The 56,258-nt window shown below is 68.5% G+C and carries 53 protein-coding genes and 2 pseudogenes (1 of these 55 running past the window's edge); 26 read left to right on the top strand and 29 right to left on the bottom strand.

Annotated elements, in window-relative coordinates; genetic code table 11:
• Positions 1 to 548, bottom strand: the 5' portion of a protein-coding gene (locus ABZ345_RS31385) for an ABC transporter substrate-binding protein (RefSeq protein WP_359856593.1). The gene continues 439 nt to the left of window position 1, outside the view; only the first 548 of its 987 coding nucleotides appear in the window; its start codon is at positions 546 to 548; its stop codon lies beyond the left edge, outside the window.
• A 69-nt stretch (positions 549 to 617) separates the two neighbouring features.
• On the opposite strand from ABZ345_RS31385, the gene ABZ345_RS31380 reads away from it, so the two are divergent.
• Entirely contained in the window at positions 618 to 1,148 is a 531-nt protein-coding gene (locus ABZ345_RS31380; protein WP_359856591.1) for a hypothetical protein, read from the top strand.
• Here the strand turns inward: ABZ345_RS31380 and ABZ345_RS31375 are convergent.
• Positions 1,133 to 1,507, bottom strand: a complete 375-nt coding sequence (locus ABZ345_RS31375) for a YciI family protein (RefSeq protein WP_359856588.1) — start codon at positions 1,505 to 1,507, stop codon at positions 1,133 to 1,135. The two genes, ABZ345_RS31380 and ABZ345_RS31375, sit on opposite strands and share 16 nt — an antisense overlap.
• A gap of 110 nt (positions 1,508 to 1,617) precedes the next feature.
• Between ABZ345_RS31375 and ABZ345_RS31370 the strand changes: the two genes are divergently transcribed.
• Complete coding sequence (locus ABZ345_RS31370) at positions 1,618 to 2,052, top strand: hypothetical protein (protein WP_359856585.1); 435 nt, start codon at positions 1,618 to 1,620, stop codon at positions 2,050 to 2,052.
• Here the strand turns inward: ABZ345_RS31370 and ABZ345_RS31365 are convergent.
• The 3 genes from ABZ345_RS31365 to ABZ345_RS31355 are packed head-to-tail and all read right to left on the bottom strand — an operon-like array spanning position 1,955 to position 4,300.
• Complete coding sequence (locus ABZ345_RS31365) at positions 1,955 to 3,640, bottom strand: GMC family oxidoreductase (RefSeq protein WP_359856582.1); 1,686 nt, start codon at positions 3,638 to 3,640, stop codon at positions 1,955 to 1,957. The two genes, ABZ345_RS31370 and ABZ345_RS31365, sit on opposite strands and share 98 nt — an antisense overlap.
• A complete protein-coding gene (locus ABZ345_RS31360) occupies positions 3,640 to 3,915 on the bottom strand; it encodes a hypothetical protein (protein WP_359856579.1) in 276 nt (91 codons plus the stop codon). Before ABZ345_RS31360 ends, ABZ345_RS31365 begins: the two co-directional genes overlap by 1 nt.
• A gap of 52 nt (positions 3,916 to 3,967) precedes the next feature.
• Positions 3,968 to 4,300 (bottom strand): putative quinol monooxygenase, encoded by a 333-nt coding sequence (locus ABZ345_RS31355; RefSeq protein ID WP_359856576.1) that lies wholly within the window; start codon positions 4,298 to 4,300, stop codon positions 3,968 to 3,970.
• Between the two features lie 196 nt (positions 4,301 to 4,496).
• On the opposite strand from ABZ345_RS31355, the gene ABZ345_RS31350 reads away from it, so the two are divergent.
• Positions 4,497 to 6,461, top strand: coding sequence for an MDR family MFS transporter (locus ABZ345_RS31350; protein ID WP_359856734.1), 1,965 nt, complete (start codon positions 4,497 to 4,499; stop codon positions 6,459 to 6,461).
• Here ABZ345_RS31350 and ABZ345_RS31345 read toward each other — a convergent pair.
• Positions 6,458 to 9,082, bottom strand: a complete 2,625-nt coding sequence (locus ABZ345_RS31345) for a BTAD domain-containing putative transcriptional regulator (RefSeq protein ID WP_359856573.1) — start codon at positions 9,080 to 9,082, stop codon at positions 6,458 to 6,460. The genes ABZ345_RS31350 and ABZ345_RS31345 overlap by 4 nt on opposite strands.
• A gap of 297 nt (positions 9,083 to 9,379) precedes the next feature.
• Here ABZ345_RS31345 and ABZ345_RS31340 point away from each other — a divergent pair, with 297 nt between their 5' ends.
• A complete protein-coding gene (locus tag ABZ345_RS31340) occupies positions 9,380 to 10,513 on the top strand; it encodes an endonuclease/exonuclease/phosphatase family protein (protein WP_359856570.1) in 1,134 nt (377 codons plus the stop codon).
• Positions 10,514 to 10,521: 8 nt separating this feature from the next.
• Here the strand turns inward: ABZ345_RS31340 and ABZ345_RS31335 are convergent, their stop codons facing one another.
• Positions 10,522 to 10,812 carry a DUF1905 domain-containing protein gene (locus ABZ345_RS31335; protein ID WP_359856568.1) on the bottom strand — a complete coding sequence of 97 codons (291 nt, stop codon included), beginning with the start codon at positions 10,810 to 10,812 and terminating at the stop codon, positions 10,522 to 10,524.
• 250 nt (positions 10,813 to 11,062) lie between these two features.
• Between ABZ345_RS31335 and ABZ345_RS31330 the strand changes: the two genes are divergently transcribed.
• From ABZ345_RS31330 to ABZ345_RS31320, 3 genes are all read left to right on the top strand, one after another.
• Positions 11,063 to 11,485: a hypothetical protein gene (locus ABZ345_RS31330; RefSeq protein ID WP_359856565.1), complete on the top strand. Its 423-nt coding sequence runs from the start codon at positions 11,063 to 11,065 to the stop codon at positions 11,483 to 11,485.
• 298 nt (positions 11,486 to 11,783) lie between these two features.
• Positions 11,784 to 12,335, top strand: coding sequence for a helix-turn-helix domain-containing protein (locus ABZ345_RS31325; protein ID WP_359856562.1), 552 nt, complete (start codon positions 11,784 to 11,786; stop codon positions 12,333 to 12,335).
• 5 nt (positions 12,336 to 12,340) lie between these two features.
• Entirely contained in the window at positions 12,341 to 14,497 is a 2,157-nt protein-coding gene (locus ABZ345_RS31320; protein ID WP_359856559.1) for an MMPL family transporter, read from the top strand.
• Here ABZ345_RS31320 and ABZ345_RS31315 read toward each other — a convergent pair.
• From ABZ345_RS31315 to ABZ345_RS31300, 4 genes are all read right to left on the bottom strand, one after another.
• Positions 14,494 to 14,838 carry a DUF6292 family protein gene (locus ABZ345_RS31315; RefSeq protein ID WP_359856556.1) on the bottom strand — a complete coding sequence of 115 codons (345 nt, stop codon included), beginning with the start codon at positions 14,836 to 14,838 and terminating at the stop codon, positions 14,494 to 14,496. The genes ABZ345_RS31320 and ABZ345_RS31315 overlap by 4 nt on opposite strands.
• 85 nt (positions 14,839 to 14,923) lie before the next feature.
• On the bottom strand, positions 14,924 to 15,883 hold the full coding sequence (locus tag ABZ345_RS31310) for a sporulation protein (protein WP_359856553.1): 960 nt from the start codon (positions 15,881 to 15,883) through the stop codon (positions 14,924 to 14,926).
• Positions 15,884 to 15,910: 27 nt separating this feature from the next.
• Complete coding sequence (locus tag ABZ345_RS31305) at positions 15,911 to 16,942, bottom strand: hemolysin family protein (RefSeq protein ID WP_359856550.1); 1,032 nt, start codon at positions 16,940 to 16,942, stop codon at positions 15,911 to 15,913.
• Positions 16,939 to 18,195, bottom strand: coding sequence for a hemolysin family protein (locus ABZ345_RS31300; RefSeq protein WP_359856548.1), 1,257 nt, complete (start codon positions 18,193 to 18,195; stop codon positions 16,939 to 16,941). Before ABZ345_RS31300 ends, ABZ345_RS31305 begins: the two co-directional genes overlap by 4 nt.
• Before the next feature lie 107 nt (positions 18,196 to 18,302).
• Between ABZ345_RS31300 and ABZ345_RS31295 the strand changes: the two genes are divergently transcribed.
• The 3 genes from ABZ345_RS31295 (at position 18,303) to ABZ345_RS31285 (ending at position 20,967) form a co-directional block, all read left to right on the top strand.
• Positions 18,303 to 18,698, top strand: coding sequence for a MerR family transcriptional regulator (locus ABZ345_RS31295; RefSeq protein ID WP_359856545.1), 396 nt, complete (start codon positions 18,303 to 18,305; stop codon positions 18,696 to 18,698).
• Positions 18,699 to 18,808: 110 nt separating this feature from the next.
• The gene (locus ABZ345_RS31290) at positions 18,809 to 19,240 is read left to right on the top strand and encodes a Rieske (2Fe-2S) protein (protein ID WP_359856542.1); all 432 of its coding nucleotides are present in this window, start codon (positions 18,809 to 18,811) and stop codon (positions 19,238 to 19,240) included.
• Between the two features lie 23 nt (positions 19,241 to 19,263).
• Positions 19,264 to 20,967: a dihydroxy-acid dehydratase gene (locus tag ABZ345_RS31285; protein WP_359856539.1), complete on the top strand. Its 1,704-nt coding sequence runs from the start codon at positions 19,264 to 19,266 to the stop codon at positions 20,965 to 20,967.
• Here ABZ345_RS31285 and ABZ345_RS31280 read toward each other — a convergent pair.
• The 6 genes from ABZ345_RS31280 to ABZ345_RS31255 form a co-directional block, all read right to left on the bottom strand.
• Entirely contained in the window at positions 20,948 to 22,522 is a 1,575-nt protein-coding gene (locus ABZ345_RS31280) for a hypothetical protein (RefSeq protein ID WP_359856536.1), read from the bottom strand. The two genes, ABZ345_RS31285 and ABZ345_RS31280, sit on opposite strands and share 20 nt — an antisense overlap.
• A gap of 108 nt (positions 22,523 to 22,630) precedes the next feature.
• Complete coding sequence (locus ABZ345_RS31275) at positions 22,631 to 22,816, bottom strand: zinc transporter Slc39a7 (protein WP_359856533.1); 186 nt, start codon at positions 22,814 to 22,816, stop codon at positions 22,631 to 22,633.
• A 57-nt stretch (positions 22,817 to 22,873) separates the two neighbouring features.
• A complete protein-coding gene (locus ABZ345_RS31270; protein ID WP_359856530.1) occupies positions 22,874 to 23,395 on the bottom strand; it encodes a class F sortase in 522 nt (173 codons plus the stop codon).
• Positions 23,395 to 24,129, bottom strand: coding sequence for a DUF4397 domain-containing protein (locus tag ABZ345_RS31265; protein WP_359856527.1), 735 nt, complete (start codon positions 24,127 to 24,129; stop codon positions 23,395 to 23,397). Before ABZ345_RS31265 ends, ABZ345_RS31270 begins: the two co-directional genes overlap by 1 nt.
• A gap of 100 nt (positions 24,130 to 24,229) precedes the next feature.
• Positions 24,230 to 24,358 carry an RlpA-like double-psi beta-barrel domain-containing protein gene (locus ABZ345_RS31260; RefSeq protein ID WP_359856524.1) on the bottom strand — a complete coding sequence of 43 codons (129 nt, stop codon included), beginning with the start codon at positions 24,356 to 24,358 and terminating at the stop codon, positions 24,230 to 24,232.
• Complete coding sequence (locus tag ABZ345_RS31255; protein ID WP_359856521.1) at positions 24,355 to 24,585, bottom strand: hypothetical protein; 231 nt, start codon at positions 24,583 to 24,585, stop codon at positions 24,355 to 24,357. Before ABZ345_RS31255 ends, ABZ345_RS31260 begins: the two co-directional genes overlap by 4 nt.
• A 294-nt stretch (positions 24,586 to 24,879) precedes the next feature.
• Between ABZ345_RS31255 and ABZ345_RS31250 the strand changes: the two genes are divergently transcribed.
• Positions 24,880 to 27,639, top strand: coding sequence for a BTAD domain-containing putative transcriptional regulator (locus ABZ345_RS31250; protein ID WP_359856519.1), 2,760 nt, complete (start codon positions 24,880 to 24,882; stop codon positions 27,637 to 27,639).
• Here the strand turns inward: ABZ345_RS31250 and ABZ345_RS31245 are convergent.
• Positions 27,621 to 28,724 (bottom strand): nucleotide disphospho-sugar-binding domain-containing protein, encoded by a 1,104-nt coding sequence (locus tag ABZ345_RS31245; RefSeq protein WP_359856516.1) that lies wholly within the window; start codon positions 28,722 to 28,724, stop codon positions 27,621 to 27,623. The genes ABZ345_RS31250 and ABZ345_RS31245 overlap by 19 nt on opposite strands.
• 98 nt (positions 28,725 to 28,822) lie before the next feature.
• Between ABZ345_RS31245 and ABZ345_RS31240 the strand changes: the two genes are divergently transcribed.
• Genes ABZ345_RS31240 through ABZ345_RS31230 form a run of 3 tightly spaced genes read left to right on the top strand, consistent with a single transcriptional unit; the run spans position 28,823 to position 33,245 of the window.
• Positions 28,823 to 30,733, top strand: coding sequence for a PEP/pyruvate-binding domain-containing protein (locus tag ABZ345_RS31240; protein WP_359856513.1), 1,911 nt, complete (start codon positions 28,823 to 28,825; stop codon positions 30,731 to 30,733).
• The gene (locus ABZ345_RS31235) at positions 30,730 to 31,899 is read left to right on the top strand and encodes an MFS transporter (protein WP_359856510.1); all 1,170 of its coding nucleotides are present in this window, start codon (positions 30,730 to 30,732) and stop codon (positions 31,897 to 31,899) included. Before ABZ345_RS31240 ends, ABZ345_RS31235 begins: the two co-directional genes overlap by 4 nt.
• A complete protein-coding gene (locus tag ABZ345_RS31230; RefSeq protein ID WP_359856507.1) occupies positions 31,896 to 33,245 on the top strand; it encodes an ATP-grasp domain-containing protein in 1,350 nt (449 codons plus the stop codon). The genes ABZ345_RS31235 and ABZ345_RS31230 overlap by 4 nt, the downstream gene beginning before the upstream one ends.
• Here the strand turns inward: ABZ345_RS31230 and ABZ345_RS31225 are convergent.
• Positions 33,220 to 33,969, bottom strand: coding sequence for a hypothetical protein (locus tag ABZ345_RS31225; protein WP_359856504.1), 750 nt, complete (start codon positions 33,967 to 33,969; stop codon positions 33,220 to 33,222). The genes ABZ345_RS31230 and ABZ345_RS31225 overlap by 26 nt on opposite strands.
• Positions 33,970 to 33,993: 24 nt before the next feature.
• The gene (locus tag ABZ345_RS31220) at positions 33,994 to 35,118 is read right to left on the bottom strand and encodes a GAF domain-containing protein (protein ID WP_359856501.1); all 1,125 of its coding nucleotides are present in this window, start codon (positions 35,116 to 35,118) and stop codon (positions 33,994 to 33,996) included.
• Positions 35,119 to 35,238: 120 nt separating this feature from the next.
• Here ABZ345_RS31220 and ABZ345_RS31215 point away from each other — a divergent pair, with 120 nt between their 5' ends.
• From ABZ345_RS31215 to ABZ345_RS31170, 10 genes and pseudogenes are all read left to right on the top strand, one after another.
• Complete coding sequence (locus ABZ345_RS31215; RefSeq protein ID WP_359856498.1) at positions 35,239 to 36,762, top strand: aldehyde dehydrogenase family protein; 1,524 nt, start codon at positions 35,239 to 35,241, stop codon at positions 36,760 to 36,762.
• On the top strand, positions 36,762 to 37,121 hold the full coding sequence (locus ABZ345_RS31210; protein ID WP_359856495.1) for a DUF779 domain-containing protein: 360 nt from the start codon (positions 36,762 to 36,764) through the stop codon (positions 37,119 to 37,121). The genes ABZ345_RS31215 and ABZ345_RS31210 overlap by 1 nt, the downstream gene beginning before the upstream one ends.
• 161 nt (positions 37,122 to 37,282) lie before the next feature.
• On the top strand, positions 37,283 to 38,782 hold the full coding sequence (locus tag ABZ345_RS31205) for an ATP-binding protein (RefSeq protein WP_359856493.1): 1,500 nt from the start codon (positions 37,283 to 37,285) through the stop codon (positions 38,780 to 38,782).
• Positions 38,783 to 38,898: 116 nt separating this feature from the next.
• Entirely contained in the window at positions 38,899 to 39,780 is an 882-nt protein-coding gene (locus ABZ345_RS31200; protein ID WP_359856491.1) for a PD-(D/E)XK motif protein, read from the top strand.
• Entirely contained in the window at positions 39,777 to 42,626 is a 2,850-nt protein-coding gene (locus ABZ345_RS31195) for a Z1 domain-containing protein (protein WP_359856488.1), read from the top strand. The genes ABZ345_RS31200 and ABZ345_RS31195 overlap by 4 nt, the downstream gene beginning before the upstream one ends.
• Positions 42,627 to 42,719: 93 nt before the next feature.
• Positions 42,720 to 44,033, top strand: a complete 1,314-nt coding sequence (locus ABZ345_RS31190) for a DNA cytosine methyltransferase (protein WP_359856485.1) — start codon at positions 42,720 to 42,722, stop codon at positions 44,031 to 44,033.
• Positions 44,030 to 44,761 (top strand): very short patch repair endonuclease, encoded by a 732-nt coding sequence (locus ABZ345_RS31185; RefSeq protein ID WP_359856482.1) that lies wholly within the window; start codon positions 44,030 to 44,032, stop codon positions 44,759 to 44,761. Before ABZ345_RS31190 ends, ABZ345_RS31185 begins: the two co-directional genes overlap by 4 nt.
• Positions 44,762 to 44,797: 36 nt before the next feature.
• On the top strand, positions 44,798 to 45,391 hold the full coding sequence (locus ABZ345_RS31180) for a hypothetical protein (protein ID WP_359856479.1): 594 nt from the start codon (positions 44,798 to 44,800) through the stop codon (positions 45,389 to 45,391).
• 34 nt (positions 45,392 to 45,425) lie between these two features.
• Positions 45,426 to 45,533: pseudogene (locus ABZ345_RS31175) on the top strand (DUF779 domain-containing protein); the annotation flags it as partial.
• Positions 45,534 to 45,544: 11 nt separating this feature from the next.
• The gene (locus tag ABZ345_RS31170; protein WP_359856476.1) at positions 45,545 to 46,396 is read left to right on the top strand and encodes a hypothetical protein; all 852 of its coding nucleotides are present in this window, start codon (positions 45,545 to 45,547) and stop codon (positions 46,394 to 46,396) included.
• A 9-nt stretch (positions 46,397 to 46,405) separates the two neighbouring features.
• Here the strand turns inward: ABZ345_RS31170 and ABZ345_RS31165 are convergent, their stop codons facing one another.
• Positions 46,406 to 46,987, bottom strand: a complete 582-nt coding sequence (locus tag ABZ345_RS31165) for an acetoacetate decarboxylase family protein (RefSeq protein WP_359856473.1) — start codon at positions 46,985 to 46,987, stop codon at positions 46,406 to 46,408.
• A 139-nt stretch (positions 46,988 to 47,126) separates the two neighbouring features.
• Here ABZ345_RS31165 and ABZ345_RS31160 point away from each other — a divergent pair, with 139 nt between their 5' ends.
• Positions 47,127 to 48,398, top strand: coding sequence for a hypothetical protein (locus tag ABZ345_RS31160; RefSeq protein WP_359856465.1), 1,272 nt, complete (start codon positions 47,127 to 47,129; stop codon positions 48,396 to 48,398).
• A gap of 60 nt (positions 48,399 to 48,458) precedes the next feature.
• On the opposite strand, the gene ABZ345_RS31155 is transcribed toward ABZ345_RS31160, so the two are convergent.
• Positions 48,459 to 49,502, bottom strand: coding sequence for a chitinase (locus ABZ345_RS31155; RefSeq protein WP_359856462.1), 1,044 nt, complete (start codon positions 49,500 to 49,502; stop codon positions 48,459 to 48,461).
• Between the two features lie 80 nt (positions 49,503 to 49,582).
• Positions 49,583 to 50,173, bottom strand: coding sequence for a helix-turn-helix domain-containing protein (locus tag ABZ345_RS31150; RefSeq protein WP_359856459.1), 591 nt, complete (start codon positions 50,171 to 50,173; stop codon positions 49,583 to 49,585).
• A 61-nt stretch (positions 50,174 to 50,234) separates the two neighbouring features.
• Between ABZ345_RS31150 and ABZ345_RS31145 the strand changes: the two genes are divergently transcribed.
• Positions 50,235 to 50,471: a hypothetical protein gene (locus ABZ345_RS31145; protein ID WP_359856456.1), complete on the top strand. Its 237-nt coding sequence runs from the start codon at positions 50,235 to 50,237 to the stop codon at positions 50,469 to 50,471.
• A gap of 22 nt (positions 50,472 to 50,493) precedes the next feature.
• Here ABZ345_RS31145 and ABZ345_RS31140 read toward each other — a convergent pair whose 3' ends face one another.
• The 6 genes and pseudogenes from ABZ345_RS31140 to ABZ345_RS31115 all read right to left on the bottom strand — a co-directional run.
• Positions 50,494 to 51,393, bottom strand: coding sequence for a decaprenyl-phosphate phosphoribosyltransferase (locus tag ABZ345_RS31140; RefSeq protein ID WP_359856454.1), 900 nt, complete (start codon positions 51,391 to 51,393; stop codon positions 50,494 to 50,496).
• On the bottom strand, positions 51,390 to 51,896 hold the full coding sequence (locus ABZ345_RS31135; protein ID WP_359856451.1) for a phosphatase PAP2 family protein: 507 nt from the start codon (positions 51,894 to 51,896) through the stop codon (positions 51,390 to 51,392). The genes ABZ345_RS31140 and ABZ345_RS31135 overlap by 4 nt, the downstream gene beginning before the upstream one ends.
• A gap of 22 nt (positions 51,897 to 51,918) precedes the next feature.
• Positions 51,919 to 53,625 carry a hypothetical protein gene (locus ABZ345_RS31130; protein ID WP_359856448.1) on the bottom strand — a complete coding sequence of 569 codons (1,707 nt, stop codon included), beginning with the start codon at positions 53,623 to 53,625 and terminating at the stop codon, positions 51,919 to 51,921.
• On the bottom strand, positions 53,622 to 54,377 hold the full coding sequence (locus ABZ345_RS31125; RefSeq protein ID WP_359856445.1) for a decaprenylphospho-beta-D-erythro-pentofuranosid-2-ulose 2-reductase: 756 nt from the start codon (positions 54,375 to 54,377) through the stop codon (positions 53,622 to 53,624). The genes ABZ345_RS31130 and ABZ345_RS31125 overlap by 4 nt, the downstream gene beginning before the upstream one ends.
• Positions 54,374 to 55,717, bottom strand: a complete 1,344-nt coding sequence (locus tag ABZ345_RS31120; protein ID WP_359856442.1) for an FAD-binding oxidoreductase — start codon at positions 55,715 to 55,717, stop codon at positions 54,374 to 54,376. The genes ABZ345_RS31125 and ABZ345_RS31120 overlap by 4 nt, the downstream gene beginning before the upstream one ends.
• 404 nt (positions 55,718 to 56,121) lie before the next feature.
• Positions 56,122 to 56,258, bottom strand: a pseudogene (locus ABZ345_RS31115) (IS982 family transposase); the annotation flags it as partial.

Here is a 56,258-nt window from a genome sequence, read left to right as displayed (position 1 = left end):
CCGATCCCGTCGACCTGCCCTGCTGCGAGCAGCTGCGGCAGTGCGGGTGGAGCGGACGGTACGAACTCGACCTTTGCCGGATCGATGCCCGCCGCCTTGGCGTAGACCGGGAACATGACCTGGTTCGTCGAGCCGGGCTGGTCACCGATCTTCTTGCCGACCAGGTCCGCGGGCTTCGAGATCCCGTTGCCCTCCAGCGCGACGATGGCGGCGAGTGACTTCTGGTGGATGGCCGCGATCGCGGTGACCGGCAGCTTCTCCTTCGCCACGGTGATCGCGGTGGCGGTGAAATCGGCGATGCCGAAGTCGGCACGACCGGCCGCGACCAGCTTCAGCACGTCGACGCTGCCGGTGCCCGGCGTGATGGTGACGTCGAGCCCGGCCTGTTCGAAGTAGCCCTTCTCCTTCGCCACGTACACGTACGCGTCCCGGCCGAAGGTGTTGAACGACGTCAGATAGTTGACCTTCTGCAGGTTGACGTGCTCTGCCTGCCCCGCGCAGCCCGCGACGGCCAACCCGATGAGCAGTGCTGAAACCGCTTTCCGCATGATCCCTCCCCCGAAGGCGCCCTCCTGGTCGAACATAGAGGTCCGGGGAAGAGCAGCGGGAGGTGCGCCTTGAGGGGTGACGTCGTGTTCTCACCGTCCGGTGAGGAGATCGTGCTGGTCGACGTGGGTCAGCGCGTGCTGTACGACGACCCGGTGGTCCGGGTGTGGGAGGTCCAGCTCGAACCGGGCGAGACCCACCCGTGGCACCTGCACCACAACCCGTACGTGGTGCTGAGCATCGACGGCTCGGAAGGCCGGATGGACTGGCTCGACGGCAGCGAACCGCGGTTCATCTCCGAACACCGCGGCGGCTCGGTCTACCGCCCCGTGTCGCCCGTGCACCGGCTGACGAACATCGGGAAGTCCTTCTACCGCAACCGTCTCGTCGAGCTGAAAGACCTCGGCGAGAACGTCCCGGAGCCGCTGGACATCCACCCGGACGACGTGAGCGTGCGGGCGGTCGCGGACTGCACCCTGGACCTGGAGGGGCCGCACGTCCTCGCCGCGCTGGACGTCGAGGACGTGCGGCTCCATCCCGGCGGACCGTGCTCGCTCGACGGCGAGTGGTTCGTCGTGGAGCTGGCCTACTTGTCCAGGTAGGGCTCGAGCTCTTCCATCTCGACCACCGGACGCACCTCGACCGACATCTCCTCGACGCCGGCGAAGCAGGTGATGTACTCCTCGGCGAGGGCCGTTGCCTCGGCGAGGTCCTTCGCGTTGACCATCACGAACCCGCCGATGACCTCCTTGGCCTCGGCGAACGGCCCGTCGGTCGACTTGACCGCCTCGCCGCGCCTGCGCACCACCGAGCCCTTGTTGTGCACGCCGTCGGCGGTCAGCAGGGCGCCGTCCGCGACCAGCTTCCCGATGAAGCCGTCCATCCGCTTCATGAGCTCGGGGTTCGGCTCCCACGAGCCCGGGTCGTCCGCCAGGACTCGGTGCATGAGCATGAACCGCATGTGTCTCTCCTCGGTGTCGACTGGCAGCTTCGTGCCGCTGCCACCCCTGCGTCGATCGACGTCATGACGCTTTCGACATTTCGACATCATGACCCGGTGAACTTTCCAGGTTGGTCGTCCCGCTGCTGAGCATGTGGTTCTTCGGCAACCTCTACGAGCAGATCGTGTGGAACCCGCAGCTGCTGGCCGACCCGAGGCCGGGGTCGCTGGTCGGCGTGTTCGCGGCAGGCAGCCCGGTCTACTACTACCTGCCGTGGGGTCCACTCGCCGTGGTGCTGGCGGTCGTCACACGAGCGCCACGCCCGGCGCTGGCGTGTCTCGCGGTGTCGGTCGCGATGAAGATCCTGCTGGTCACGCAGGTCAACCCGGTGTTCCGCGATCCGGCCGTCACCCGTGACGTCGTGCACGCCCACGCGGTGCTGTGGGCGTTCGGCAACGGCGTCGTGCTCATCGCGGTGGCGGCCGCGATCCTGCTGGTGCAGCGAGCGCGACGTGGCGTGACACGAGATGGTCGGCCGTCCGCAACGCCAGAGCGGCCATCGTGAGCGACGGGTTGGACGTGCCGAGCGACGGCATGCTGCCGCAGCCCACCGCGTACAGGTTGGGGTGGTCCCAGCAGCGTTGCCACTGGTCGACCACGGAGTCCCGCGGCCCGGTGCCCATGACGTGCGTGCCGCCGCCGTGCCCGGCTCCCCAGTAGCGCAACGGTTCGCCGTTGTGCTCGAAGTACCGTTCCTCGTCCGGCTTGTACGACGTGTAGTCATCGGCTTTGAGCATCTCGAACAGCTGGTCTGAGACGCGTTTCGCGGCCAGCAGACCGTCCTTCACGTAGTCGGACAGTCCGTAGTGGATGCTCGGGCGCGGGTTGCCCAGCGCGTCCGCTTCCGCGGCCAGCGTGACGCGGTTCGCGGGGTCGGCCTCCTGTTCGATCTCGAACTGCAGCGTGAACTGCCGGCCGACCCGTTCGGCCAGCGCCTGCCTGAGTGCGGTGCCGCGCAGGCCCGCCGCGACGAACTCGGCCGTGTCCGTGTCGGGGCTGCCCGCCGACCAGCCCCAGCCCCAGTTGCCGATCTCGACGCGGAACGGCGCTCGCCGGCCGCGTTCTCCTCCTGCCCGGAACGCCTCGATGCTCGTCGTCGAGCCCGGTCCGCGGAACGGCCCGATCGGGTGGGGCATCAACGCCCACGTCAGCAGTGCCGGGTGGTCCATGAGGTTGCGGCCCACCTGGTCGCTGCTGTTCGCCAGGCCGGACAGCAGCAGCAGCTTGGCGTTCTCGATGGCGTGCGCGGCCAGCACGACCACGTCCGCCTCGACCTCGTGCCGCGTGTGCCGGCCGGTCGTGTCGTCCGCGTAGCGCTGGTAGCTGACCTTGGTGACGCGCCCGAACTCGTCGGCGTGCACTCGGTTCGCCACGCACCTGGTGCGGAGTTCGACGGTGGGCGACCAGCGTTTCTGGGTGCGGCGCGGGGTGTACTTGGCGTTCTCCGGGCACACCGGCACGCAGCTCGCGAATCCCGCGCACAGGTTCCCGTCGGGCCGGTAACCCCGCGTCGGCGCGCTGTTGCGCGCCTGAGGAGTGCCGGAGATCAGCAGCTCGTGCCCGTCGATGCGCTGTCCGTCCACAACGGACGCGACCGCGTGGTCGAGGTACGTGCGGGGCAAGGCGTGCATGGGATACGCGTAGCCGTCCGCGACCGGGACGTGCTGTCGTTGCTCGTCGGCGTCGGCCGAGACCCCGATCTCCCACTCCGCCGCGCGGTAGTAGGGCTCCAGGTCGTCGTACTCGATCGGCCAGTTGCGGCCACGTCCGAGGTCGGCGGTGTGGAAGTCCTCGGGGTGCATGCGGGGCGTGATCCCGGTCCAGAGCGTGCCGGTGCCGCCGTTCATCCGCAGGTAGGGGCTGCTGTAGGCGAAGGGCCCGGTGTTGATCACGTAGTCGCTCGACGGCGCCGCGACGGTTTGTCTGTAGGGCGCGAGCGGTGACTTGACGAGTGCTGTTCGGAACCGTTGTACTGCGTCTTCGTGGTCGGTCTCGGCGCCCGCCTCCAGCACGAGCACCTGAAACCCGTTGTCCCCCAGCACTTTCGCGATCAGCGAGCCGGCGAACCCGGCCCCGACCACCACGGCCCTCATCAGGCGCTGCTTCTGGGTCTGCGCTCCCAGCTCCCGAACCCGGGACCCGCCGTGCCCGGCGCCGGCACCCCGACCGCCTTCCAGGCCAGCCCTTCGGCGTAGGCGCGCGAGCTCGGGATCACCCCGCGCCACACGCCGGTGTACCAGAGCTGGATCAGCTCGGCGTCCGTTGCGTCCTGTGCAAGCCCGCGGTACTGCTCGACCAGTCCGGTCGACCTCAGCTCCTCCGCCGAGAACCCGGTCAGCTCGGCGGACAACTCCACGAAGGCGTCCATCCGGCCATCCTCAACGGAGGATCTGTCCTGCGCCAAACGATCTGAGCAATGCTCACCCGCGTGGCCCAACCTCCATCTCGCCGAGCAACGACCAGTCGTCCTGCTCCAGCACCGCGCTGACGATCCGCGGCGTCTCCTGCAGATACGGCGGCAACTCGGCCTGCGCGACCTTGAAGTGCGCGGACTGCACGTGCGCCGCACCGGCGTCACCGTCGCGGAACGCCTCGACGAGCACGTACTCGGTCTCGTCGTCGATGCTTCGCGACCAGTCGAACCACAGGCAGCCCGGTTCGGCCCTGGTGGCCTCGGTGAAGCCGCGGGAGATCTCCGGCCAGGTGTCCGCGTACTCCGGCAGGATCCTGAACTTGGCGGTGATGAAGATCAAGACAGCCTCCTTCGGGTGATCGCGCCCCAACCCTATGGGGTGGCGCCGGGCCTTTGCGCGCTGAATCCGGCTCGCTACTCCTCGATCGGACCAACGAGCCTTCCGCCGGTCACCACCGGCGACGCCTTCGCGCCCGTGGGCCTGACCTCAGCCAGCGGGTCCGACCGTCCTGCGCGATCATCGCCGGGTGCCCGAGATGATCGACACCCGCCGCCGGAACCTGGTCGTCGCGGCCGTTCTGCTCGCCATGCTGCTGGCCGCGCTCGACCAGACGATCGTGTCCACCGCGCTGCCCACGATGGTCGCCGAGCTGGGTGGTGGCGCGCACCTGTCGTGGGTGGTGACGTCGTACCTGCTCGCCGAGACGATCATGACGGTGCTGATCGGCAAGTTCGGCGACCTCTACGGGCGCAAGAAGACGTTCGTGGTCAGCGTCGTGCTGTTCCTGGTCGGGTCGTTCTTCGCGGGCTGGTCGGAGTCGATGGGCATGCTCATCGCGTTCCGCGCGGTGCAGGGCCTGGGCGCGGGCGGGCTCATGGTCACCTCGACCGCGATCATCGCGGACGTCGTGCCGTTGCGGGAGCGCGGCAAGTTCCAGGGGTTCGCGGGCGCGGTGTTCGGCATCGCGACGGTGGCCGGGCCGTTGCTCGGCGGGCTGTTCGTCGACCACCTGAGCTGGCGGTGGGCGTTCTACGTCAACATCCCGCTCGGCATCGCGGTCGTGCTGGTGGCGGTCGCCGCGCTGCCCACGATCAGGGCCGACGGGCACCCGAAGATCGACTACGCCGGCATCGCGCTGATCGCGCTCGCGGCCACCGGGCTGACGTTGGTCACGAGCTGGGGCGGCACCGAGTACCCGTGGACGTCGCCGACGATCCTGTGGATGGCGGCGGGGTCCATCGCGCTGCTCGTCGCGTTCGTGTTCGTCGAGCAGCGCGCGGCCGAGCCGATGCTGCCGATGAGGTTGTTCCGCAGCAGGGTGTTCACGGTGTCGGGCATCCTGAGCTTCGTCGTCGGGTTCGCGATGCTCGGCGGCATCACGTACCTGCCGATCTACCTGCAGTACGTGCGCGGCGAGTCGGCCACCGCGTCCGGCCTGTGGATGCTGCCGCTGATCGCTGGACTGATGTCCACGGCACTGCTCACCGGCAACGTGATCAGCCGCACCGGCAGGTACCGGATCTTCCCGATCGTCGGGTCCGTCGGGCTCACCATCGGCATCTTCCTGCTGTCCTATTTGGACGCGGATACGAGCTACTGGGTCATGGGCGCGTTCATGGTCGTGCTGGGCGCGGGCATCGGCCTGGTGATGCAGGTGCCGGTGATCGTCGTGCAGAGCACCACCAACTACTCCGACCTCGGCGTCGCCACGTCCGGCATCAGCTTCCTGCGCACGATGGGCAGCTCGTTCGGCGTCGCGATCTTCGGCACGATCTACGCGAACCAGCTGCCGAAGCACCTCGTGGTCCCGCCCGGCGTGGATCCGCGCGCCATCGCCGCTCCGGCGGCGGTCCACGCGTTGCCCGAGGCGATCAAGGCGCCGATCGTCGCCGGGTACGCCGAGACGGTGTCGACGATGTTCCTGATCGCCGCGCCGATCGGCCTCGTCGCCCTGGCGGTCGCGTTCTTCCTGCCGCAGGTGCAGCTGCGGGACACGTCACGCGCGGCCGCGACCGGCAACAGCGGGGTGGGCGAGAGCTTTGCCGCGCCGCCGTCCAACTCCTACGACGAGCTGCGCAAGCTCGTCTCCACGGTCGTGTCGAAGTCCGCGGAGGACCCCGGTCTGGCGGTGCTGCGCCGATCCGGTGTCGCCCTGCCGCTGGAGCAGGCGTGGCTGCTCGGCCGCGTGTACCGCGCGTCGACGGACGACGGCGTCGCGACGCTCGACGAGATCGCCGAGATGACCAAGGTGCCCGGCGGCATCTTCGAACCGACCGCCCGGGAGCTGGTCGGGTCCGGCCACCTGGCGTCGCACGACGACGGCTACCGGTTCACCGACCTCGGCGCGGACGTGTTCACGCAACTCGTGCACGCGTGGCGGTGCTGGCTGCTCGACCAGCTCGAGGACTGGCACGAGCCGGACCAGCGCGACTTCGCGCGGGCGCTCGACTCGTTCACCGACGAGCTGGTCGAGAGCGGCCGCCAGATGAGCCGGGTCTAGATCCTCGCGCGCAGGGCCGCGGCTTCCGAGGTGCGGCCCTGTTCGTCGTACAGCTCCAAGGCGCGTGCCCACTGCACACGTGCTTCCGCGGCGTTCCCCGCTGCCGCCAGCGCGGTGCCGAGGTGCTCCAGCACGGTGGCCTCCTCGGCGGAGTTGTCGAGCTCCCGGTACAACGCCACCGCCTCGCGGTAGTGCTCGACGGCGTCGGCGTGCCGGCCGTCGTGGTGGGCGATGTGCGCGAGACTGTCCAAAGTGGCCGCAGAGCCTTCTGGGTGGCCGAGTTTGTTGTTGAGCAGCATGGCTTCCTCGCAGTACGTGCGTGCCTCGGCGTAGCGGCCCAGGCACGCGTACCGCCAGCCGACCTCGTTCAACGACTCGGCCTCGCGGATCTCCGACCCGGCCGCGCGGAACTTCTCCAGGCCGGCCAGCGAGTGTTCCAGAGCCTTGTCCAGGTCGTCCTCGAACTCGGCCGCCCAGGCCATCGCCCGGTGCGCGGCGCCGTGGGCCGCGTGGTCGTCGGACTGCGCGAACAGCTCCAGGCTGCGCTCGAAGTGCTGGTGCCCCAACGCCGACTGGCCCAGCTCGACGTAGTTCGCGCCGAGACACATGTGCGCGGTCGCCTGGTCGGTCTCGTCTCCCAGCGCCTGCGCCGCCCGCAACGCTCCCAGCCACGCCTCGACGTCGTCCAGCGTCCGCCCACGCCGCAGGTGGTAGTTGTTCAGTGTGCGGCCGAGCATCCACGCCACGCCGAAAGCGCCGCGCTCCAGTGCCGACCGCTGCTCGGTCATCAGGCAGGCGTGCTCGGCGTCGAACCAGGCCATCGCGGCGGGCTTGTCCGCGAACTGCAACGCATAGCCGCTTTCGTGCTCCCGCAACACCTTGTGCGGTTCCAGCGTCATCGCGGCGGCTCTGGCCGTGGCCGTGTAGAAGTCGGCCAGCCGCGATCCCGCGTCGGCCTCGAGATCCGCCGCGTACAACCCGACCAGGTCGTGCATCCGGTACCGGCCGGGCACGTGCTGCTGCAGGAGGTGCGCGTTCTCCAGTTCCCGCAACACCATCCGCGTTCGCGACGCGGGCCGGTCGAGCAGGGCGGCCGCCGCCGCGAGACCGATGTCCTCCGAGGAGGTGGAGCCGAGCAGCGCGAACGCCCGCGCGGCCTCGTCCGACAGCGCCGCCACGGACCACGAGAACACCGCCCGCAGGTTCGTGCTGATCTCCCCCGCGTCCAGGGCGTCGAGCGGCTGTTCCCGCAGTTCCTCGGCGAACACGGCGAGCGGGAAGTCCGGGTCCATCGCGGCCCGCGCGGCGACGATCGACAACGCCAGCGGCAACCCTCCGCACCAGCTCACGAGGTCTGCGACGACCTCGGGTTCCGCCGCCACCCGCCCGGCCCCGAGACGCGCCTGCAGGAACTCGCGCGCGTCCGCCGGGTGCAGCACGTCCAGCGACACCGACCTGGCGCCGTGCGCGGCCACCAGGCCGGCGAGCTTGAGCCGGCTCGTGACCAGCACCGTCGCGTCCGAGCCTGGCAGGAGCGGGACGACCTGCTCGGTGGAGCGGGCGTTGTCGAGCAGCACCAGCATCCGCTTGCCCGCGAGCAGACTGCGATAGCACGCGGCCCGTGCGTCCAGCCCGGCGGGAATCGTCTGCTCCCCCAAGGCTTCCAGGAACTCGCGCAGCACGTTCTCCGGCGGCACCGGCGCGGCGGACGGGTCGAAGCCGCGCAGGTTCACGTACAGCTGGCCGTCCGGGAACATGGCCAGGTTCCGGTGCGCCCAGTGCAGAGCCAGCGCGGTCTTGCCGATGCCGCCCGTGCCGCCGATAGCGGTGATCACGACGGTCCCGGACGGGTCGAGTGCCTTGAGCTCGTCCGCGCGCCCGGTGAACCACGGGTGCGGCGCGGGCAGCTGCCGCGGACCGTGCTGGACCGGCATCGGCTCGCCCGCCAGGATGCGCTGGTGCACGTCCTGCAGCGGCTTGCTCGGGTCCGCGCCCAGCTCGTCGGCGAGCCGGCGTCGCATGGTGTCGTAGTGCCGCAACGCTTCCGCGTCGTTGCCCGAGCGGTGCAGCGCCTGCATCAGTTGCGCGGCAAGGCGTTCGTCGTGCGGTCGTTCGTCCACCGCCTGCCGCAGCCTCGGCAGCAGCTCGAGATGCCGGTTCTGGGCGAGCGCGACGTCGTTGCGATCCAGTTCGGCGGCGGCGCGTTCGGCGTGCAGGCTCTCCCGCAGCGCGTCGAACCACGGCGACTCGAGACCCTCCAGCGCCTGCCCCCGCCACAGCCTCAGCGCCTCGTCGAGTTCTCCCTGCCGCACGAGTGCGCGGAAACGGAACAAATCGACCCGCGACGGATCCACTTCGAGCCGGTATCCGGCGGGTGAGCGCTCGATGTCCAGGCCGAGCAGCTTGCGCAACTTGGACACGTACCCGTAGAGCGTGTCGCGGGCTCTGAGCGGCGCCCGCTCGCCCCAGACGCGATCGAGCAGCCGGTCGACCGGGACCGGCGCTCCGTCCTCCAACAGCAGCGCGACCAGCACAGACCGTTGCCGGACGTGGCCGATCTCGACCACCTCGCCCCGGTCGCGCACCTCCACGGCGCCGAGCAGCCCGAACTCCAAGATCACCTCTCAACAGCGGATTCAAGATTCATCCTAGGTTCACCCTTGATCGAACGGGCAATGTCGTCAGGGCAGGAAGGCCCCGGTCACCACAGACTCGGCAGCCCAGCCACGGGGCCTTCCACCCACCAGTCCGCGCACCTTGTGCGCGCCGCCGGTTGCGCCGCCCACGCACCGCCCGTTGCGCCGCCCACGCACCGTCCGCGCGCCGCCCGTTGCGCCGCCCGCGCACCATCGGCGCAACGAAAGATCACCCGAGCGGACCAGGGCGCGGTCGTTCCTCCACATGCGACCCTGGAGTGGATGAGCCGCACGCGAATCGGGTCGTTCAACGTGGAGAACATGTTCGAGCGCCCCAAAGTGATGGGCCGCAACGCAACCAAGCACGCGGCCCCGGTTCTGGCCGCCCACGCCCGGTTCAACGAGCTGATCGCACTCGAGATCTACACCCCCGAGGTCAAGGAAGAACTGCGCGAAAACCTGGCGACGCTGGAGTTGCTGCGAAGTGACCGCAGCAAGTACGCGATCCTGCGGCGCATCCGCGGCCGTTTCCTGGCGCGCCACAAGACCGGCGAAACCTCAGTCGTGGCAAGCGGTCGCGAGTCCTGGGTCGGCTGGGTCGAGCTCACCACCGAGCCCATCAGCGAACTGGCCACCCGCCACACCGCCCAGGTGATGCGCGATGTCGGCGCCCACGTCCTCGGCGTGGTCGAGGCCGAGTCCCGCGAGCTGCTGCACATGTTCTCCGCCTCGATGCTCAAGCACGTCGGCTGGACCCCCTACGAAGAGGTCCACCTCATCGACGGCAACGACGAGCGCGGCATCAACGTGGGCCTGCTGACCCGCGACGCCCACGAGGTCATCACCATCCGCACGCACGTGTACGCGCGCGACACCTCGGGCGTGATCTTCTCCCGCGACTGCGCCGAGTACCACGTCCGCACCCCCTTCGGCCCCGAAGTCGTGGTCCTGGTGAACCACCTGAAGTCCAAGGGCTACGGCTCTCCCGGCGACCCGATCGGCGCCCGCCGCCGCTTCCGCCAAGCCGTGCGCATCGCCCGCATCGTCAACCGTCTGCGCGACGAGGGCCACGAGTACATCGCCGTGGTCGGCGACCTCAACGACACCGCGGACAGCGAGGCCATTCGCCCTTTGTTCCAACGCACGGGCCTGCGCGACATCAGCGAGCACCCGGACTTCGAGTGGGACCACCGCCTCGGCACGTACCGCGGCGTCAACGAGAAAGGCAAGATCGACTACGTCCTGCTGTCGCCTTCGTTGTACGCAAAGGCGGTCGGCGGCGGCGTGTTCCGCAAGGGCGTGTGGCGCGGCCCGCGAACCAAGAACCGTTGGGACGTCTACGAAACCATGACCGACGAGGTGCACGCGGCCAGCGACCACGCCGCGATCTACGCCGACATCGACTGGTCCCTCTAGCCCCTTGGCTAAAGGACCTCCACCGTCACCTCGATGACATCGCCCGGCCCGATGTCGTTCTTCTTCCGCACAGCCGCCTTGATCGGCAGCACGTAGCACCCGGACTGCTTGTCCGGGAACACGGACGTCGACCAGTTGCTGGCACCGACACCCACGCGCACTTTCACGCTGCCGAATCCCGCTCCGGGCGTGGCGATGTCGCGGATCTGGTCCGAGACGTCCTCGGGCAGCGTGACGAAGGTCCAGGTGTCCATGCGCCTGGCGTCCCAGACCCACAGCTCCGCGTCGAAGACGAACATCCCCTGATTCTCCGTCACAGCGGCGCGCTGATGTGGAAGTCCCGGTCGAACACCACCGCCAACCGCTCCCCATCCCGTACGGCGCCCACTTCCGCACCAGGTCCAGGAATCCCAGCAGGTCCTGCCGCACCACCGCGAGGTGCGCCGGCAAGTCGGCGAGCGGAACCTCGCACGCGGGCCCGCCGGTGCTCCGGTCGTCCGGCCACACACGCACGAGGCCGTCCGCGATCTCCACCTTCGGATCCGGCGAGTGCCCGAGCCACGGGTGCACGCCGTCGAGCACGCGCCGCCAGTCGCGCCACTCCTCCAGCCCCTGGCAGCATCCGGGTTCGATCACGACGCCGGTGCGCGTGTCCCGGACCAGCAGCCCGCCGCACATGATGACGCGCTCCTGTTCCAGCAGCCGTCCGAGCAACGCCGGCCCGTCGGGCCCGGCTTCCTGGCCGTTGTTGTACTGCGCGATCGCGGCGAGCGCGGTGCCGACGTCCTCCTGGGACATGCGCCCGGACAGCACGGCGTCACCGTCCGAGTACGGGCCGGTGGGCCAGTCCGGGAAGCTGACGAGGTGGTGGGCGGCGACCACGGCGGACATCTCGATCACCGGGCCATTGTGCGCGTCCCCCGCAGCCCGTGGCGCCGGGGCTTCGTGGCCTCTGCGGCCCCAGCTCCGTGACCCCGCACCGCGTCCCCGCACCGTGACCCAGTGGCCCCGACCCCACGACCCCGCACCATGACCCTCGCTCCGCGGCCTGCGGCCCAGCGGCTCCGCGGCCCCAGCGACCCGCAGGACCTCAAGCGACCCGCAGCCCCCAGCGACCCGCAGCCCCAGCGGCCGCGCATCAAGCGCACACCAAGCAAGCCGACCCCTACCGCGCACCTCGACCGTTAAGCCATCAGAGTGACGAACGCCACCGACCGCATCGGTCGGTAAACCTACCAAAGCGGTCGGTAAACGCCGTAAAGTCGTCCGCATGCCACGACAGCCCAGGACCGGAGTCGACGAGACGATTCTCGACGCCGCCGCCGCGCTCTTCGCGCGGCACGGCTTCGAGCAGACCTCGTTGAAGTCGCTCGCGGACGCTGTCGGCCTGTCCAAGGCCGGTCTGCTGCACCACTTCCCGAGCAAGGACGCTCTCTTCGAAGCGGCGTGGGAGCACAGCCGGGTGCTGAGCAGGCAGGTTCTCGACCTCGTCTCGCCGATGCCGCCGGGACCCGCTCGGGAGAGGCGGGCGCTGGAGTTGCTCACCGACATCGCGCTGGACCGGCCCGGGCTGGTGGCTCTGTTGTTCCGCTCGATGACCGCACCGGGCGAGGACCCCCAGCAGACCCAGGACGAACTGCTGCTCAACGAGATGTTCGTCATCGACCCGCAGCAAGAACTGCCGCGCGCGATACGCATTGTCGCCGCGCTCAGTGCCATGGCCGTGCTCACTCTCCTGGCCAACCAGGAGGGTGACAAGACGACGTGGCGCCCCTTGATCCTCGCTACCTGTTACGACGCACTCGGGCACCGGGAGGCCTGAACATCATGGCGAAACTGCTCTACAAGCTGGGACTCACAGCCCACCGGCACCGGCTCCCCGTCGTCCTCATCTGGCTGCTCGTGCTGATCGGCTCCGGTGTCGGTGCCTTCACGCTCGGCGGCGAGACGTCCAACTCGATGTCGATCCCCGGTCAGGAGTCGACGACCGCGCTCGAGCGCATCCAGCAGAAGTTCGGCTCCGGCGAGACCGCGTCCGCGCGCGTCGTCCTGAAGGCGCCGGAGGGTCAGAAGCTGCCGCAGCAGGCCAAGGCGATCACCGAGCTCGTCAACGACGAGTCGGCGCTCAAGGGTGTCCGGCACGCGACCAACCCGCTCGACCCCGCTGCGCCGACGGTCAACAAGGACGTCAACGTCGGCTACAGCACCGTCACCTACGACGTGAAGCCCGGTGAGGTCACCGACGAGCAGCGCGCGGAGCTGACCAAAGCCGTCGACAAGGCGAGGTCGGCTGGCCTGACCGTCGAGGTCACCGGCACCGCGATGCAGCAGACGCCGCACGTCGGCGGGCCCACGGAGGCCGTCGGTGTCGTGCTGGCTCTCGTCATCCTCGCGCTGACGTACGGCTCGCTCGTGACTGCGGGAATGAACCTGCTGACCGCCGCCATCGGCGTCGGCATCGGCACGCTCGGCATCACCATCGTGTCCGGGTTCACCGACCTGCAGTCGACCACGCCGATCCTCGCCTCGATGCTGGGTCTCGCGGTCGGCATCGACTACGCGTTGTTCATCATCAACCGCTACCGGCAGGAACTGCGTCGCGGTGCGGACGTCGGCCACGCCATCGCGACCGCTGTCGGCACGGCGGGCAGCGCTGTGGTCACCGCCGGCCTCACCGTGGTGATCGCGCTCGTCGGCCTCGCGATCGCGGGCATCCCGTTCCTGACGCAGATGGGCGTCTCGGCCGCCGCCACGATCGTCGTCGCCGTGCTGATCGCCGTCACGCTGGTGCCCGCGGTGCTGAGCATGCTCGGCCGCCGCGTGCTGACCCGCAAGGAACGCGCCGCCGCCACGTCCGAGCCCACCGACCGCGGCGTGATCCGCGGCTGGGCCAAGGCCGTCACCCGCAACCGCGTCGTCGCGTTGCTGCTGAGTGTCGTCGCGCTCGGCATCGTCGCGATCCCGGTGGCCTCCATGGACACCACGCTGATCCAGAAGCCGCCGGCGAACTCCACGCAGGAGCGCGCGAACCAGATCCTCGCGCAGGGCTTCGGTGAGGGCTTCAACGGTCCGATCATCGTGCTCGTCGAGGGCAACAACGCCGCCGCGACCGCCACCAAGGCCGCCGAGCCGATCTCCAAGATGGCCGACGTCGCACTGGTGACGCCCGCCCAGCCGAGCCCGGACGGTTCCGCCGCGATGGTCACGGTGATCCCGAAGTCCGGCCCGGACAGCACCGCCACCGAACAGCTCGTCGCCGACCTGCGCGCTGAACTGTCCGGTGTGGACGGTGGCAAGGCCTACGTCACCGGCGCCACCGCGGTGAGCGTCGACGTGGCCACGTCGCTGGACCGCGCGCTGCCGATCTACCTGGCCGTCGTGGTGGGCCTGGCGCTCGTGTTGCTGATCCTGGTGTTCCGCTCGCTGCTCGTGCCGCTCGTGGGTGTGCTCGGCTTCCTGCTGACCATCGGTGCCTCACTCGGCGCGACGGTGGCGGTGTTCCAGTGGGGCTGGCTCTCCAGCGCGGTGAACCTCGACAGCACCGGCCCGCTGATCAGCCTCACCCCGATCCTGGTGATCGGCATCCTGTTCGGCCTGGCCATGGACTACCAGATCTTCCTGGTGTCCCGGATGCACGAGGCGCACCACCGCGGCGCCAAGCCGATCGAGGCCATCACCACGGGCTTCCGCCAGGCGGCCCCGGTCGTCATGGCCGCCGCGCTGATCATGTTCTCGGTGTTCGCCGGCTTCGTTCCCGCGGGCGAGGCGACCGTGAAGTCGATCGCGTTCGCCCTGGCGGTCGGCATCTTCGTGGACGCGTTCATCGTCCGCATGGTGCTCGTGCCCGCCGCGCTGGCCCTGATCGGCGAGCGCGCCTGGTGGCTGCCGAAGTGGCTGCGCTGGCTGCCGGAACTCGACGTCGAAGGCACCGCGCTGGACGAGTTCGAGCGCGAAGGCGAGAAGGAGCCGGTCGCGGTCGGCTAACCCGCGCGACGATCCAGCGGCCGGTTCACCTCGTGGGCCGGCCGCTGTTCCGTCAGCAGCTTGCGGACCCACCGCGCCACCGTGCGCGGCGGCGGTTCCACGGCGCCGCCCAGGTGCGCCACCACGGTCAGCTCGGCACCGCCCGGTTCCTCGACCGCCATCGCCCACCCGTGACGCTCGGTCCACAGCAGCGCCACCAGGCAGTCGGGGTGGTCAGGCAGCCTGCCGTCCACCGCGATGTAGACCCGCAGCGGCTTGTCCCTGTCGACACACGAGGACTCGCCGCTCAGGCCGAGCTCTCGCGTGACCCGCAGCGCGTAGTCGAGCGCAAGCGTCTTCACGTTGTCACCGTCCTCCGTCCACCGGGGCAACAACGCCGACTGCTTGACGCAGGACGCGGTTACCCCGATGGGTGGAGTCCGAACCTCACTCGCCGCCGAAGTCGCCGAAGTCCTCGAACGCGTCGTCGAGCATCTCGCCCACCACCATGCCGCCCACGACACCCGCGGCACCGGCTGCGACGACCGTGCCCATGCCCATGCCGCGACCGTGGTGACCGTGGCCGCCGTGGTGTCCGTGCTGGTCATAGCCGTGCTCATAGCCGTGGTGGGCTCCGCCGCGCTCGGCGACCTGGGCCAGCCATCCGTTGATGGACGTCGCCCAGTCGGCCGTCTGAGCCTCCTGGTGCGACAGCCGGAAGTGGCCGAACGCGTCGCCGCCCGACGAGAACATGCCGCCGCGCCTGTCGGCCTCGAGGATCACGAACAGCTCGTGCGGCAACGCCACGAACGTCAGCTCCACCTGCTGCACCCGGCCCGCGAAGTGGGCGGGTGGGAAGAACTCGATCTCCTGGTAGAACCCGAGCTCCTGCGGCACGCCGTGCAGGCGCCCCGCCTCGACGTCCGCGCTGCGGAAGCCGAACCCGAGCTGCCCGAACGCGGTCAGCACCGCGTCCTGCGAGGGCAGCGGGTGGATCAGGACGGGGTCGAGGTCGCCCTTGTCCGGCGCGCCCGCGATCACGAGCTCGGTCCGCACGCCCACGGTCATGCCGGGCAGCTGCGCGCCGCCGACCGCCGTGATCGGGGTCTCCCACGGGATCGGCAGCTGGAACGGGATCGTCACCAGCTGACCCGCCTGGACCCGCACCCCCTGCTGCACCACGGCCCGCATGAACTCGGACACGCCGCCGTACTCGTGGTCGCCGTGCTCGACCTCGACGCGCGTGACGAGCGACAGCACGACCTCGCCGATCTCGGCGTCCGCGCTGCCACCCTGAATGCGCACCTGGCCGGTGACGAGCTGGCCGGGCGCGGCGTGCGGCGAGTCCAGCACGGTGTCGACCGACGGGCCGCCGACGCCGAAAGCGCTGAGCATCCGCTTGAACATGTGTGTTTCCTCCCTGGGAAACTCCGGTCAGCGGACGCTGACCGGACGGGTGTCGGTTTCGTCCTCGAAGTCGCCGATCAGCTCTTCGAGGAGATCTTCGAGTGCGGCGATGCCCACGACCTCGCCGTCCTCGACCAGCGCGAGCTGGGCGCGGGAGTCCCGCATCGCCGTCACGGCCTGGGCCACCGGCAGCGACGCCGGCAACGTCAGCACCGGCCCCATCAGCTCCCGCGCCTCCGGGTCCTCGCCGCGCGCCGTGGCTCGCATGGCCTCGCGGATGTGCACGAGGCCGACGTACCGGCCGCGCAGGTCGGTGACCGGGAAACGCGACCGTCCACACTGGAGGCTGCGCCGCTCGATCGCCCGTGCCGTGGTGTGCAGGGTGACCGACGACGTCTGCGCGATCGGCACCATCACCTCACGCAGGGTCGTCCGCTGGACCTGCAGCATCCGGGTCAGCAACCGTTGCTGGCCCTCGGGAATCAGGCCGTGCTCGGCGGACTGCCGTAGCAGCATCCTCAGGTCGTCCGGCCGGTGCGCCTGCGCCAGCTCGTCCTGCGGCTCGACCTTCATCAAGCGCAGCAACGAGTTCGTCGTCGAGTTCAGTCCACTGAGGATCCAGCGGACCGAGCGGGCGAACGCGCGGAACGGCAGCGCCAGGATCAGAGCGGACCGCTCGGGATGCGCGATGGCCCACGACTTCGGCGCCATCTCGCCCACGACCATGTGCAGGAACACCACCAGCACCAGGCTGATCGCGAACGCCACACCGTAGGCGACCGCGTCCGGCAGGCCGAGCCACGTGAAAGCCGGTTCCAGCAGATCCGCGACGGCCGGCTTGGCCAGCGCGCCGAGACCCAGCGTGCACAGCGTGATGCCGAGCTGGGCACCCGCGAGCATCAGCGACAGCTCCCGCACACCCGCCACGGCGGCGCGCGCCGCACGTGACGTCTCGGCGGCCGTCTCCAGCCGGTGCCGCTTGGCCGCGATCAACGCGAACTCGGCGGCCACGAAGAAAGCGTTCAACGCCAGCAGAACCACGGAGATCACGATGCTCATCGGGCCGTCTCCAGCACGCTGATCACCACGGTGTCCGGCACGTTGCGCGCCACCGCGGTCACCCGCAGCGTCACGCCGTCCAGCACGACCTCGTCACCGGCCTCGGGAACGCGCCCAAGCTGGTGCAGCACGAGACCCGACACCGTGTCGTACGCGCCGTCCTCAGGAAGCTCGACGCCCGTGGCGTCCTCGACCTCGTCCAGCCGCATCCGGCCGGGCACGCGCCAGTCGTGCCCGATCTTCTCGATCATGTCCGCGACCAGGTCGTCCTCGTCGTGGATCTCACCGACGAGCTCCTCGGCCAGGTCCTCCAGCGAGATCACGCCCGCGAACCCGCCGAACTCGTCGACCACGCAGGCGAGCTGGCGGCGTTCGGTGCGCAGCCTTTCCAGCACAGCGGGCAACGGCAGCGTCGCCGGCACCACCAGTGCGGGCGAGGCGATCTTCTCGATGGCCACCGTCGCGCGCTCGGCCGGCGTCAACGTCAGCACCTCGGCCAGCCCCACGACACCCCGCAGGTCGTCCAGGTCCTCGCCGGCCACCGGGAAACGCGAGTTTCCGGTGTCCAGCAACGCGACCACGCGAGAGGCGGGCTCGTCGAACCGCACTGCGTGGACTTTCACCCGCGGCGTCATCGCCTGTTCCGCGACGAGTTCGCGGAACCCGATGCCGTGCTCCAGCAACCGGGTGAGCTCGGGGTCCAGGTGTCCCTGCTCCCCCGCGTCCTCGACGATCGCCCTGAGGTCCTCCGGCGTCGCGCCCTGCGGCAGCTCCTCGACCGGCTCGATGCCGACAGCGCGCAGCAACCGGTTCGCGGCCGCGTCGAACAACCGGATCAGCGGTCCCGCGATCTTGAGGTAGACGAGGGTGGACGAGCTGAGCGCCAGCGCCAGGCGTTCGGGCCGGGCGATGGCGAGGTTCTTCGGCAGCAGCTCACCGAGCACCATCTGCACGAAGGTCGCGAAGACCAGCGCGATCACCATCGAGAACGGCACGCCCAGACCGGTGCCGAGCAGCGGCTCGGCCACGTACCCCACGAGCAGCGCAGTCACCGTGATGCCGAACTGGGCACCCGACAGCATGAAAGAGAGCTTCTGAGTCACGCGGTACGCGCGGTCGGCGGCCTTGGACCCGGCCTCCGCCAGCTGCTGCAGGCGGCCGCGATCGACCGCCATGTACGCGAACTCCTGAGCTACGAAATACCCCGTGGCGATCGTCAGCACCACGATGGCGAGCAAGCCGGACGCGATCAACAAGACGCACCCGGCCACGTACTACAGCCGTCTATGTCGGCTTCATCAGGCATACTCCAACAGTAGCACGTGGCACTGTACGGTTTCCGGGACGGAGGTCGCCCGTTTTGCCCGAGTCACTGGTGAAGATCGGCGAGCTCGCCGCCCGCGCCGGAGTCAGCATCCGCACGGTCGACTACTACACGACCCTGGGCCTGATCAGCCCTGCTCAGCGCACTGCGAGCAACTACCGCCTCTACCGCGCTGACGACGTGGAGCGCATCCATCTCGTCCAGCGCCTGGAGGTCCACGGGTTGCCGCTGGAGGACATCGCGCGGGCGTTCGCGGCGGCCCCGGCCGACACCACTGCCGTGCTCGGCCAGATCGACACCGACCTGCGCACGCTCCAGGAAGCCGCCGAGGCCGCGTCCCCCGCGATGCACGGCCTGCTGACCGTGATCGCGAACCGGGTCCACTCGCTGATCACCATCGCGCTGCAACTCCCGCCCGACCTACCCCTTTGAGCGTCGAAAATTCGGGATTCGCCTACGGGGTTGTGGAGGCTCGGCCTGCCACGCCAAGGTGAGAAAGCCGCCTCCGCCGTCTCAATTCGGCAGGAAGTGAGCGCTTCGAGATGGAGCTCCCGACCGATCCCACCACCGTCAGCCGCCGCTGCTTCATCGGTGGCTGTGCCGCGGCCGCGACCGTGATCACCGCCGGCACCGCTGCCGCCGCCTCCGACGTCCAGCCGTGCGGCAAGCTCCCGCCCGGCACCGTCCTCGCGAAGAAGGCCGACGTCCCGCTCAACGGCGGCGTGATCGTCTACTTCGACGACGAGACGTCCGTTGCCGTCGCGCAACCGAAGAAGGGCACGTACACGGCGTTCGACGCCAAGTGCACGCATCAGGGCTGCATGTGCAGCGAGGTCGACAAGAACCTGATCGTCTGCATGTGCCACGACAGCCGGTTCAGCTCGGTGGACGGCAAGCGCAAGAGCGGGCCGGCGAAGAAGCCGTTGCCGAAGATCAAGACGAAGATCAAGGGAGAGGACATCGTCGTGGCCTAGGCTCAGTGGCAGGGAGGCGCGCCGTGACACTTCGCAGCGAGCAGTGGTACGCAGGTCAGGACCGCAACGCCTACATCCACCGCGCCTGGATGCGTCGCGGCGCACCCTCCGACGCCTTCGCCAGACCGCAGATCGCCATCGCCAACACCGCCTCCGACCTCACGCCGTGCAACGCGCACCTCAACGAGATCGCGGCGTCGGTGTCGAACGGCGTGCACGAGGCGGGCGGCGTCCCGCTGAACCTGCCCGTGGTGTCGCTCGGCGAGACCAACGTCCGCCCGACCGCGATGCTGTGGCGCAACATGGCCGCGATGGCCGCCGAGGAGATGTTGCGCGCCAACCCCGTCGACGGCGTGGTGCTGCTCGGTGGGTGCGACAAGACGATTCCCGCATTGCTGATGGCTGCCGCGTCCGTCGACATCCCGGCGGTCGTGGTGCCGGGCGGGCCGATGCTGACCGGCACGTTCCGCGGTGTGCCGCTGGGTTGCGGCACGGACGTCTGGCGGCTGTCCGAGGAGGTGCGCGCCGGAACGTTGTCGCAGGAGGCGTTCGCCCGGTCCGAGTCCGCGATGATCCGCAGCCGCGGCCACTGCAACACCATGGGCACCGCCTCGACGATGGCACTGGTCGCCGAGGCGCTCGGCACGATCGTTCCCGGTGTGGCGGGCACTCCAGCGCCTGACAGCAGGCTGCTGGAGGCCTCGCACGGCACCGGACGCCTGATCGTCGAACTGATCGAGAAGGACCGCAGGCCAAGCACGTTCCTGACGAAGGCCAGCTTCCACAACGCGATCGTGGCGCTGGCGGCGATCGGCGGCTCGACGAACGCCGTGGTGCACCTGCTCGCGATCGCCGGGCGCCTCGGCGTCGACCTGACGCTGGACGACTTCGACCGCGTCGGCTCCGGCGTGCCGCTGCTGGTGGACCTCCAGCCCGCCGGCCGGTTCCTGATGGAGGACTTCCACCGCGCGGGCGGGCTTCTGGCCGTGCTGCGGGAGGTGCGGGACCTGCTCGACCCGACGGCGCTGAGCGTCACCGGCAATCCGCTCGTCGACTACCTGGACGACGCGCCAATCTGGGACCCCGAGGTAATTCGCGGCCGGGCCGAGCCGATCATCGCCGAGGGCGGCATCGCGGTGCTGCGCGGCAACCTCGCGCCGTCCGGAGCGTTGATCAAACCGGCCGCCGCGTCCGCGAACCTGTTGCAGCACCGCGGCAGAGCCGTCGTCTTCGACAGCATCGAGGACTTCCACGCCCGCGTCGACGACCCGGACCTCGACGTGGACGCGGACTCCGTGCTGGTGCTGCGCGGCTGCGGCCCGCGCGGCTATCCGGGCATGCCGGAGGTGTCGAACATGCCGCTGCCCAAGAAACTTCTGGAGCAGGGCGTGCGCGACATGGTCCGGATCTGCGACGGGCGCATGAGCGGCACCGCGTACGGCACGGTCGTGCTGCACGTGGCACCGGAAGCCGCCGCGGGCGGGCCGCTCGGCCTGGTCCGCACCGGCGACGTCATCGTGCTGGACGTCGAGAACCGCCGGATCGACGTGGAGGCACCGGATTTCGCCGAGCGCACACCGAGCGAGGCGATGGCGGCGGCGTTCGCGGCACCGAAGCGCGGCTGGGAGCGGCTCTACATCGACCACGTGCTGGGCGCCGACACCGGAGCCGACCTGGACTTCCTGGTCGGCTCCAGCGGCAGCGAGGTCACCCGCGAGTCCCACTAGTCGATGTCGTGGCGAGCCGGTCGACGACCTGGGCCTCGTACAGCGACTCCGGCACGAGCGGGCCGGTCTTGATCTCGATGCTGCCCCACGGCCCGGGGAAGTACGGCTGCGAGCGCCGCGTGCCCTCGTTGGACACGGCGTAGTTCTGCGCGGTCGGCGGCTTCTGGACGACCATTTCCTTGTTGTAGTCCCAGATCACCGAGTGCGCGGCGCCCCAGCCGTGTGACGTGCCGTAGTCGCCGCGGTTCATCAGCTTGGCCTGGCCGCTGCTGCTCACGACGTGGATGTTGTCGAACAGCAGGCCCTGGCTCCACCGCCGGTGCGCCTCGGCGTCGCCACCGTCCACTGTGGATCGGGTCCACACGACGCCCGCGACGGAGTTGGCGCCGTTGCTGACGAACGCGTGCCGCGCCTTCGAGGCGTGCACGCCGGTGAACAGGATCAGGTGCGAGTTGCCGTTGGCCGCGAAGTTGTACATGCGGCCGCCCGTGCGGATCGCGACCGGGTCGGTGGCCTGCGAGTCCTTCACGGTGATGCGCACCGACCGTTCGGTGACGACGCCCGCATAGCCGAAGTAGCGGGTCTTGACCGACCGCACCCAGCTGTCGTCCGCCCCGAACACGCCGATCGCGTTCCAGGCGTGGTTCTCGTCCTCGCCGCCCTTGGTCTCGACGTCGACCCGCAGACTCTCCACTCCGGACTCGGTGACGAGGTTCCGCGCGGTCACCGGCGCGACCGTGGAAACAGCCAAAGACCTGTCGAGGTGGTTGTAAATCGGGGCGTCGAACGTCAGCGTGCGTCCGTCGATCGCCTTGATCCGGCGCACCCAGTTCAGATCCATCGACCCGGCCGTCCACTTGGGAGAGTTCACGGTGCCTCCGCCGCCGACCGCGTCGATCCACTTCTGCGACGACGGGTGCTTGACCATCACCTCCTGGCCGGCCTTGAACCGGGTGGGATCCACGACCTCCAGGCTCAACGACCCGACCTGCACGAACGGCGTCGTGACCTCGGTGGCCGAACCGGTCGTCCACGGCGTCTTCGAGTCGCTGCCGAGCACGACGATCGTGCGCTGGTGCGGTGCGTCACCCCGGCCGTACAACGTGGTGGCGTCACCGGATCCACGCAGCACCACGCCGCTCTGCCTGATCCGCACGATGCCGCGGATCTCGTACTTGCCGGCGGCGAGCTTGACCGCGCCGCGATGCCCGTTCGCGTCGGGCGTGCGGGCGCCGACCTGGTCGAGAGCCTGCTGGACGTGCGCGGTGTTGTCACCGGCGACCGGGCTGATCGTGACGACGTCCGGCACGCTCGGAAGCGGCCTCTCGCCGTAGTGGTAGCCGACGTAGCTGAAGTCCGGCACGCGGTTGCCGTCCTTGTCGGACGCGTACTTCAGCTTGCCGTTCGCTCCGTACGAGACGTGTGCGGACGACCACTCGCCCGCCTGGTGCGCGGGTGGGTACTTGCCGCAGAACTCCTGCCAGCACGCCGGCGCCGCGTGCGCCACCGGTGTCACGCCGGCCAGAACTACGAGCGTGACGAGGACTTTCGCCATTCGGGACACTGCACTGCTCCTGCCGCCTCGACGATGATGGCGGCAGAGGGGGCAAGGGTAGCGGCCGGCGGTCCCGTTCGGCGGACCGCGGCGCTCCCGTTGCGGTACTCAGGCGTGGGAGTGCCGGTGTTCTTCGGGATGGTCGGCGTCGTGCACGTGGGCGTGTGAGTGCGTTTCGCCGTCGTGCGTGTGCTCGTGCTGGTGCTCGACGTGCGAGTGCTCATGCGACTCGTGCGGATGCGTGTGGGTCACGTCGCCGTGGCTGTGCTCGTGAGAGTGCACTCCGTTGGTCATGCCCGGATGCTGGCACGGACCGCTCCGACGTGCAGTTGTTGCAACTTTCTTGCTGTTTCAGGCTTTCAGCACCGCTTCCACGATCAGGTTGTCGCGGTAACTGCCCGCGACGCGGTCGAAGTCGCCGCCACACGTCACCAGGCGCAGCTCGGACAGCGGCGTCGGCCCGTAGACGACGGCGCTCGGGAACGCGGTCTTCTGGGTGGAGTAGCTGTGGTGCACGACGAACGTGAGCTCGCTGCCGTCCTTGCGCTTCACCAGGACCTCGGCGCCGGGCTTCAGTTCCGGCAGCCGGAAGAACACGCCCGGTCCGGTCTTCGAGTCGACGTGCCCGGCGATCACGGCGGGTCCGGCGTCGCCGGGTGGTACGCCCTTGGCGTACCACCCGGCCTTGTCCGAGCGCGTGGGCGGTTCCAGCACACCGGCGGAGTCGACCTTCAAGGACTCCAGCGACGTCTCCACACCGATCGACGGGATCCGGACGGTCACGGGATCCGGGACGGAGCCGGCCCCCGGATCCTTCACGATGTAGATCAGCGCGACCAGGATCGCCGCGCCCATCACGAGCTTGCCCTTCATCAGCCGAACCGGAAGAGCCTGCCGCGCACCGAGAACATCGCGAGCCCCACGATGAGCGCGATGACCAGCGCGGTGACCCAGTCCCAGCCGCCCGCCATGCCGCCGAAGCCGGTTTCCTGACCGCCGCCGGGCACGACCTGGGCGCCCTTGGCGTCCGTGCGCAGCTCGATGCGGCGCGCGCTCACCAGCAGCGTGTAGACCGCGCCGGACTCGAGCGTCGCCTCCAGGCGGGTGGACTCCTTGCCGCGCTGGGTGATCTGCAGGGCGTCCGAGCCGGGCAGCATCACCACGTAACCGGTGGTGGAGCCCGCCTGGACGTTGCGGTGCACGAAGACGCTGCCGCGCAGGACGTCCATCTCGGCGTCACCGGCGTTGAGGACGCGCAACCGCGCCTGGCCGTTGGGAGGAAGGCTGACGTCGTCCTCGAGCACCTTCATCGAGGACGCCAGGTCGATGACCGTGTACGCCTTGCCCAGGGCGGCCTTGACCAGCACGGACCTCAGCACCGGCGAGCCGGGGTCCGTGCGGAACTCGACGACGTGGTCCCCCGGCTCGACGAGGCGGTAGTCGTAGAGCTGGGCGTAGTCGAGAGTGCCGAGCTTGACGCCGTCGAGCGTGACGTCGACGCGGGCCTGGTCCATCGAGAAGTGCCCGAGGCGCAGGTACGTGCCCGACGCGGCGTGCGCCGGGGTCGCCGAGAACAGCAGCAGCAACACGACAGCGAGCACTCGCACGCGGACCTCCCCTCACCGGACGCGTCAACGATAACGCGGCTGATCACAGTCCGGTGAGGTTCGGTCGCCCGCCAAGACCCGGCACCTCGCCCACGAGGCGTCAGATGAAGTCCCAGCTCACCTTGACCCGTCCCTCGTCGAGACGGCCGATCTTCCGGAACGCGGCGGGGCTGAGGTCGATGTCACCGCTGGCACAGCCCACGCATCTGTCCGTGACCTTGGCGGTCACCGTCTGACCGCCAAGGTCACGAGGATCTCGGCGCCGCAGCCGTGCTCGTCGAACGCGGCGGCCGGCACGCTGGCCGTGTCCTCGAACAGCGGCGGCAGGAGGCCGCAGGTGGTCGCGAGTGGGACGAAGACTCCCGCCGTACCGGTGGTGAGGGCCGACGCGGACGGCACCAGGGACACGACGAAAACGGCCGCCAGAGTCACACCCAGAATTTTCTTCCCACGCATGAGCGATCTCCTCGATCGGTGATCTATGCATTGACTGAGGGCAGACAATCCTCCGCCACCACCGAGTCATCCGCCATTTGAGGAATACTCACGAGTATTGCTCACAAAATTCTTGAACGCGTCGATCCAGCCTCCCCACCTGGCAATAAGCCCAGATGGCGCCCTCTTGGAACATTCATGGACCCAGACTGGAGCAATTCCTAATCCAACGAGCCTGCATTCCTAAATTCAATCTGCAGCCGTTTGCGAAATCGGAGTGCGTCTCAGCTGGCGACTTCGGCTACCCTTCGCCGGGTGCGGGTCAGCATTCGCGTTCTGGGCGCGTTCGAGGTGCGAATCGACGACACGACGGTCGATGTCGGCGGCCCGACACAGCAGGCGCTTCTGGCGGTTCTCGCGTCCAAGGTCGACGCTCCGATGGCGACCGACGAGATCGCCTCGGCGCTGTGGGGTGCGCGGCTGCCCGCCCGGCACCGCCAGCAGGTGCAGAAGCGCGTGCACATGCTGCGCGCCCGGCTGGGTGCGGAGGTCGTGACCACCGACGGCGACGGCTACCGGCTGTCCTGCTCGACCGATCTGCACGAGTTCACGCACCGGCTGTCGCACGCCCGTGCGCTGCGAGCCGGTCAAGACCTCGGCGAGGCCGCCACTGCCTACCGCTCGGCGCTGGCGTTGTGGCGCGGACCGGCGCTGGACGGCCTCGCGCGGCTGCCCGAACTGGCCGCGCGCCTCGACGACCTGCGCGGACAGGCGACGTCCGAACACCAGGAACTGGGCCACCCGAGCCGGGCCGCGCTGCCGCTGGAGTCCCGTACGTTCGTGGGGCGGGTGGGTGAGCTGGCGGCGTTGACGGGCCCGTTGTCGCTGGTCACCGGCCCGCCGGGGGTCGGGAAGACGGCGTTGGCGATCCGCTGGGCGCACCGCGCGGACTTCCCCGACGGCAAGTTCTACCTGAACCTGCACGGCTTCGACGCCGAGTCGCCCGTCTCGCCGGACGAGGCACTGCGGTCACTGCTGCGCGCGCTCGGGGTGCAACAGGTGCCGCGCGAGCTGGATGACCAGGTGGCGCTGTACCGCAGCCTGCTCGCGGGCCGGCGCGTGCTGGTGGTGCTGGACAACGCCTCCAGCGAGGACCAGGTCCGGCCTCTGCTGCCCGCCGACCCGTCGTGCGCGGCCGTCGTGACCAGCCGCAACGACCTGCGTGGCCTCGTCGCGCTGAACGACGCGCACCGGCTGGCGCTCGAAGTGCTGAGCCCGTCCGACGCCTGCGCGTTGGTGGAGTCCCTGACCGGCAGCAGCGACAACGCGTCGGAACTCGCGCGGCTGTGCGGCTACCTGCCGCTGGCGTTGCGCGTGGCGGCGACGAGCCGGGCGCCGATCAGCGACGCCGTGACCGCGCTGGCGAACGCCCCGCTCGTGACCGCGGCGTTCGAGTTCTCCTACCGCGCCCTGGACGGCACGGCCGCTCGCCTGTTCCGGCTGCTCGGCCTGGTCCCGCGCCCGTCGTTCACCCCGCGCGCGGCCTCGGCGTTGCTGGGCATGGACGCCGGCTCCGCGCTGGCCGAGCTCGAACGCGCGAGCCTCGTCGAACGCCACCGCCGGCACCGCTACCGCATGCACGACCTGTTGCATGCCTACGCCCGTGACCTCGCAACCGCTGAGCTCGACGCACTCCCCCGGTTGCTCGACCACTACCTGCAGACCACGGACGCGGCCAGCGACCTGGTCACGCCCCAGATGATCCGCCGGCCGCGCCCGACCGCCGTCACGTTCGACACTCGCGCCGACGCCGCCGAGTGGCTCGACGACGAGTACGAGAACGTGCTCGCCGCCGCCTTGGCCAGCCCGCCCGGCCGCACGTGGCAGCTCGCCGACGCGCTGCGCCGCCACCTCTGGCTGATGGGCCACTTCACGCAGTCGCTGCGCCTGTTCTCCACGGGCCTGGCCGCCGCGGTCGCCGAGCAGGACCTGGTGGGTCAGGCGACCATGCACTCCGCCGCCGGCACCGCGCACATGGCCGACGACGCCGCGCTCGCCGCCACCGAGTTCAGGACGGCCGCCGACCTCTACGGCCAGGCCGGCGACTCGGCCGGCCGCTTCTACGCCCTGCACAACGTCTCCCGGTGCACCGGCATGCGCGGCCAGGTCCGCGAGACCCTCGCCGTCCTGCGCTCTGCTCTCCCCCTGGCCACGACCCCGCGGCAGCATGCCGACCTGCGCACCAGCATGGCCATCACCCTCGGCTACGCGGGCAGGCTCCACGACGCGTTGCGGTGCCACGAAGAAGAACTGCACTACCGCGGCGAAACCGACGAGACCGCCCTGCAGCCCGCGACGATGCTGTCCATCTGCTTCGTCACGCGCCAGCTGGGCCGGTTGGACCGCTCAGCCGCCATGCTCGCCCGCCTCGAGAAGCTGGCGTCCGGAACCGGCGACTCCGTGTGGCGTCTGCACGCTCTGGCCACTCGTGCCTCCCTGGCCCGGGACACGGGCGAGACCGCCTCCGCTCTCGCCGCGCTCGACGAGCTGCTGCCGCTCTCGACCAGCCCGTCCACCCAGCCTTTCGCTCCCGCCGCCTACATGACGCTGGGGCAGCTCCAGTCCCACGCCGGCCGGCACTCGCTCGCCCTCACCACGCTGCTGAAGGCCTCCCAGCTCGCCGACTCCCTGCAGTACGCACAGCTGGCGCCGGGAATCCTCGTCGACCTGGCCCGCGTCCACCTCAGCCTCGGTTCGCTCGACGCCGCCCGCGACCACGCCTCGCGCGCCTTCGACCTCGCCTCCGACCTCGGCCTGCTGGCTCACCAGGGACGTGCCCTCGTCACGCTCGCGCACCTGGGTTCGCGGTCTCTCGCCGCTCAGGCCCTCGAGCTGCACCAGGAGTCAGGCTTCCTGCTCGGCCAGGCGGAGGCACATCTCGCGCTGGGTGTGGACGACCAGGCTGGGGCGATCTTCGCCCTGTTCACGGGCTGCGCGGACCACGCACCGGCCGGGGTGCTGACCGGCCGGCCGTGTCATCGGTGCGCTGATGCGGCTCAGGTGCCCGTCGGCTGACAGGCCACCAGGCCTTCCAGCCGGCGCGCGACGGCGGCCACGGACGGCATCTCGGCGATCTCCGCCGCCACCTCGCGAGACGCGGCCAGCAACTCCGCGTCGGTGAGCAAGCGCGAGATCAGCTCCGCGTCGACGTCGGCACCGCGCGCCTCGATGCCCGCGCCACGCGAGTGCACCGCCGACGCCGCGGCGAAGCGGTCCGAGCCGTCGGGCAGTACGAGCTGCGGGACACCGCAGGCCAGGGCCGCCAGCGCGGTGCCGGAGCCGCCGTGGTGGATGACGGCGTCGGAGGTGCGGACGAGGGCGTCCCACGGGACCCAGCCGCAGGGCGTCACGTTGGGCGGCAGGTCGCCCAGCGAGCTGATGTCCATGTCGCCCATGACCAGGACGAACTCGGCCGGCACGGAGGCAGCCGCGGTGACCACGCGGTCCAGGGTCGAGAAGCCGCCCACCTTGGGCGGCACGGTTCCGAGCGTGACGGAGATCCGCGGGCCGGAGCGGGGTGGAACCACGCCGGTTCCGGTGTAGGCGCCGGGACGCAGTGGCCAGCCGCGGGACGTGCCGCCGACCATGGACGGCGGGGCGACGTCCAGGGACAGGACCTCGCCCATCGGGACGGCCATGTGTTTGGTCATTACGGCGTGCAGCGGCGCGATGTCGGTGAAGCCCAGATCGTGGCGCACCGCCGGGACGCCCAGCAGGGTCGCGGCCGCGGCGGCCGCGGGAAACAGGTACTCGTAGACCACCAGATCGGGGCGCCAGGACGAGGCGAACGCGGCGACGCTCTCGGCCACCTCGCCGTTGACCAGGGCGGCCAGGGCGACGAAGGCCTCGCGGTCCGCCGAGTTGGTCTCCACGGTGCGGGCCATCTCCACCGGCAACCGCGCGGCGCCCAGGGAGCGGATGGTGCGGCGCCAGTCGACGCCCGGCGCGGGGCAGGCGAACGGCAGGTCGGCCACCAGGGACTCGGCCCCGTCCAGGGAGGTGACGACCACCTCGTGACCGGCATCGCGCAGAGCGTGGGCCAGCGGGATCAGCGGGAACAGATGGCCGGCGGCGGGAACACCGCCGAACAAGACGCGCATGACAGGGATTGTCACTTCTTGACAGAGTTGAGACAAGGAAATCGGCCAGCTGAGACGTTTGTGGCCACGACAGCAAACACGAGGGTATCTTTCGGCGCGTGCAAGCACCTGCGCTGATCGGTGAACGGCTCACGCTCTCGGCATTCACGCAGCTGTCCGGAACATTGGGCGGCTATCGGTTCGTGAAGCTCGTGGTCGACCGGGAGACCGGGCTGATCCACTTCATGGACAGCCGGGAGAACCTCTTTCACGTCAAGTACATCGCCGCGCACATCCTGCACATGCCGCCTGACGAGCTGGAACGCCGGCTCGACGAGATCAATTTCGAGGTCTACCACCGCGTGGACCGCAGGTTCTGCCTGGGCATCCTCGCGCTGCACGACCAGAGGTTCTTCTCGCTCGAAACGGTCGAAGCGGACACCATGACGGCCGAAATGCTGCAGTACTTCTACGACGAGGTGCGCGCGAACGTCGACCAGAGCGTGCCGATCCTGCTGAAACCGGCTAATCACCTGCAGGAAAGTCACGTGGCGAAAATTCCGAAAGACGTCCTGCCCCGCATCCTCAGTTATGAGCTTTTCTCAACCAATGAGTTCGTGCCGCTCAACCCCGGAACCGCCGAAGGAAGACTGAGGATCTTCCGCACGGAGCAGGAGTACGAGGAGAACCAGCTCGCCTGGCACGACATCATCGTGATGGCGAAGGTGCCCGACGACATTCCGCGCTTGACAGGCGTTGTCAACTCCGAGCACACCACGCCGCTGTCGCACACCAACGTCCTGGCGAGCGGCTGGGGCATCCCGAACGCCATCCAGCTGCGCGCCGTCGACGACCTCGCGCACCTCAACGGCCGCTGGGTCCGCTACACCGTCGACCCCGACGCGACCAAGATCGGTGTCGAGCCGATCGAGCAACCCGACACGCGCAAGCCCGCGTGGCTCGCCACCCGCGTCACCATGGACGAGCCGGACCTGAACAACGACAGGATCGCCGACCTGCGAGACCTCCGGTGGCGCGACAGCACCAGGTACGGCACCAAGGCCGCGAACCTCGGCGAGCTCAACGAGGTCGCGAAGAACGGCTCCACCCGCTGGCTCGGCTTCTACCGCATCCCGAGGCCGCCCCGCGAGAACCTCCTGCCCTACCTCGAACAGCTCCTCGGCACCGACGACCTCGACGAGGGCGCGAAAGCCCTGTTCAGGGACCACATCCGCATCCCGCGCGGCATCGCGCTGCCGTTCTCGCTGCACCAGCGCTTCCTGGAAGCCAGCCCGCGCCTGCAGCAGGCCATCGGCAAGCTCAAGCTCGCCCTCGAGCTCGACGCCCCGCAGACCGACGCCCAGTGCGTCGAACTGCAGCACCTGATCCGCACCGCGAAGTTCCCCGACGCGCTGCTCACCGAGATCGACGACGCGATCATCAGGCACCTCTCCGGCGTCAGCACGTTCGTCGTCCGCAGCTCGTCCAACGCCGAGGACCTCGCCGGGTTCTCCGCCGCCGGCATCTACGAGTCGGTCACGCACGTCAGCGACGCGCGCGGAATCCTCAGCAGCGTCAAGAAGGTCTGGGCGAGCCTCGTCAACGCCCGGAGCACCCTCCTGCGCAAACAGGCCGGGATCGCCCTCGACGACGCCTACATGGGTGTGATCATCCAGGAGCAGGTGCCGTCCGACCGAGGCGGCGTCATGGTCACGACGAACCCGTTGAACCGCAACGACTTCCGCAACGTCTACATCAACGTCGCCGGCAAGGTCACCGACGTCGTCGACGGCGAGGCCCAGCCGTCGCAGTACCTGTTCAACACGGTCGAGGGCGGTGGCCGCACGGTCGCGCTGGGCGAGTCCGATGTGGACGAGGAAACCAAGCAGCAGCTGCAGAAACTGGCAACGGCGGGACGTCTGCTGCAGTCCCACTTCTCCCCCGACTACACCTTCAGCCAGCCCGTCGACATCGAGTGGGCCGCCGACAAGAACCACGTGCACCTGCTGCAGCTGCGTCCGTACGCATGACGGTCATCCGCCTGTACAAGGGCTATCAGCTGTTCAACGGTTTGCTGCTGTGGTTGCCGATCTTCTACCTGTACCAGCGCGACATCGGCCTGACAGACCAGCAGATCTTCGGCATCCAGGCCATCTACTACGTCGCGTTCTGCCTGCTCGACGTGCCCACCGGCGTGCTCGCGGACCGCTTCGACTACCGCAGGTTCCTGCAGCTCGGCGCCATCACGCTGACGGCCGCGAACCTGATCCCGGTCTTCGTCCAGAACTACTGGGGCTTCCTCACCCACTTCCTGCTGATCGCGCTCGCCTACTCGTTCACGTCCGGCGCCGGCAGCGCGTACGTCTACGAGTACCTGCACCGCACCGGTCAGGACGCCCTCTACAAGCAGGCGGAAGGTAGCGCCCGCGCCTATAGTCTCACCGGACGCGTCGTGGCCCTGCCCGCCGCCGGTGTCCTGATGCAGTGGCAGTTCACCTCGCCGTACTGGCTCTCGGCGGCCGCCACACTGATCGCACTCGGCATCGCCCTCAAGCTCCCGCCATTGCCGCCCGGCGAGCACCACCACGAGAAGCTCGCCGTCAGACGAGCCTTCGCCACCCTCAAACGCGACCACTACCTGGTGCTGCTGATGGTCCAGGGCGTCGCGATCTTCACCCTGGTCCGCATCCTCCAGGCCAACCTCTTCCAGCCGGTGCTGGACGCCAAACACCTGCCGGTAGCGGGTTTCGGCGTGCTCATGGCCGTCACCACGCTGTTCGAGGCGCTGGGAGCGGCCCGCCCGAACCTCATCCGCCGAGCCATGAGCGACCTGCGCGCGGTCTTCGTGCTCACCACCGTGATGGCGGTCTGCCTCGCGCTGCTCGCACCGGCAGGGCTCGTCGCCACCATCGCCTGCCTGTGTGTGTTCTCGCTCGCCACCGGCCTGTCGTTCCCGGTCCAGCGACAGCTCGTCAACGACGCCATCACCGACCCCCGCAGCCGCGCCACGCTGCTGTCCATCGAGTCGCTGATCGACCGGGCGGTGTGCTCGCTGGTCATCTTCCTGCTCGGCGGCTACCTCGCCCGCGGCGCCATGAACGACTTCCTGGTCCACGCGGCGGCGGGGACGGTGCTGCTGATGGTCGTCGTCGCGCTGTCGATCCATTTCGTCCGCACGAAGGAGCGCTCCGGATGAGCAAGATCCTCTACTTGTACGTCAAGGGCGGCCCGCCTCCGGAGCACTCGTTCCCGCGCATCGCCGCGAAAGGCGAGCTGCACGTCCTGGCGCTCATGCCGGTTCCCGAAGCAGCACAACAGTTCTGCACCGGCATCGTCGACGCTCCGGACGCGCCGCGCGGTGAAGAGCTCGTGGAGTTCGTCGCCCAGCACGCGAAAGCGATCGGCGCGGACGCGATCATCACGTTGTCCGAGTTCGCCGTGTTGCTCGTCGCCTGCGTCGCGGACCGCCTCGGCCTCGCAGGCGCGGGCCCGAACCTGGTGCGAGCACGCGACAAACGGCTGATGCGCGAGACCTGGCAGCGGGCGACCGTGCCGATCCCGAACTTCCGCCGCGTCGAGTCCGAGGCAGACCTCCACAACGCGCTCGCCGAACTGACTCCACCCGTGCTCCTCAAACCGGCCTGGGGCGCCGGTTCCGTGGCGCAACTGGTGCTCCACGCCCACACCGACGTGAAGGAAGCGTGGGCGGAAGTCGCCGAGGCGCTCAAGCTCGGCAGCCAGGTGGGCATGAACGAGCTGTACGCCCAGGACACCGACGGCGACCTCCTCGTCGAGGAGATCTTCAGCGGCACCACGGAAGGCTGGTATCCGGGGCCGGGCCACGGCGACTACGTCAGCGTCGAGGGAATCGTCGCGAACGGCGTCTACCAGCCGTTGTGCATCACGGCCAGACTGCCGGCGATCCCGCCGTTCACCGAGGTCGCGAGCACCGCCCCGTGCACCCTGCCCGACCACCTCCAGCGCCGCATCGAGGAGGTCTCCCGCGACGCCGTCAACGCGCTGCAGCTCGACACCTGCGGCACCCACACCGAAATCAAGCTGGGCAAGGACGGCTCGCTCACGCTGATCGAGACCGGCGCGCGGTTCGGCGGCGTGATGATCACCAGGGAGATCGAGGAGGTCTTCGGCATCGACCCGATCGGCATGCTCGTCGACCAGCTCCTCGGCCGCGAGGTCTTCTACCCGGCCCAGATGCTCATCACAGCAGGCCGGGCGGCCGCGTCGGTCGCGGTCATCCCGACGAACGCCGCGGGTGAACCGTGGAGCACGCAACCGTTGTGGCGCCCCGACGACGTCGACTGGTCCGCGATCGTGACGCCAGGCACCGAGCTGGAGGAGATCCCGGCCTTCTCGATGCCGGTCGGCGAACCGGTGCCGGTCTACGACCCCAGCGGCGGATCCCGGAACTGGCTGGGCCTGTTCGTGGTCACCGCCCCGGACGCCCACCAGCTGCACCGCGACTGCCACGCGATCCTGAACGGCCTGGAGGCAGGGCTCAACTCCGTGAGTGCTGATCGGTGACGTCCTGCCCGTCCGGCAGCACCGCGAACAGGTCCACCGGCGTCCGCAACGACACCATCTCGGTGCGGTGCAAGCGTTTCAGCTGGTCGCGGGCAACGGAGACCTCCTGCCGGGCAGCGAGGAGCACGAGCACCGGCACCGCGCCCTGGGACACGTGCGCACCGACTCGTTCGGCGTTGCCGCGCCCGAACTTGAGCACCTTCCCGTACCGCACCAGGTAAAGGAGGTTCTCCTCGCCGCGCGAGTGCTTGAGCTGCACCACCTCGCCGGTCTCGGCGTTACTCCCCCACGTCCCGTGCGACTTCGTCAACCACCGGAACGCGGTCCACGGCAACCCGTGCATGTCGGTGGCGAGCACGGTCCAGCCCGGCTGGAAGTACTTCGCGAGCCGGATCTTCACGGTCGTCGCGGCGATGAACTCCGAGTTCTCGCGCCAGGAACCCTCGAGCTCCAGCCGGTGCGCGATCTTCTGCGCGGCCGGATCCGGCACGGACCTGTCGTCCAGGCAGACCAGGCACCGCGTCCTCAGGCCGACCCCGCACGAGCGCGCGACACCGCACCAGCCGCACTGGTAGATCTGCACGGCCGCGCCACCGGGCCGGTCGTGCAGGAGCTTCATCTGGTCCGACACGACCTGCAGGCACGGCGTGCACAAGGCACACCACGCGACCTCGGTGACCTCCTTGCGCGGCAACCGGGTCATGCAGTTGATGCACTGCTTCACTTTCGCCCTCCCCCGCGGGGAAGCCTATTCCAGCGCCCTTCGCAGGCGCGAGGAGACAAGAGCATGACGGGGATCTGTGACCGGAAGCAGCAGGTGCAGGCGTTCGAGCACCTCGGCGTCCTCCCCGCTGTCCGCGAACGACAGCAACGAGTCGGCGTCTCCGGTGTCCAGCACACCTCGGCGCACCGCGGCGGCGAGGTCCGCTCGTTCTTCTCTCACAACAGGTGCGTCCGAACGGGGCAGCAGCTCGCCGCTGTAGTGCCGGGTGGCTCTTCTGGCGTCGCCTGACCGCAGCGCCGTGCGCACGTCCAGGAAGTCGCCCCGCACCACCGCGTCCAGCCGGTACGGCCTGGTGAGCAGCACTCCACCGAGCTGAGCCCGCAACCTGTGCAGCTCAGCCCGGACCGTGGTCGGGTTCCCCCGTTCACCATAGAGCAGCAATGCGAGTTGTTCAGCCGTGAGTCCCTTGGGGTGCAGCGCGAGCGCGGTCAGCACCTCCGCGTTGCGCAACGTCAGGACCAGCGGCCGTCCGTCGAGGTCCGCGTGCGGCCCGCCGAGGAAGTTCAACGTCAGCACGTGCTGACGTGGCACGAAATGCTGCTGCAGGTGGTGTTCGGCCAGTCGAGCGGCGGCCGACACGAGCTGCGCCACGGCCGGGTGCATGGTCTTCAGCGGCCCGCTCACGTCGACCACGCCCAGCAGCAGCCCGCTGTGGGGGTCGTGGATAGGGCTCGCCGCGCACGTCCAGCCGTGGTAGGTCCGCACGAGGTGCTCGCGCGAGTGCACGGTGACGGGCTTGCCGGTGGCGAGAGCCGTCCCCATCGCGTTGGTGCCGATGGCGTCCTCGCTCCAGCGCGAGCCCTCGGTGAGGTGGACGCGTTCGGCGCGGTGCCGCACCCCGTTGTCGCCCTCGCACCACAGGATGTGCCCGCGGGTGTCGGTGACGATCATGATCGTGTCGTCCATCGACAGCGTGTGCTTGAGCAGCGGCAGCGTCGACGCCAGCGGGTGCGTGCCCCGCAGGTCCGCGATCTCGTCCGGCCCGTACACCACCGGTGCCTCGTGCCGGTCCGGGTCGACGCGCGCGGCGAGGGACCGCCGCCACGACTCGGCGATCACCGGCCGTGCTGCCTCGCCGACGTCCGTCACCTCTCCAGGATGACGGGCCTTCTGCCACACACCGTTACTCCTTTCGGATGCAACGAAGGTGAAACGTCGCATTACTTAGCGTCGCCCATCGGTTCGCAACGATGCGGGAGGTTTCTCACCATGGCGAAGTACGCGGCTCCTGGGCAACCCGGCAGTGTGGTGACGTACCGCGACCGGTACGACCACTTCATCGGAGGCGAGTACGTGCCGCCCGCCAAGGGCGGGTACTTCGCCAACCCCACCCCGGTCACGGGTGAGGACTTCACCGAGATCGCCCGCGGCACCGCCGAGGACGTCGAGCGCGCCCTCGACGCGGCCCACGGCGCCGCCCGCGCGTGGGGCAGGACGTCGGTGGCGGATCGGGCTCAGGTGCTCAACAGGATCGCCGACCGCATCGAGGCCAACCTGGAGCTGCTGGCCGTCGCCGAGACGTGGGAGAACGGCAAGCCGATCCGCGAGACACTCGCCGCCGACCTGCCACTCGCGGTCGACCACTTCCGCTACTTCGCGGGCGTGATCCGCGCCCAGGAGGGCGGCATCTCGCAGATCGACGAGGACCTGGTCGCGTATCACTTCCAGGAGCCGCTCGGCGTCGTCGGCCAGATCATCCCGTGGAACTTCCCGATCCTGATGGCCGTGTGGAAACTCGCGCCCGCACTGGCCGCCGGCAACGCGGTGGTCCTCAAGCCCGCCGAGCAGACCCCGGCGTCGATCCACGTGCTGATGGAGCTGATCGCGGACATCGTGCCGCCGGGTGTCATCAACGTGGTCAACGGTTTCGGCGTCGAGGCGGGCAAACCGCTGGCGTCCTCGCGGCGCGTGGCGAAGGTGGCGTTCACCGGGGAGACGACCACCGGCCGGTTGATCATGCAGTACGCCAGCGAGAACATCATTCCGGTGACCCTGGAGCTCGGCGGCAAGTCGCCGAACGTGTTCTTCTCCGACATCGCGTTGGAGCGGGATGCCTTCTACGACAAGGCTCTTGAAGGCTTCACGATGTTCGCGCTGAACCAGGGCGAGGTGTGCACGTGCCCGTCGCGGGCGCTCATCCAGTCGTCGATCTACTCGGACTTCCTGGGCGACGCGGTGTCGCGAACTCAGGCGGTGAAACAGGGTCACCCGCTCGACACCGAGACGATGATCGGCGCGCAGGCGTCCAACGACCAGCTCGAGAAGATCCTGTCGTACATCGACATCGGCAAGCAGGAGGGCGCCCGCGTGCTCACCGGCGGCGAGCGCGCGGACCTCGGCGGCGAGCTGTCCGGCGGCTACTACGTGCAGCCCACGGTCTTCGAGGGCGACAACAAGATGCGGATCTTCCAGGAGGAGATCTTCGGCCCGGTCGTCGCCGTGACTTCCTTCTCCGACTACGACGACGCCATGAAGACCGCCAACGACACGTTGTACGGCCTCGGCGCGGGCGTGTGGTCGCGCGACGGTTCGGTCGCCTACCGCGCGGGCCGCGACATCCAGGCGGGCCGCGTGTGGGTGAACAACTACCACGCCTACCCGGCGCACGCGGCGTTCGGCGGCTACAAGCAGTCCGGCATCGGCCGCGAGAACCACCGCGTGATGCTCGACCACTACCAGCAGACCAAGAACCTGCTCGTCAGCTACTCCCCGAACGCCCTGGGCTTCTTCTGATGCCCCGCGTGGCCCTGACCCCGGAGGCGGCGGATCTGCTCCGCCGCCTCCGGGCCTCGCACGGCGACCTGATGTTCCACCAGTCCGGCGGTTGCTGCGACGGCTCGGCCCCGATGTGCTACCCCGCCGGGGAGTTCCGCACCGGCTCGTCCGACGTGCACCTCGGGGACCTCGCCGTCGACGCGTTCGTCATTCCTGTGTGGATGTCCGCGGCGCAGTTCGAGTACTGGAGCCACACGCACCTGACGATCGACGTGGTGCCCGGTCGTGGGAGCGGGTTCTCGCTCGAGGCGCCGCTTGGAATGCGTTTCCTGGTGCGTTCACGGCTCCTCACGGACAGCGACCAGCAAGTTGAGTAACTGATCGACCACGCCCCGTACGCACTCGGTATGGTCAGGTAACGCACGGCTGTTCATCATCTATATGGAGTGAACAGGGACCAGCCAGCGGCCGCGCGTGCCGGACAAATGGGCTACTCGTGGTATTCCACCCGAGTAGTAGGGGTAGAAGGATTCTGACCATGACCGAGTGGAGCGATCACGTCCCTGTCAGCGGCACTGTGCAACTGCCGCCGGATCCGCGCGTGATGGAGGCGATGGGACGGAACCACTCACTCGAGACCGCGCTGGCCGACCTAGTCGACAACTCAATCGACGCGTCCGCCACCCACGTGCTCGTTCAATTCATCCGATCGGGTGGGAAACTGCGAGCTCTGTGCGTTGTCGACAACGGCCGCGGTATGGGGACCGACCAAATCAACGCGGCCATGACCATGGGAGGAAACCGCGCATACGCCTCCGATGACCTGGGGCATTTCGGTCTCGGCCTCAAAGCCGCCTCGTTCAGCCAGGCTCGCAGTCTCACCGTCATATCCCGGAGAGCGGGCGACGAGGCAGTAGGACGGCGCTGGCAACTCGAAGAAGCGATCAAGAGCTACCACTGCGATGAGGTCAACGCTTCGTTCGCCGCCAACGTCGTCGACAGCGACTGGGGACTGCCGTCCACCGGTACAGGTACGGTCGTGCGCTGGGACGACGTGACTGGGTTCCTCTCGACCGATGACAGCGACCAGGTCGAAACCTTCATCACCCGCACCGTCAACACGGTCGCACTGCACCTCGGTATCGTCTTTCACCGTTTCCTCGAGCGGGAGCGCGTTCACATCGCCATCGACGTACGCGATGCGGAGGACGACGGCCCGAGCGCCCACGTGGACGTCACTCCCCTGAACCCGTTCGGTTATCCGGCGTCCGCCCGCTCTGACTTCCCCAAGGAGGTCCACTCCACAACCAGGCCAGGGATCACCTTCCGTTGCCACATCTGGCCGAAATCCAACCGGCCGGAGTTCAAGTTGGGCGGCAACCCCGATCGCCACCAGGGCTGGTACTTCTATCGCAACGACCGGCTGCTCGTCGCCGGCGGCGGCTGGGAAGGTCTCAGCGCACCGCACGCCCGAATGCAGCACGCCAGGGTGGAGATCGAGATCAACGACCAGATCTCGGGACTGTTCCGCATGAACCCGGAGAAGTCGAAGGTGCTGGTCGGACCAGAATTCGCGGAGATCTGCGAAACCGCGCGTGCCGACGACGGCACCTCCCTGAGCTCCTATCTGGCGACGGCGGAGGAGGTGTACCGCACATCGCGCAAACGCAGCAACGCCAGGAAGAAGATGATCCATCCCGGTTACGGCTTCGCGCCGGGGCTCAAGGACTCCATCAAGAACGAGATTCCGCCGCTCAACGAGCACGAGACGATCAGCATCCGCTGGCGCCAGTTCACCAGTGACGCGTTCTTCGAAGTCGATCGTGACGAGTACACGCTTTGGCTGAACAAGCGCTACCGGAAGATGCTGCTCGGCGGCAAGCACGGCGGCCTCAACGACCTGCCACTCATCAAGACGCTCCTGTACCTCCTGATGGAGAACATCTTCGAAGGCCAGTTCCTCGGCGCGAGAGACAAGGACAACATCGATCTCTGGCAAGAGCTGCTGACCATCGCCGTGCGAGCGGAGCGACAGTGACGCCTTCACCTCAGGTCGGTGAACGCCACATGTCAGCGGCCGGCGTCAGCGACTACCTCACCAGCCCTGTCCCGATCGAGTTCACCGTCACGGGACAGCCCAGGATCTCCTTCTTCGTGGACCCCGAGGTTCCCGAGTTCGGTCTGCGCATCCACGACACCGGCGACGAACGACTGCCGGACCTCGCTCTGCAACATGTGAAGACGAGAAGCGCCTCGCGTGGCGGACACCGTTGCCTCGAAGTGGTCATCACGTTGGCCTGGGTGTTCCCGGACTCGTACCCGCTCCTTTGCGCGATCGCGGATCGAGTACAGCTGGACGGGATGCGACCGGCCGAAGCCGTCCGAAAGAGCCTGGGCCAACTCACCTTGCTACTGCGGCGCACCGAGTCACTCACCGAAGAGCGCGAGGTCGGACTGTTCGGCGAGATGCTCACACTTGGTGGATTGATCGCCCTCGCCGGAGCGACGCACGCCGTCCGCGCTTGGCGCGGAGGACTCGCCGAGGAGCACGATTTCGGCCTGCCGGGATTCGACGTCGAAGTGAAGACGACTCGTTCGGAGAGGCGCCAACACTGGATCGAGTCCCTGACGCAGCTTGTCGGCACCGGCGACCGACCACTTTGGCTGGTGTCACACCAGATCACCGCGGCTGGCGACGGAACCGGATCTACGCTGTCACAGCTCATCGATCGGATGCGCAGGCTCATCGGCCCTTCCAGCGCACTCGACGCTTTCGAGACCGGACTCGCCGGATCCGGATGGATCGATGACCTCAGGAGTCAAAGCGAGACCAGGTGGACGAAGCGCTTCCGATCCCAGGCCTATTTGGTGGACGAGGCCTTCCCGCGCCTGACAGCGGAAACGGCCGTGGCCAAGGGCGCCGACATCGCGCGCATACCCGAGGTCAGGTACCTGATCGATCTCGACGGCATGCCAGCCGACGATCAGCCGCCGCCTGAGATCAAGGCCTCCACCGACTTCGAAGGACGATCATGACCGAGACCATCGCCGAGGCCTATCTCGTCGCACTCGACGCGATGAAACGGCTCGGCCCCAAGGACATTCACAAGAAGGCGGCACAGGCGGCCGAGGACCTCCCTGGCGAACCCACGATCTCTGACGCGGCGTTGCGTGATTATCTCCTCGCGGCTCATCCTGACGATGAACTCAGAAGGAAGCTGAACTTCCAGCTGGCTTCGTGGGATGCCGTACGGGTCGCCGACGCCACATGGGCCGAGGGAACCGAGCCCGGTACCGCTCAACGCCGCGAAGTGATCACCCGGGGCCTCAAGCTCGAAGACGACACCGGTCTGTTGCTCGAACAGTTGTTCCCGATCGCCAACCGCGACCAGACGATCGTCATCGCGGATCGCTGGGATCCTTGGTACACGATGGAAGTCCAAAACAGCCGGGACTTCTACTGGGACCACTACTCGACCTATCTTCGGGAGCAGCGCGACTGGTCAGCTGAAGCCGTGGCCAAACTGAACGCGGCGACGACCCATGTCGTCGAGCGGCTGCACGAACCGACCCGCAAGAATCCCGGCCAGGCCAAGGGTTTGGTCGTTGGATACGTCCAAAGTGGAAAGACCGCGAACTTCACCGGTGTCATCGCGAAGGCGATCGACGCGGGCTACCGGCTGATCATTGTCATGACCGGCACTACGAACCTCCTGCGAGACCAGACTCAGCGCAGGCTCGACATGGAGCTCGTCGGGCGGGAGAACATCCTTCGAGGGATCGACGTCAGCGACCCCGAGGCACTCTTCCGTGTTGACTACCAGCAGGACGAAGACTGGGTCAAGGGCCGGTTCATCAGTCACGGACACCAGCCTGCGGATCGCGACTTCCCCGACATCTACCGGATGACGACCCGCACCTCGGACTATCGGAGTCTGCATCAGGGCATCGCCGCGCTCGACTTCGAACGAACCAATCGTGCCGAGCCGCTCTCACACCCCTCGAACCTGTTCAACAGCAACGCCCGCCTTGTCGTGGTGAAGAAGAACAAGCTGGCGCTGGAGAAGTTCGTCAAGGATCTCGGGGCCATCACCGCCAAACTCCACCAGATCCCCGCCCTGATCATCGACGACGAGTCCGATCAGGCGTCGATCAACACGAGCAATCCGAAGAAGTGGGAACAGGGCAAGCCCGAACGCACCGCGATCAACGCCCTGATCTCCAAGCTTCTGGGCATGCTCCCGCGCGGGCAGTACGTGGGCTACACGGCAACCCCGTTCGCCAACGTGTTCGTCGACCCCAGCGATGCCGAGGACATCTTCCCGAAGGATTTCGTCATCTCACTCGAACGGCCTCCCGGCTACATGGGTGCGGACGACTTCCACGACCTGGACTCCCCGATCCCCTGGCAGGAACGCACATTCGCCAACTCCAAGGAAAAGGCACATGTGCGGCTGTTGCAGGACGACGAGGACGGGGCCGACCTGCTCAACGCGATGGACAGGTTCGTCCTCGCCGGAGCTGTCAAACTGTTCCGGCAGAAGCAAGGGATGCCTGAGTTCCGGCATCACACGATGCTCGTACACGAGGCGATGAAGACAGACGTTCATCGCGCCAAAGCTCAGGTCATCAAGGACACCTGGAGCAAGGCGGGATACTTCAGCTCGACATGCCGACCGCGCCTGAAGTATCTCTACGAGCAGGACATCCTTCCTGTGTCCCGTGCCTTGGCGCCGGAGTTGCCGATCCCCGCTACGTTCGAGGAACTCCAACCGTACATCGCCAACACCGCGCGATTGATCAACGCCAACAACAACCCGGTGCTCGTCGTCAACAGCGACAAGGACATCGAGCAGGACGAGCTGAACTTCGACCAGCATCCTGTCTGGCGAATCCTGGTGGGAGGCAACAAGCTCGCTCGCGGGTTCACCGTCGAGGGGCTGACCGTCTCGTACTACCGGCGAGGCGTGCAGAACGCCGACGCCCTGATGCAGATGGGTCGATGGTTCGGTTTCAGGAAGGGTTACCGCGACCTCGTTCGACTGCACGTCACCGCGGACCTTCGCGACGCGTTCGAGTCCATCTGCCGCGACGAGGAGGACTTCCGCGAGGAACTCCGCCAGTACACGGGATTCGACGAGGACGGTCAGCCTCTGGTCACTCCGGCTCAGATTCCGCCTCTCGTGTCGAGCAGGATGTTGCGGCCAACAGCCGCGTCCAAGATGTACAACGCTGTACTCGAGGAGCGGAGAACTCTGACCAAGGAGCCGAGTTCCGGCTATCCCGCGACTTCGAACAGGGCCGCGTTGGAGCGCAACATCAACGCTTTCATCCCTGTCATAGCGGCCGCTGTCGACAATCCGCGCACGTACCGATTCGAACGGTCGACCTTCCGCGCACTCGTCGCCAGGGTGTCACACGTCGACCTGCTCGCTGTGCTCGGCCAACTCGAATGGGCGCATGAGAACACGTTCCGCCCGGATCTCAAGTGGATGGAGAAGCTCGGGCCCGACCGCGTCCTAGACTGGGAAGTGGTTTTCCCCCAACAGCAGAGCGGTTTGAGAGCCATGTTCCGCGGCCACGGTCCTTTCAGCGTGCATCGCCGATCGGCTGATGGTGACCGAGTGCGCGGTAACGCCACGAGCCTGAACCGCAAGGCGGTTGATCACTCGCTGACAGGAGAACCACGGAGGGGATCCCTGCTCGTGTACCCGGTGGTGAGTACGAAAAGGATCCCGGAGGACGGCCTTGAGGAGGATCCAGCGGACGTGATCATGGCAATCAGGCTCGCGTTGCCCGCCGGTGCGAGGCCGATCAACACGGGTCCGCTCCGATACACGGCAAGAGACTCGTCCAAGCCATGGCACACCGTCGTCTCCTGACAGCCGGTCAATTCCTTGTCCAGCAAGGACATACTCAGCGACACGGGTGGTCATGTGCGAGCAGGCCACCCGCGCTGCGATATTGTTCCGCGCATGTCTGAGTCGTCGACCACCCCGTCAAGAGACCGCACGTCGGTCGAGTTGTTCGCCGGCGGCGGGGGTCTGGCGATGGCCGTGCACAACTCCGGGTTCCGGCCTCTCCTGATCAACGAGTTCGCCAAGCACGCCTGCGCCACGTTCCTCGCCAACAAGAAGGCTGTACCTAGGGGCGAGGACGAGTACATCCCTCGTGAACAGGACCTGTGGCCGTTGGTCGAGGGGGATGTGCAAGAACTGAAGATGGGCTACCTGCAGGGGCAGGTCGACATCCTGGCCGGAGGCCCGCCGTGCCAGCCGTTCAGTCTCGGCGGTGTCGCCAAGGGTGACGAGGACAAGCGGAACATGTTCCCCGAGATGTTCCGCGCCGTGCGCGAGATCCAGCCCAAGGCTGTGATCTGCGAGAACGTCCGAGGTCTGTTGCGACCGTCCTTCCGTCCGTACTTCGACTACATCCTTCGTGAGCTCGAGCTCCCCTTCAAGGAGCGCGACTCGGACTCGACCTGGCTCGAGCACGACGCGGCGCTGCTGGCGACGGACAAGGACGCCGTTCCGGGACACGAGCGCTACGACGTGAGGATGTTCCAGGTCAACGCGGCTGACTACGGTGTTCCGCAGATCAGGAACCGGGTCATCATCATCGCGTTCCGCTCTGACCTGGGAGTCGATGTCGACGCGTTCAAGGATTCGGTGAAGCCGACCCACTCCGAGACCGCGCTGACCCGCTCCATCCTCAGTGGCGAGTACTGGGACCGGCATCCGACCGTGCCTCGGCACGTGCGCGATCGTGTCCTCGAACGGCTCCCGGCCACCGCCCCGGCCGACGACGGCCTGCTGCCGTGGCGCACGCTTCGGGACGCGATCACGGGTATCGACGGCAACCCACCACTGCCCGCGATCCCGTGGAACCGTCTGGACCGCGTCGAGTACTACAACGAGGAGAAATGGCCTTTCAAGGACCACGTCGGCTGGCCTGACGCCCGGATCTACCCCGGCCACACGCCGAACGAGTACGACCGACCCGCGAAGACCGTCAAAGCGGGGGTGCACGGAGTTCCAGGTGGCGAATCAGTGCTGCTCACCGATGACCGTGAACGCGACGGGTCCGCACCAGGGGGTTGGCGCTACAAGCATCGTTACATGACGGTGCGGGAGACGGCTCGAGTCATGACGTTCCCCGACGACTGGGTGCTGAGCGGGCCACGGAGCGAGAAGATGCGTCAGCTCGGCAACGCGGTCCCAGTGCTTCTTGGCGAGGCGTTCGCTCGCGCCGTCGCGTCAAGTCTCGAAAAGGTGGAGAAGCGCCCGTGACGGTGCGCGACCACGCGTGGAAGCCTCGGGCTGGACGCAGCCGGGCGATGGTCGCCGCAGAGCAGGATCGCGCCGCCGGTGGCCGTTACCGTCGCGCGGTTCACGTCGGCGACGATCGCATCGCCTACGCTTCGGTCGAGCTCAAACTCAGGTCGGACGCTGCCGTGGTCCGAGCCTATTTGCGCTGGTCGGACAATGGTCGTTCGCGCTCCAGACTGCTGGGCGAGGTACTCCACGGCAAGCGAGCCGACAATCTCGCCGAAGGTTGGAGCCTAGCCCGCGCGCAGGGGCTCGTTCACGACGTCGAACTTCCGGACGACTCATGGGCGTCCTCCCACGAGGTTCGCGCCTCGATGAGAGGGAACAAGTCACGTGACACCGGACCTGAAGTCAAGCTGCGGTCACTGCTGCACGCGCGGGGTCTTCGTTACCGGGTTTCCGCTCGTCCCCTTCCCTCGCTCCGCCGGACCGCGGACATCGTGTTCCCCAAGGCGCGAGTCGCGGTGTTCGTGGACGGTTGTTACTGGCACGGCTGCAGCGAGCACTATCGCCCATCCAGCACCAACTCCGAGTTCTGGTGGAAGAAGATCGCCGGCAATCGGGAGCGAGATGCCGAGACCAATCAGCTGCTCAGCGAGGCGGGGTGGACCGTCGTCCGCGCGTGGGAACACGAAGAGCCCGAACGTGTGGCCGACCGAGTAGCGAACGCGGTGAATCTAGTCGAGTAGGGGGTTCTCTTGCCGGACATCGAAGTTCCACGGCAGGTGCGCGAGGCCGTGATCCGGGAGCTGTACCGTCAAGTCGAGACGATCGGTTGGGAATCAATGTCCGATCGCGCCAAGACGAAGCAGTACACCAATTGGGTCGACGATCCGTTGATCGGTGGAGAACTCGCCGACAGCCTCACCGCCGAGGGCATCAGGGTCTGGCTCAAGGACGGCCCGCTCAAGGAGTACACCCGAGCCTTGGAAGGCATCGGTTCGTGCGCGCAGTACACGGAAACACGGCTCACGCATCCCTCCGCGATGATCTACGACGCTCTAGGCAGCGGATGGGAGATCGAACCGGGGTCTATCCGTGAGAAGCCGATGCACTGTCTCGCGGCAAAGGACTCCAGCAAGAGGTACGTCTGCTGGGGCCACCCACAGAAGTTCCGCGACCTTCAGTGGGCCGCCGTCAACCACGCGGTCGACAGCAACGATCGTCCGCTGATCATCGTTTTCGTGCGAGAGGGCGGCGAACTGGACGACGAGCTGAGGCGTCGGCACGAACGCATCGCGGCGCACTGTCAGCTCGATGTCTTCTACACGTACCGCCGACTCGAGTCCGCACACCAGACGCCAGCGTCACGTCGTTGACCACGCATCCAGCGTGATACGGACCGAACTCTGACTCTTCATTGATGTCCCGGCCAGTCGTGGGAGCGGGTTCTCGCTGGAAGCGCCACTGGGAGTGCGTTTCCTGGTGCGTTCACGTTTGCTGAACGACGAGGAGCTCTAGCATCTGCATCCATGACCGTCCAATGCGGATGCTGCGGAGCCGAAATCACGTCGACGGACCGCATCGACTACCGGTTGAACCGCCCGGAACCCCTGATCGGGGTGCCCAACGAGCAGCTCGGCGCCCCGACGGGCGGGCTGCTCGTCGGACCGGACGGCGACTCGTACCTCCGTTGTCTCCTCCCGGTTGCGCTGACCGGAGGAACAGAGCTGGTCTTCGGCGCGTGGATGCAGATCAGCAAAGTCGACGCCATGTACGCGCACGCGGTCTGGGACAACGACTCCGAGTACGCGAACTTCCGCGTGTCCGGCACGTTCGCGAACGTCATCCTGCCGTGGGACCTGTTCGGCGCGCCGGTCGAGGCGGCCGTGCTGAACGCCGACGAGCTGCCGTACTACACCTCGCACCCGGTGCTGGAGCGGGAATGGGACCGCGACGAGGTCCTGAGCTGCATCCGTCACCCGCTGCCGATCCCCGTCCGCGAGACGCTGGGCGAGGTCTGGACCATCGAACGCACCGAGGGCATGCGCTGCGTGATCGAGGACCGCACCGTCTGCTTCTCGAGCCCAGGCCGCTGGGTCGGCATCGACGTCTACAACGACAGGGCCCAGCGCACGCCCAGTGACTTCCTGGCCGCGGTGATCGACGGTTACCCGTCCGAGGATCACTCGGTCGAGCACATCGGTAACGAGCTGCGGCACGCGTTCTGGCTCAGCGAGGTCATCGACGGCAACGAGGAGCAGGTGTTCCACGGGCACGTCGTCCGTCCTGGCACCATGCTGTCCGTGCGGATCGTCCACCGCTTCCCGGCTGACCGGACGTGGGCGCAGCACGTGCTGAACAGCGTTCAGTACATCGGGTGAACCTGAGCGTCAGGGAGTCTGGCCGAACGTCAGCCGCATGTCCCGTGTCGCGAAGCTGACGAGCGGCGTGCGTCCGGTGAGGTAGCCGAGCGGGCCGTTCAGCGGGAACAGCCACGCCGCGCGCACCAGCCGGAACCGCCCGGACATGCGCATCCTCGTGCGCACGTCGCGGCCGTCCAGGCGTTGTGCCGTCCAGCCCGCCGTCGTCCACTCGCCGGGCAGCGAGACTCCGCCGCTGACCGCCACGCCCGCGATCGACGAACCGCGGCCGAACCTGGCGAGCTGCTTCGGGATCCCCCACATCTCGCGGCCGCCCTGCCGTGACGCCTCGCTGTCGACCCAGATCTGGGGCACCGACACGGCTGTGCGGCCCTGGTCGCGCACCGGCGTGGCGACGAGCAGCTCCTCGTAGGTGAGCACGCTGCCCGGCTCGTACGACACGAACGCGACGGCCACGAAAGCGTTGCCCGCCACCGTGATCATTCGCGCGCCGGCCGGGAGGCTGGCGTGCGGCACCAGCTTGCGCGGCACCCGGAAGACGGAGATCACGAGAGAGCCCCGCATGTGCCACGGCTCGGCTGGATACTGCACGCCCACGACCGTACCGGGTCAGCTGCTAACGAGCGGTGGCGCCGGGGTTGTTGCGGTACCAGGACCGTAACGTCAGGGAAATCCCAAGTTTGCGTGAGTGAGCTGGACCACTAGTCGAGCCCGGCTCACGATTCCCGCCATGAACGTCCTGCTGGCATTCGCACTCGCCGCGAGCGTCACGACGCCCGCGCATCTGCCGCCGACAGCGCCGTGCCCGGAGAACGTCCCCGCCGGCACCACCTGTTACGAGGGCCGGGACGCCAATGGCGCCTACTACACGATCGCCGTGCCGAAGAAGTGGAACAAGACGCTGGTCGTCCACTCGCACGGCGGTCCTGACCTCGGCGACCCGACGCCGGAACGCACGCGTGACGACCTGAACCGCTGGGCCGTCATGGTCAAGGAGGGCTACGCCTGGGCGGGCACCTCGTACCGGCGCGGCGGCTACGGCACGCGGATGGCCGCGGAGGACACCGACAACCTGCGCAAGATGGTCAGCGCGATGCTCAAGCCGCACAAGGTCTACCTCCACGGCCAGTCGTGGGGCGGCAACGTCGCGGCCAAGACCATCGAGCTGTACAAGGGCTACGACGCGACGCTGCTCACGAGCGGTGTCATGGCCGGCGGCTCGCGCGGCTACGACTACCGCGTCGACCTGCGCGTGGTCTACCAGTACTACTGCGGCAACCACCCGCGCCCGTCCGAGGTGCAGTACCCGCTGTGGCAGGGCCTGCGTCCGAGCTCCACGATGACGACGGCCGGGCTGCGTTCGCGGATCGAGGAATGCCTTGGTGTCGCAGGCAGTCGGACACCGTCGCAGCAGCAGAAGCTGAACGACATCCTCGCGGTCACCAAGATCCCCGAGGAGACGCTGAACTCGCACCTGAACTTCGCGACGTTCACCTTCCGCGACATCGTGCACCTCCGGCTGGGCGACAGAAACCCTTGGAGCAACACAGGTGTCGTCTACAAGGGCTCGCACGACGACGCGGCTCTGAACGCCGGCGTGGAACGGTTCGCCGCGGATCCCGCCGCCCGCGCCGAGCTGGCATACGACAGCGACCTCACCGGCAAGATCGACATCCCGGTGCTGTCGGTGCACGCGATCGGCGACCCGACGGCGTTCGTGGAGCACGAGTCGGCCTACCGGGACACGGTGATGAGGGCCGGGCGTGGGTACAACCTGGTGCAGACGTTCACGACCGAGGCCACGCACTCCGCGTTCAGCGACTCCGAGTACGCGGCGGCCATCCAGTCGCTCGCGGTGTGGGAGAAGTTCGGGCTGCGGTCCAGTCCGTTCCTGATCGCGGCGGCCTGTCCCAGCCACGACAAGAAGTACGGCACGGGCTGCTTCTTCGACCCGCGGTACCGCCCTCAGCCCTACGAGTCCCGGGTCGCACCCCGCACGTGACCCGGTGAAGCCCGGCCGCACGGTGCCTCCAGGACACGCCGTGCCGCCGGGCTTCGTGCTCTACCGTCCCTGCAGCGACTTGACCTTGTCGCCGAAGGTCCAGTTCTTCGAGCCGTCCCAGTTGATCGACCAGGTCATGAGGCCCTTGAGCTGGCCGTTGAAGTTGTTCCACGCCTGACCGACCAGGCTCGGGCTCATGTAGCCGCCACCGGCGCCCGGCTGCGCGGGCAGGCCCGGTACCTGCTTGTCGTAGGGCACCTTGATCGTGGTGCCCTGCACGACCAGTCCCTTGTTGAGGCACTGGGTCTGGGCGACGAAGCCCTGCACGGTGCCGGCCTGGTAGCTGTCGCCGGAGCAGCCGTACATGGAACCGTTGTAGTACTGCATGTTCAGCCACCAGAGCCGGCCGTTGTCCGCGTACTTCTTGATGATCGGCAGATACGCGCCCCAGATGGAGCCGTAGACGATGCTGCCGCCCGTCACGTACGCGGTCTCCGGCGCCATCGTGAGGCCGAAACCACTCGGCATCGCCGCCAGCACACCGTCGATGATGCGGATGAGGTTGGCCTGCGAGGCGGACAACTGGTTGATGTTGCCGCTGCCGACCAGACCGGTCTCGATGTCGATGTCGATGCCGTCGAAGTTGAACTTCTTGAGGATCGGCACGACCGTGGCCACGAACCGGTTCGCCACGGCGGTCGAGCTGAGGTCGATGCCCGCCGCCGCACCACCGATCGACAGCAGGATGGTGGCGCCGGCTGCCTTGGCCGCGCACATCTCGGCGGGCGTGGCCACCTTGACGCCCGCGTCCATCCCGTCCTCCCACAGCACGGTGCCGTCGGAGCGGATGACGGGGAACGCCGCGTTGATCACGTTGTAGCCGTGCTGCTTGATGCGGCTGTCGGTGATCGGCGTCCAGCCGAACGGCGGGTGCACGCCGTTCGACGCTCCGTCCCAGTTCTCCCAGTAGCCCTGGAGGACCTTGCCTGGCGGGCGGGGCTTGAGCGCGCACGTGTCGGCCGCCTGCGCGGTGGACGGGATGAGCACGGTGCTCATGAGCAGAAGCAGGGCTGTCAGCGCCTTGGGAAGCAAGCGGGCAGACATTCGCTCACCTTTCGCGTTCAGGCGGCGACCCGTTGTCATTGAAGCACGAAATGGTCCAGACCTCTACGGGTGGTGGTCGCCTACGGCGCGAGCGGGAACGCCGTCTTCAGCACGTGGGCGAGGATGGCGGCGGGATCGGCCGCCGGGGCGATCGACTGCCGCAACGCCAGCCCGATCCCCAATGCCCCGAGCATCACGACCATCTGCCCCAGCGGCATCGCCGGTTCGAGACCCAGCCGCCCGGCGTGCTTCTCCAGCAGCGCGACGACCTGATCGTCGTGGCGCGCTTGCAGGACCGCGATCTGGGCGGCGATCTCGGGCTGCTGTGCCGTGGCGGCCAGCACCTCGGCGGCGGCGGTGGTCCACTTCGCCGCGTCGCCGTCCGTCACGGTGCCGAGGATCGCGACCAGGTCGTCGCGGCCGGTGGCCTGGGCGAGGGCGGTGCGCAGGCCCTGGAGATGGGTGTCCGCGTCGGCTTCGACGATGGCCAGCCACATGCCTTCCTTGCCGCCGAAGTGCTTGTAGACCGCGCCGCGGGTGTAGCCGGCGTCGGCGGCGATCTCCTCCACCGTCGCCGCCAGGAAGCCGCGGCGCAGGAACACCTTCCGGCCGGCGCGCAGGAGGTCTTCGTGGGTGCGCTCCTGTTGCGCGGCCCTGGTGAGTCTGGCCATCAGCCGTCCGTTCAGTAACACAGCGTTTCTGGAAACACGATGTTACTGTAACGTCGAGCGCATGGATCTTCTGCCTGGGCTGCTCGCGCTCCTCAGCCTGCCGCTCTGCCTGGCGGGCTTCGTCTGGTACGCGCTGCGGGCTCGGCGCGGCGGGAGTGGGCAGTCGCTCATGGCGCCGTTCGAGGAGATCTGGGATCCCGTGTCGCACAGGACGAACATCGAGATCCAGATCGAGGCCGAGCGGACGCCGGAGACTCCCGCGCCGGGCGATCCGCTGCGGCTCCGCGGACCCGGTTGAGACGACTCCCCTGCCGTGTACGTCATGTGTAGATCGACAACGCCAGCGAGCCCACCCAGCACACCCCGATGACCTGGAGCACGTGGTCGCGCAGCGCGATCTGTTCCGGCGCGCCCGCACCGCCGTCGTCCACGTCGACCGCATACCGCAGCACGGCCACCACGAACGGCACGATCGACAGCATTGCCCAGCCCGAGTCGTAGCCGGTGCGCTGCCGCAGCTCGAACGCCCACAGCGCGTAGGCGAGGATCATGATCGCGGCGGCGGTGGCCCACACGAACCGCAGGTAGCTCGCCGAGTACCGGCGCAGCGATGCCCGGATCTGCGCACCCGTCCGTTCGTACAGCACGATCTCGGCGTATCGCTTGCCCGCCACCATGAACAGCGAGCCGAACGCCGTCACGAGCAGGAACCACTGCGACAGCGGGATGCCCGCAGCGATACCGCCCGCGATGGCGCGCAGCAGGAAGCCGGACGCGACGATGCACAGGTCGATGACCGGCTGGTGCTTCAGCCCCAGGCAGTAGCCCAGCTGCGCGGCGCAGTACACGGCGATCAACACGACCAGCGGCAGACCCGAGCACCGGGCCACGCCGATGGCCGCGACGAACAGCACCGCCGCCGTGACGTACGCCGTGCGCGTCGAGACCACCCCCGCCGCGATCGGGCGGTGCCGCTTGGTCGGGTGCGCGCGGTCGGACTCGACGTCGATCGCGTCGTTGACCAGGTACACCGCCGAGGCGGCGAGGCAGAACGCGACCAGCGCGAGCCCGGTGTCCAGCAGCACCCCGGGCTCGGTGAGCCGGTTCGCCGCGAAAGGAGCGGCCAGCACCAGGAAGTTCTTCACCCACTGGTTCGGCCGGACGGCGCGGACAAGACCGGCGAGGGTGCCCGTGCCGGTGCCGCGCCCGGTGGTCGTCATCTCGACGCACCGCCCTCCAGTCTGCGGCGGACGAGCCCGCCGAGCACCGCCCCCAGCACCGCTCCCGCTGCCACGTCGGTCGGGTAATGCACGCCGAGCACCAGGCGCGACACCACCATCGGCGGCACGAGCACAGGTTCGAGCCGCCGCCCGATCAGCCGGGAGAACAGCACGGCGGCGGTGGTGGTGGACACCGCGTGCGCGGACGGGAAACTCAGCCGGCTCGGCGTGCCCGCCAGCACGCGCACCGAGTCGTGGTCCGGTCGCTGCCGCCGGACCACGAGCTTGATCGCGATCGCGACCGCGTGCGACCCGGCGACCGCGGCAGTGGCGACCGCCCAGTCCCGGCGCCGTCGCCGGTCGAGGACCGCGCCCGCGAGGCCGAGCGCCAACCACCCGGCGCCGTGCTCGCCGAACCGCGACAGTCCCCGAGCCGACGCCACCACGTGCGGGTGATCGAGCGCGCGCTGCACTTGGCTCAGGACGGTGATTTCGGCAGACATGCGGTTCTCCGTCGGTCGGTGGTCATCCGGGCAGCTGGCCGGGGCGCAGGGTGGGACCGCAGTGCCCCCTGGGCGCGTTCTCTTGCGCGCGCACGGCCGGCGTCAGTTCCGTGCGGACGTACTCGCGCAGTTGTTCCAGCCGGGCGGCGTCGGGGACGGCGTCGCGGCGCACCCAGTCCTGGGCCACCGGACCCGCCGAGATCACGTAGTAGTCCGCGGCCAGGCGCGGGTCGTCCGCGATTCCCGTGGTCTGCGACCAGAAGCCGTGCGAGTGCAGGAAGGTCGGCCGCGCCCGGTCGAACACGTAGTCGCGGAGGCCCGCCATGTCCTTGGCGCCCCAGAGGTCGGCCAGCCGCGGCTCGGCCAGCCCGGCCAGGTCGACCACGGTGAGCCGGGACGCGAGCGCCGTGCCGCCGACGTCGGGCAGCGCCAGCGTGGCCCGTTCGACGCCGAGGATGTCGGCCAGACCGTTGTAGCCACGCCCGAACGTCTCGGTCACCAGGCACATCGGCACGATGGGCGCGGTGCGGAACTCGTCGGCGGTGGTGGTGAACCACGCCGCGGACGGCAGGGCCGCGGCGATCACCGCGGCGGCCACCGCGACACGGCGCCGTGCCGTGGCGCGGGCCAGCAGCCTGGCCACCGCGAAGACCGCGATCAGCGCGCCGAGCACCCACACCGGTGTGGCGAACCGCAGCTGGCCCATCCAGTCGGGCGCCAGCACCGCGAACGCGGTCAAGGCCAGGCCCAGCGGCACCAGCAGCGCGACCAGACCCGAACCCAGCCGTGAACCGCGGGCCAGCACCACGCCCAGGCACACCGCCACCACCAGGACGGCGAACGCCCCGGCGTACTGCACCACCTCGCCGACCCGCACGAACTGGTCGAGCTCCGGCGCGGCCTGCCCCTTCGCCGCCGCGGGCAGCGCCAGCCACCGGCCGAACTCCAGCCGCCGCCACGCCACGTACGTGCCGAACGGCACCAGGAACGCGGCGGTGGACAACGCGACCGCCCGCGCCGCCACGAGCAGCCCCGTCCGGCGCAGGTGGACCAGCGTCACGAGCGGGTAGGCGGCGACGTAGACCAGGCCGTCCGGCCGGGTCAACGCGGCCAGCGCGACGAGCAGCCCGGCAACGACCGCGACCCTGTTCGACCACAGCCGATCGTCCAGCACCGCCCCGAACAGCACGACCGCGAGCCAGCACGTGACCAGCGCGTAGAGCGGGTTCTCCAGTCCGGAGAACATCCAGATGACGAACGACGGCACGGCCGCGAGCACCGCGCCGAACGCCAGCGTCACCGGCCACGGCCGACGGAACACCCGTCGCGCGGCCGTGTGGCAGGCCAGCAGCACACCGGCGCAGCACAGCACCGCGAGCGCCTTCGGGAACAGCACGTAGTCCGGGACGCCGAAGATCGTTCCCCGGTCGAACAGGCCGAGCACCCGGCCCAGCGCCATCACCGCGAGCCACGCCGGGTTCGAGTACCCCTCGGTCGGCTCGGCCCCGGGTTGCAGCACCGAGCCCGCGCCCTCGGCGATGTTGCGCGCGTAGGCGAAAGTGATCGCCGCGTCGTCCACCACCCAGTTGCCGTAGAACGAGCCGTGCAGGGCGATGAGCGCCGTGCCGCCCACCACGCTCGCGGCGACGGCGGGCCATCCGGTGCGCTCGCGCCGCGGCTGACGCGGCTCCGGCTCGGCGGTCAGCTGTTCAGGTGCAGTCAGCGTCATGCCGGCAACCGCCGGAACAGGGCTCGGGGCAGGTGCCGCAGAGCGGACATCACCACGCGCAGGGCAGCGGGTGCCCACACCAGCTCGCGGCGGTCGCGGACCGCGTTCACGACCACCTCCGCCACCTGCTCGGGCGTGGTCGACAACGGCGCCGGCCGCAGCCCGGCGGTCATCCGGGTGCGCACGAAGCCCGGCCGGACCACCGTGACGGTGATGCCGTGCGGGCGCAACGCCTCACCGAGCCCCTGGTAGAAGCCGTCCATGCCGGCCTTGGTCGAGCCGTAGACGAAGTTGGACCGCCGCACCCGCTCGCCGGCCACCGACGACAGCGCGACGATCACTCCGTGGCCCTGCTCGCGGAACCGTCCGGCGAGCCCGACACCCACCGACACCGCGCCGGTGTAGTTGACCTCGGCGAGCTCGACCGCCGCTTCGTGGTCCTGCCACGCGCGTTCGGGGTCGCCCAGGACCCCGAACGCCACCAGGGCCACGTCGATGTCGCCGTCGGCGAACGCCTTGTCCAGCACCGCCCGATGGCTGCCGAGGTCACGGGCGTCGAAGTCGATCGCCGACACCGGCACACCCGCCGCGGTCAGCTCTGCCACCGCCGCGTCACGGCGGGGCGAGGGCCGGGCCGCGAGCACCACGCGCGGCTTGCGAAGCGTGGTGTAGCGCCGCACCACCGCCAGCGCGATGTCGGACGTGCCCCCCAGTACGAGCAGGCTCTGCGGATTGCCCACCGCGTCGATCACAGATTCAACCTCCTGGACATGTCGGACGCGAACACGCCGTCCGGGTCGACCGAGGCACGCACCGCGCGCCACTCTTCGAATCGGGGGTAGCCGCGGCGAACGGACTCGGCCGTGGCGCGCGACTCCTTGGCCAGGTAGTGCCGCCCGCCGGAACCGAGCACCAGCTCGTCGAGCTCGTCGCACAGCTCGCCGAGACCGGGTCGCACCGGCAGGTCCACGCACAAGGTCCAGCCCGGCATGGGAAACGACAGCGGCGCGCGGTTGCCCGGCCCGAACCGCTTGAGCACGTTCAACGCCGACACGTGCCCAGACGCGGCGATGCGCGCCACGACCTGCCGGATGACGTCGGTGGCGGCGAACGGGACGACGAACTGGTACTGAAGGAACCCGCGCGGCCCGTAGCCCCGGTTCCACTCGCCGATCACGTCGAGCGGGTGCAGGAACCGGGTGATGTTCTGCACCTCGCCGGTCCGGGACGGCGACTTGCGGAACCACAGCTCGCTGAACGCCCGGCCCGTCACCTGGTTGAGCAGCCCGGACGGCAGCACGTCCGGCACGGTGAGCAGCCGTGGCGCGTCGAACGCCAGCGGGTCGCGCCGCAGCCGGGCGGGCAGGTCGTCCAGCCGGGCGTGATGGGCCCTGGTCAGCACTCCCCGGCCCAGGCGCGGCCCGGTGGTCACCGCGTCGAACCACGCCACGGACTCGGCGTACCGGTCGTCGTCGCTCGACTGTCGTTCCAACAGCTCGTCCAGGCTGTCCACCCGCTCGGTGTCCACCACGAAGTACGAGGTCTCCACGGGGACGACGCGCAGTGTCGCGCGCAGGATCACGCCGGTCAGCCCCATGCCGCCGACAGTCGCCCAGAACAAAGCGGCGTCCTCGCCGTCCGGCGTCAGGCTGCGCACCGACCCGTCCGCCGCGAGCAGGTCGAGCGACCGCACGTGGTTGCCGAAGCTGCCCACGACGTGATGCCCCTTGCCGTGCACATCGGCGGCGATAGCGCCCCCTACGGTGACCTGCCGCGTGCCCGGCAGCACCGGCAACCACAGCCCGAACGGCAGCAGCACGCGCATGAGGGCGTCCAGCGACACGCCCGCTTCGACATCGACGAGGCAGTCCTCCACCGCCACCCGGCGGACGCGGTCGAACCGAGTCATGTCCAGCACGACACCGCCCGCGTTCTGCGCCGGATCGCCGTAACTGCGACCGAGTCCTCGGGCGATCACGCCACGTGCGCCGAAGTCCTTCACGATATTCGCGATAACCTCGAAATCCCGAGTGGAAACCACGCGTGCCGCCGTCGGCGCGGTACGTCCCCAACCGGAGAGTCTGGTTAGCATCGGCGCAGACTAACGGACCTCGATATTCCATTCGAGGGATGTCGAAAATGCGCGGAACGATGGGAATACGGTTCGCTGGGCGGACGAAATTCGTGCTGGTGGGAGGCTGCGTACGCTCGTCGATTTGAGCAGTTGCGGCACCTTCTATCGGCGTCGTGTGACAGGTGGCGGGTTCATAGCGGCCCATCCGTCACATTCATTGCCGACGCATTAGCTGCGCGCTCACAATAAGCCTATTTCTCCCTTTCGGATGGAATAAGCGGCGCGAGTAGACGGTTGATCGCGTCAAGCTCGGGTGAGGGGGCCGCCACAACGAACGGCGCTGGATTCCCGTTTCTGCTGGGGCCGCGAACGCGAGTACTCGCCGCACTGCCGGCCACTCATCTAGATGGTTGATTCCAAGGTCAGTGGTCGTAGGCGGTCAGTGATCGTTTGACTGGCTTGCCGGTCTTGTCGTTGTGCCAGATCGCGGCGGTCAGGGCGAGGATGCGTTGCAGGACGCGGACGATGACGCCGGCCGGGGTGCGTCCGCCGTGGCGTT

It is taken from the genome of Lentzea sp. NPDC005914, from assembly GCF_040629405.1.
In the GTDB taxonomy this organism is placed as follows: Bacteria; Actinomycetota; Actinomycetes; order Mycobacteriales; family Pseudonocardiaceae; genus Lentzea.
The sequence above is the reverse complement of the archived record's forward strand: the minus strand, read 5'-3'. Positions and strand labels throughout refer to the sequence as shown.

What these genes read in the sequence shown, in the direction of transcription:
- ABZ345_RS31230 (WP_359856507.1), top strand. Translation starts at nt 31,896, where the DNA reads ATGAGCAAGATCCTCTACTTGTACGTCAAGGGCGGCCCGCCTCCGGAG.
- ABZ345_RS31210 (WP_359856495.1), top strand. Translation starts at nt 36,762, where the DNA reads ATGCCCCGCGTGGCCCTGACCCCGGAGGCGGCGGATCTGCTCCGCCGC.
- ABZ345_RS31280 (WP_359856536.1), bottom strand. Translation starts at nt 22,522, where the DNA reads ATGGCGAAAGTCCTCGTCACGCTCGTAGTTCTGGCCGGCGTGACACCG.
- ABZ345_RS31255 (WP_359856521.1), bottom strand. Translation starts at nt 24,585, where the DNA reads ATGCGTGGGAAGAAAATTCTGGGTGTGACTCTGGCGGCCGTTTTCGTC.
- ABZ345_RS31170 (WP_359856476.1), top strand. Translation starts at nt 45,545, where the DNA reads ATGACCGTCCAATGCGGATGCTGCGGAGCCGAAATCACGTCGACGGAC.
- ABZ345_RS31245 (WP_359856516.1), bottom strand. Translation starts at nt 28,724, where the DNA reads ATGCGCGTCTTGTTCGGCGGTGTTCCCGCCGCCGGCCATCTGTTCCCG.
- ABZ345_RS31305 (WP_359856550.1), bottom strand. Translation starts at nt 16,942, where the DNA reads ATGAGCATCGTGATCTCCGTGGTTCTGCTGGCGTTGAACGCTTTCTTC.
- ABZ345_RS31340 (WP_359856570.1), top strand. Translation starts at nt 9,380, where the DNA reads ATGAGCCGCACGCGAATCGGGTCGTTCAACGTGGAGAACATGTTCGAG.
- ABZ345_RS31290 (WP_359856542.1), top strand. Translation starts at nt 18,809, where the DNA reads ATGGAGCTCCCGACCGATCCCACCACCGTCAGCCGCCGCTGCTTCATC.
- ABZ345_RS31325 (WP_359856562.1), top strand. Translation starts at nt 11,784, where the DNA reads ATGCCACGACAGCCCAGGACCGGAGTCGACGAGACGATTCTCGACGCC.
- ABZ345_RS31215 (WP_359856498.1), top strand. Translation starts at nt 35,239, where the DNA reads ATGGCGAAGTACGCGGCTCCTGGGCAACCCGGCAGTGTGGTGACGTAC.
- ABZ345_RS31360 (WP_359856579.1), bottom strand. Translation starts at nt 3,915, where the DNA reads ATGGACGCCTTCGTGGAGTTGTCCGCCGAGCTGACCGGGTTCTCGGCG.
- ABZ345_RS31140 (WP_359856454.1), bottom strand. Translation starts at nt 51,393, where the DNA reads ATGACGACCACCGGGCGCGGCACCGGCACGGGCACCCTCGCCGGTCTT.
- ABZ345_RS31120 (WP_359856442.1), bottom strand. Translation starts at nt 55,717, where the DNA reads ATGCTAACCAGACTCTCCGGTTGGGGACGTACCGCGCCGACGGCGGCA.
- ABZ345_RS31275 (WP_359856533.1), bottom strand. Translation starts at nt 22,816, where the DNA reads ATGACCAACGGAGTGCACTCTCACGAGCACAGCCACGGCGACGTGACC.
- ABZ345_RS31150 (WP_359856459.1), bottom strand. Translation starts at nt 50,173, where the DNA reads ATGGCCAGACTCACCAGGGCCGCGCAACAGGAGCGCACCCACGAAGAC.
- ABZ345_RS31190 (WP_359856485.1), top strand. Translation starts at nt 42,720, where the DNA reads ATGTCTGAGTCGTCGACCACCCCGTCAAGAGACCGCACGTCGGTCGAG.
- ABZ345_RS31270 (WP_359856530.1), bottom strand. Translation starts at nt 23,395, where the DNA reads ATGAAGGGCAAGCTCGTGATGGGCGCGGCGATCCTGGTCGCGCTGATC.
- ABZ345_RS31195 (WP_359856488.1), top strand. Translation starts at nt 39,777, where the DNA reads ATGACCGAGACCATCGCCGAGGCCTATCTCGTCGCACTCGACGCGATG.
- ABZ345_RS31310 (WP_359856553.1), bottom strand. Translation starts at nt 15,883, where the DNA reads ATGTTCAAGCGGATGCTCAGCGCTTTCGGCGTCGGCGGCCCGTCGGTC.
- ABZ345_RS31205 (WP_359856493.1), top strand. Translation starts at nt 37,283, where the DNA reads ATGACCGAGTGGAGCGATCACGTCCCTGTCAGCGGCACTGTGCAACTG.
- ABZ345_RS31320 (WP_359856559.1), top strand. Translation starts at nt 12,341, where the DNA reads ATGGCGAAACTGCTCTACAAGCTGGGACTCACAGCCCACCGGCACCGG.
- ABZ345_RS31365 (WP_359856582.1), bottom strand. Translation starts at nt 3,640, where the DNA reads ATGAGGGCCGTGGTGGTCGGGGCCGGGTTCGCCGGCTCGCTGATCGCG.
- ABZ345_RS31350 (WP_359856734.1), top strand. Translation starts at nt 4,497, where the DNA reads ATGATCGACACCCGCCGCCGGAACCTGGTCGTCGCGGCCGTTCTGCTC.
- ABZ345_RS31135 (WP_359856451.1), bottom strand. Translation starts at nt 51,896, where the DNA reads ATGTCTGCCGAAATCACCGTCCTGAGCCAAGTGCAGCGCGCGCTCGAT.
- ABZ345_RS31155 (WP_359856462.1), bottom strand. Translation starts at nt 49,502, where the DNA reads ATGTCTGCCCGCTTGCTTCCCAAGGCGCTGACAGCCCTGCTTCTGCTC.
- ABZ345_RS31375 (WP_359856588.1), bottom strand. Translation starts at nt 1,507, where the DNA reads ATGCGGTTCATGCTCATGCACCGAGTCCTGGCGGACGACCCGGGCTCG.
- ABZ345_RS31235 (WP_359856510.1), top strand. Translation starts at nt 30,730, where the DNA reads ATGACGGTCATCCGCCTGTACAAGGGCTATCAGCTGTTCAACGGTTTG.
- ABZ345_RS31145 (WP_359856456.1), top strand. Translation starts at nt 50,235, where the DNA reads ATGGATCTTCTGCCTGGGCTGCTCGCGCTCCTCAGCCTGCCGCTCTGC.
- ABZ345_RS31335 (WP_359856568.1), bottom strand. Translation starts at nt 10,812, where the DNA reads ATGTTCGTCTTCGACGCGGAGCTGTGGGTCTGGGACGCCAGGCGCATG.
- ABZ345_RS31160 (WP_359856465.1), top strand. Translation starts at nt 47,127, where the DNA reads ATGAACGTCCTGCTGGCATTCGCACTCGCCGCGAGCGTCACGACGCCC.
- ABZ345_RS31130 (WP_359856448.1), bottom strand. Translation starts at nt 53,625, where the DNA reads ATGACGCTGACTGCACCTGAACAGCTGACCGCCGAGCCGGAGCCGCGT.